Here is a 57012-nt window from a genome sequence, read left to right as displayed (position 1 = left end):
TGCGGCGGCGGTTTCCTCCACCGATGCGGCCTGCTGTTCGGTGCGCTTGGCCAGATCGTCGGCGGCAGCGCGGATTTCGTTGGCACCGGCGTCGATACCACGGGCATTGACAGCCACGCTGTTGAGGGCAGACTGCAGCTTTTCGGCAGACGAGTTGAAGTTGGCGCGAACCACGTCCAGATGCTGAACGAAAGGCTGGCTGATGCGGTAGGACACTTCGCCATCCGCCAGGCGCGACAGCGCGTCGGCCAGATGATCGACGGCAAAGCTGGTGTCTGCGGCTTCTTTGGCCTTCTGCTCTTCGCGGGCGATCCGTTCCTTCTCCGACAGGCTGCGGTTGGCATCGGCTTCCTGCTCCAAACGGATCCGCTCGAGAGCGTTGTTGCGGAACACAGCGACGGCTTCCGCCATCTGGCCGACTTCGTCACGACGATTGAGGCCGTCAACCTCTGCCTGCGTTTCACCATTGGCAAGAGAGACCATGCGCGCACGCAACCGGTCGATCGGGCTGGTAATGCCACGGGCAGACACAAACAGAGCAAGGGCGATGGCTGCGGCAAACAGCACGCCAAGAGCGATCAGCGTCGTGGTGATCGTCGACGATGTCTGCGCAGACATATCGTCCGATTTCGAAGCGACAAGAGCCAGGTTGCTCTCGCTGATCACGCGGATATCACTACGCCACTTGTCGATCAGCGGATTGACAGCCGTCATCATCTTACGCCCGCTCTGGAAATCGCCAGCCTTTGCGCTTTCCCAGATCTTGTCGGTCATGGCAACGATCTGGTCGACGCGACCGGACAGATCGTTCATCGGACCGGCAAGCTCGGGTAAAAGCGTTTTGGCAGTATCGAGGCGCCGTTTCGTCGTTGCAATATCCGTCTTGTAGGCTTCTTCGACCTTCGCGGTATCAGCAGACTGCTCACGCATCATCAGGCCAAGAGTGGCATCGTAACCGATAGAAACCAGGGCGGTATTCGCGCGGAAAAGCTCGGTGGAAGCGACGACGTTTTTCGAGAGAATATCCGAATAGGCGTCATCGGCTGTACTGTAATTATTTGAAACGACGCCGAGGCCAATGAGGCCAAGCAGGGCGACGGGCACGATCAGGGACAGAATCTTTGTGCGAACTTTCGCATTTTGCAGAAATGACATGGTTCCTCGGAGGGTAATGCGAGCAAACCGGCGCGACACATCCGCGACACCACAACCGTGGGTCAGCCATCGTGCTGCCAGAACAGAAAGACCCTTCGTCATGAAGTGACTGTGAGACCTTTGTTGTGAGGCACGGGTGCTTTCCAGCTGGTTAACGGTCGCTCTTTATGTCCGAAATTCCGTATAAACAAAAATACCAATACTAGAAATTCTACCAATATAACGCAGAAAATTGGCTTACGTTACGTAAGATTACAATCAAAGAACGATTTTAAAGGTTAATGATACCCCGACATTTCTTAAACCTTTCCTTGCTTTCACTCTTCGTTAAACGCCCGGTTGATCTGGTCTGTCAGCGGCTTGAGAAGGTATGAAAGCGCAGTCCGGTCTCCGGTCTGTACCATGGCCTCGGCGGGCATGCCGGGACCGAGCCTCAGCCCGTCCAATTTTGCCATTTCCCCATCGGCAATCGTCAAGCGCACAACATAATAGGAGGCGCCCGTCCTTTCCGTCGTCGTCAGATCGGCAGCCACCAGCGTCACCTTGGCTTTCAATTGAGGCGTGATGCGCTGATTGAAGGCAGACATCCGCAGCATCGCGTCGTGGCCAACGCGGATCTGATCGATGTCCTTGGGCGCGATCTGCACTTCCAGTGCCAGATCATCCTGTTCCGGCACGATGGACATGATGACCTCGCCGGGGCTGATGACACCACCCACGGTGTGAACCGCAAGCTGGTGGACCAAACCCGATTGCGGAGCGATAATATCGACCCGCTTCAAATTATCCTCGGCTGAAATCTTTCGCTCGATATACTCCCCGACCTGCGCCTGAACGTCCTTGAGTTCGCTGCTGACCTCGGATTTCAGATCCTGATCGATCTGGAGAATTTGCAGATGTGTCTCGGAAATCTTGCCCGCGACCTGCGCCTGATAGGCGATCTTCTCACCACGCTCTCCGCCAAATGTCGCAATCTGCGTCTTCAGCCCGTTGAGACGCTGATCAGAGACCACGCCTTTTTTGCGAAGGGCCGTCAGCGAGGTTATCTCCTGCTTCAGCACCACCATTCCATCATTGTAGGCCACTTCCTGGGCTTTCAACCCATCGATTTCGTGGCCAAACTGGGTGATGCGTTCTGACAGCTGCGCTTTCTTCCCCGCCCGCGCCTGGCGCCTGAATTCGAACAGCCGCGTTTCGCTGTGAATGACACCGGCGACATCGGGCTCCGAGCGACGTGCCAGGATCGCCTCTGGGAAACTGATGCCCTCCAGATCGTCCCGCTCTGCCTCCAGCCGGGCCAGCCGGGCCGTCAGTTCGTCCAGCCTCTTGGTCACAATGGCAAGATTGGCGCGTGTTTGGGTCGCGTCCAGCCGCATGAGAACATCGCCCGCCTTGACCGCGTCACCCTCCCTCACCAGAATGTCTGCCACGACGCCGCCGCTGGGATGCTGGACTTTCTTGACGTAGGATCCGACCACGAAGTGGCCTTGCGCAACCACAGCTCCCGACAGCGAGGTGACGGAAGCCCAGGCGCCCGCACCGCAAACCAGCACCGCACATGCCGCGACCCCGGCCAGCAGATGGCGGCGAATGGAGCGGGAAACATCGAACGAGTTCATGCTAGACATCCCGTCCCTCCGTTGCGTCGCCGCCAACCGTCTCCAATCGCTGCGCCACCGCGCGAAGGGGGCGCACGCCATACGCCGTCACCGAGAAGCTCTTTGGCACAGGGGGGGCCGCATCGGCACTTTGCAGAACTTTCGACAGAACCTCGTCACGCGGCCCGAAGGCTTTTTGTCGTCCGGCCTCCATGACCAGAACGAGATCGACCGCGCCGATGGCACTGGGGCGATGCGCCACCACGATCGCAATACCACCGCGCAAGCGAACGGACGCGATCGCATTCATCACGGCAGCCTCGCCCTGTGCATCAAGATTGGCATTCGGCTCATCGAGCACGACCAGAAACGGATCGCGATACAGCGCACGCGCCAGACCGATCCGCTGCCTCTGACCAGCCGAAAGCGCTGAGCCGCCTTCACCGATGGGCGTCTCGTAACCCCCCTCGAAACGAAGAATGAGGTCATGGGCGCCCGCCGATTTTGCAGCGGCAACAATGTCCTTCGGGTCCGCATCGTCTTCGAACCGGGCGATATTTTGCGCCACTGTCCCGTCGAACAGCTCCACACCCTGCGGCAGATATCCGATGTGTCGGCCCAGCGCCTCGTTGTCCCACTGGTCGAGACTGGCGCCATCCAGGCGAATTTTTCCCGAGGTGACCGTCCAGGCATTGACCAGCGCGCGCGACAGGGTGGTCTTTCCGGACCCGGATGGGCCGATGACGCCCAGCGCACTGCCAGCGCGCAACGAAAAGTCCAACCCCATGACGGTCGGCTTCTTTTCGCCCGGCGGAACGAGAACGATCCCTTCGACTCTGAGATCTCTGGTGGGCGCAGGCAGCGCAGTCACAGGCACGTCCTGCGGAATTGTCGACAGCAAGTCTTTGAGCCGCCGCCAGCTGTGCCGCGCCATCAAGAACGGCTTCCAGTTTGCGATGGCGAGATCGACCGGCGCCAGTGCCCTGCCCATCATGATCGAGCTGGCAATCATCACGCCTCCGGTCACCTCCTGGCGAATAACCAGATAGGCACCCACACCCAAAATGGCCGATTGCAGGATGACCCGCAATGTTCGGGAAATGGTGCCCAGCATGTTGGAGACATCGCCCGCCTTTCTGTTTGCAGCCAGATAATCAGCATTGGCGTATGCCCAGCGGGAGCCGACCCGCTTTCCCATGCCCATGGCGCGGACAACCTCTGCATTGCGGCGCGATCCCTCCAGCAGGCCGTTGCGCTTCATGTTGCAGGTCATCACATCATGGATGGGCTTTCGCGAAAGGGCGTTCGTGAACAATGTCAAAACGACCAGCACGATAGCGCCCGCCAAGGCCGTCATGCCGATCCAGACATGGAAGAGGAAGCACAGGCCGAGATAAAGCGGCATCCAGGGCAGGTCGAACAATGCGGTCGGCCCCTGCCCGGACAAGAAACCCCGCACATTGTCCAGATCCCGCAATGGCTGCAAACCATCGCCCGGCATGCGCGACGAGAGCGGCAGGCGGACAACCGCATCATGCACCCTGCCCGACAGGCGATTGTCGAATGACTCACCGATGCGCAGCAGAATACGCGCTCTGATGATGTCGAGGATGGCCTGGATGGCATAAAGTCCAAGGGCGAGGATGGCCAACCCGACCAGGGTCGGAACGCTGCCGCTTGACAGCACGCGGTCATAGACCTGCAGCATGAAAATGGGCGATGTCAGCGCCAACAGGTTGACCACACCGCTGATGATGCCGATGCCGAAAGCAGCCCGGGAAAAGGCTGACTTGCCTGCCGAGTCCAGATGCTGCGCCGACGCGTGGTGTTGGGCGCGCGCCATGTTCCGTGTCCTCTGCTGTGTCCTGTCATAGACCTTGCGTCACGCTCACCCTCCGGCAAGCCCCAGAGCACGACGTCAACCATGGTAGTGACGATCGGGATTTTTGAAATCCTTAGAAATCGCACCAAATCTCACACTGCAAGAAATCACCGATAAGACTTGAATTCTATCATTCGATAGATATCTATCAATTGATAGAAAAGGAATGATCCCATGCAGAAGCGACAGTTTCATCCTGCCCTGTGGCACCAGATCGAACAGCAGGCCACCCAGGTGCCGGCGATCTATGGTAAAATCGACTTCACCAAAATGCCTGAACGCTTCACCGTCGATGGTGACGGCGAAAGCCTGCCCGGTCTCGACGCGATGAAGACGGAGATTTTGGCGGATGACGCACTGGTAGAGCAGATGGCAGCCTACACGCTGATCGGCGATGCCGTGGCCGATGCCTATGCGGCCCGTATGGGCGACTTCAGCTTCCGGCAACTGATCGATATGCTGCAACTGGCCTGCGACAAGGGCGTGGAGGCCGTGCCGGATGCACCGCCGGAACTGTCAGCCTTCATCGGCGCCATGGAGGCAAGGCCGGACTGGATCGATATGGCGCTGGTCAACAAAGGCGCCCGCATCGAGCGAAACCAGTATGCCCATCTCGTTCCTTTCGCCATCCGGGGCGCATTTCTCGCGACCTTCATGAACCGTTATTCAGCGCTTCCCATGGCGCTCACCGGCAATCTGTCCGATCAGCTTGCAGCAAAGCGCGTTCTGGAAACCGCGACCTTCTTCACGCTCACCGTCATGCCCGGCGCGCTGGAACGCCATGGCGCCGCCTTCAAGGCCGCGGCTATGGTCCGGCTCATGCATTCCATGGTGCGCGTCAACGTCATGCGCCGCGAGGGCGTGTGGGACACCAGTGTTTATGGCGTACCGATACCCCAAGTGGACCAGATGCCCGCGGGGCAGATCGGCTCCCTGTTGATCGCCGCCGATGCGCTGCAAACCAAACGCCCGTTTACGGCAAACGAGCAGGCTCGCATCGAGATTGCGCGTTATCGCTGCTTCCTGCTGGGCCTGCCCAAGGAACTCCTCGGTGAAACGCCTGAAGAGATAGTCCGTCTGATGCTGGCGCGACAGGCCACGTTGCGCAGCGGGTTCGATGATGCGACCTGCGGTTCGCTGGTGCGTGGCACGCTGGAGGCGGAACTGACACACGAGCCGACACCACTCGGCCGCATCGATCGTGAACTGGAGCGCAGTTTCGCCAAATTCTTCTTCATCCGGCATTTCCTGAAAGGCGACACGGCCCGCGCGGACGCCATGGGCGTGCGTTACACATTTCGGGATCGCAATCTGGCGGTGATCACCGCAGCCCGTATCTTCTCGCAGCTTCGCCTGTTTCGAATGCTCTCCAACATCCCCGTCGTACGCGATGTAGCCGACCGGCATCTGGTGGGAAAGCTAAATGGCCTTCTCAAGCGCTATGGCCATGCCGAGTTCACCAGTGATGGTTCAAAGGTAGGGCGTCCCCATGGCTGATGGATCAGGCGAACCCGGTCGCGGCGGCTACGCCAAGAGCGACGTCACGCGTCAGGCTATCCTCACTGCGGCACTGGCCGAATTTGGGCTGAAGGGTTTTACAGGCGCGACCACACGCGCCATTGCCGATTCCGCCGGTGTGGCCCTTCCCGCCATCGCTTACCATTTCGGCAACAAGGAAGGGCTTTACCTTGCCTGCGCGCGGGACATCGTTGCTGCGTATCAGGCATCGGCACTGTCTTTGATGAGCAATGCAGCGCATCTGTTTCAATCTGGGCAACCCTCTCCGCAGCAATGCAGAACACTTTTATCCGACACGCTGAAGATGGTGCTGCGCCTGTTTCTGGACAGCAAGACAGGGGAAGCACAGGCAGACTTTGCCATGCGCGAACTGCGCGATCGGGGACCGGCCTTCGACATTCTCCATGACCGGCTTTGGCAGCCGGGTGTGGAGGTGGTGGCGCAGCTGATCTGCGCGATCAGAGCCATGCAAAACGTAACGCAATCCGATCGTGCAGACGCGTTGCTGCTGATATCCAGCCTGCTCGCTTTTGGAACAGGGCGGGATGTATCCTTGCGTATTCTGGGGCTTGAGCAAGGCCAATCGCAAACCTTCGATGTGCTGGACAAGGCGATTGAGCGCGCCGTCGCACGCCTCTAGCGTCAGCTATCTGAAGGCCGCAAGCTTGTCCGCCGGGGCGGGTCTGCCGAGCAGAAAGCCCTGCATCTGGTCGCATCCCAGCTTCGTCATGCAATCGAACTGCTCCTGCGTTTCTATACCCTCGGCAATGGTCTTCATGCGAAGGCTCTTGGCCATACCGACAATGAATTCGACGATGGCAAGCGCATCCGGATCGGTGGTGACGTCCCGCAGGAATGACTGATCGATCTTGATCTTGTCGAACGGAACGCCCTTGAGGTTGCCAAGCGAAGAGTACCCGGTTCCGAAATCGTCCATCGCGAGCTGTATGCCGACGGCCTTCAATTTCCCCAGCGTTTCCATTGTCTGGTCGCTTTTGTTGAGCAGCACCGACTCGGTAATTTCGAGTTCAAGCCTGCCGGGATGAAGGCCGGTCTTGTCGAGCGCATCGACGATGTTCTGAATGAGGGTGGTGCTCCGGAACTGGACCGGGGAGAGGTTGATCGCAACCTTCATGTCGCCCTTCCAGGTCATCGCTTGCTGACATGCCGTATCCATCGCCCATTTGCCCAGGGAGTGGATCAGTCCGGTGCGCTCTGCGACAGGGATAAACGCGGATGGCGGCACTTTCCCGCGTACCGGATGCGTCCAGCGTAGCAAAGCCTCGAAGCCGCAGATTTCACGTGTCCTCGTCAGAATTTGTGGCTGGTAGTAGACTTCCATCTCGTTGTTCTGGATGGCCAATTGCAGATCGGCCTCAAACGAACGTCGCTCCATCAGTTGCTGTTGCATATGCGCCTGAAACAGGCATGCACTCCCGGGACCCTGAGCCTTCGCTTCATAAAGGGCCAGATCCGCGCGCTTGAACAGTTCGTCGGCATGCGTCACATCCTGGGAGACCGCAATACCCACGCAGGTACCAATCTTGATTTCCATTTCGCCCAGAATATATGGCTCGCTGATGGCATCGATCAGCATTGTCGCAAAGGCCATCGAGTCATCTTCGCTCATCCCGCCGGAGATGACCGCGAACTCGTCACCACCCAGACGGCAGACGAGATCACCGGCCTTGTTCAGCGAGGAAAGTCGCGCTCCGATGGCCTGAAGCAGCGCGTCGCCAACATCGTGCCCCAGCGTGTCGTTGATGTCCTTGAAGCCATCGAGATCGAGCAACAGGACCGTCGCACCGCTGGATGTCGAAGCGGAAAGTCTCAGCTCCAGCTCCTGGCGAAACAAGGCGCGATTGGGCAGTTCGGTCAGGGCGTCGTGATACGCATCATGGGCAAGGCGAACATTGTTTTCCTGCAATTCGAGCGTGGCCGAACGAAGTTCATCGGTGAGCCCGCGCATGTCTTTTTGCGCCCGGTCCAGCAGATTGTTGTGACGGTTGAGCAGCAGGATGAGGGCGATGCCGCAAATGATGAGGCCTCCCGCGAGGCCCGTGTAGATCATGTGCAGTTGGCGCACTTCGGCCTGGGCAGAATCGATCAGGTCCACGTCAAATTCCAGAGACGACGACGCAAGTGTGGTCAAAGGCCCGTCGAGCGCGCCCATGACCGGCAACAATGCGCGCACATAGTCTGGCTGCATCTGATCGACATTCTTGTCGAGGTCGACCAGCACGTCATTCAGCTTCTTGACAAGATCACGCCACTCCCGGCGCGCGGCAATGAATTCGCCAAGCTTGCCATGCTGCAAAAGCTCCACCCTGCCGAGCATGATGTCGAGGCGCAGGTTCAGGTCATCGCGGCTGACACTGTTGGTATCAAGGACAAATCCATAGAGCGTGTTTTGAAGACGCAGATATTCTGCAACCGTCTGACTGACCGCCCAGGAATCATTATATCGCGAAAATTTTTGAAGAGCGTTTTGCCGCTCGGTGATAACATAGGCGATGTAGCCTGTCGCCAACACGAAGCAGCAGATGATGACCGCCAGTACCTTTCGCAATTTGCACCTTTACTCGACGATCAGCTTTGCCACCTGCCAAGCGGAACGTGCATAATATGTCTGGGTCTGAAGCTCCGGCGTGCTGTCGTACGGATAGATCACGAACAGCGGCCCTTTTTCACGAACCTCCATGTAAGTCCCGTTTCGCTTCATGGCGAGAATGACATTGAACTTCTGAAAGTCCGCCAGAGGAAGCGTGCTCATGTAATCGTTCAAGGCCACAGCCGTTACCGTAGTACCACTGGCGCCGACATATTCCATCAATTTTTTCAGCGAAACCCCTTCAAAACGCGTACGCCCGTCATACCATGGCGAACTCGTCTCTACTGTGACAATGCCCAATCCCTCCAGCATGGCGCGGTCGAATTTTGCGGCGCCGTCCGCGTTGGTGTTGCTGATGTTGCCGGAGATCGTCAAGATGGTCTTGTCGGACGGGGTTGGCAGCGAACCGGCGCTCGCGCCTGAAAGCCATGCGAGTGACAGGAAGGCACTGATAACAAATTGCGCTGCACGCATTTTAGGTGTCCTTTGAAAGACGACGGCCATACATTCGCCGATACCACGATCTCTTCAAAAACCTTATATCAGAACTTGATACAATACTCCCGCTGCGTTTTTTTTCAGTCGAGGTGTGGCGTGGCTGGAAACAGGAACAATAAGCGGCGCCTAATGTTAAAGACAGTGGCGCGTAACACCGGTTTACCCAATGTTTTTAAGGGGCGTTAGCAAATTCGGTAAAATATTTAGAAATGGTTTCAAAATTTAGAAGAACTATACACCGGGCGTGGCAGAGGCCACGCCCGGTTCTATCAGTAGTTCATATGAGTGTATCAGACCAGATCGAAACGATCGGCATTCATCACTTTGTTCCAGGCCGAAACGAAATCGTTCACGAACTTTGTCTTGGCATCAGAGGATGCGTAGACCTCCGACAAAGCACGAAGCTGGGAGTGCGAACCGAAGATCAGATCGACGCGGGTGCCCGTCCACCGAATCTCATTGGTGGTGCGGTCACGTCCCTCATAGACACCGTCCTTGCCGGAAACAGGCGCCCATTGCAGGTCCATATCCAGGAGGTTGACGAAGAAGTCGTTCGTCAGCGTTTCAGGACGACGGGTGAAAACGCCATGCTCGGTCTCGCCAACCTTCAGCACGCGGAGGCCACCGACCAGCACCGTCATTTCAGGGCCGGTCAGTTTCAGAAGCTGGGCGCGGTCCACAAGGGCTTCTTCCGGCTTCATGAACTGGTGGCGTGTCTTGCTGACATAGTTGCGGAAGCCGTCGGCACGAGGCTCGAGCGCCTCGAACGAATGCACATCCGTCTGCTCCTGCGAGGCGTCCGTGCGGCCAGGCGTGAACGGAACGGTGATATCATGCCCTGCGGCCTTCGCCGCCTTTTCGACACCGGCGGCACCCGCAAGCACAATGAGGTCGGCCAGCGATATCTTCTTGCCACCTGTCTGGCCAGCGTTGAAATCTGCCTGCACGCCTTCGAGAACGCTAAGAACCTTTGCCAGCTGTGTCGGCTGGTTGGCGTCCCAGTTCTTTTGTGGCTCCAGGCGAATGCGGGCACCATTGGCACCACCGCGCTTGTCGGAACCCCGGAACGAAGATGCGGAGGCCCAGGCCGTCGAAACCAGTTCCTGCACCGTCAGACCGGTGGCGAGAACCTTTGCCTTCAAGCTGGCAATATCGGCTTCGTCAACGAGCGGGTGATCGACAGGCGGAATGACGTCCTGCCAGATCAGGTCTTCGGCTGGCACTTCCGGTCCAAGGTAGCGAACCTTCGGCCCCATATCGCGGTGCGTCAGCTTGAACCATGCACGCGCAAACGCATCGGCGAACTGATCCGGGTTTTCGAGGAAGCGGCGGGAAATCTTCTCGTAAGCCGGGTCGAAACGCAGCGCCAGATCCGACGTCAGCATGGTTGGAAGATGCTTCCTGGATGGATCATAGGCATCCGGGATGGATGGGTCGGCATTCTTCGCCACCCATTGCTTGGCACCGGCCGGGCTCGTCGTCAGTTCCCATTCGAAAGCAAAGAGGTTTTCGAAGAAGAAGTTGCTCCACTGTGTCGGCGTCTGCGTCCAGGTCACTTCAGGACCACCGGTGATGGTGTCCTTGCCGATACCGGTGCCGAACTTGCTGTGCCAGCCAAGACCCTGCGCTTCAAGTTCGCCGCCTTCAGGCTCGGCACCGATCAGCGACGGGTCGCCTGCACCATGCGTCTTGCCGAAGGTGTGACCGCCTGCGATCAGAGCGACGGTTTCCTCGTCGTTCATCGCCATGCGGGCGAAGGTCGCGCGGATATCACGGGCAGAGGCCAGCGGGTCGGGATTGCCGTTCGGACCTTCCGGGTTGACGTAGATGAGGCCCATCTGCACGGCACCCAGCGGTTCGGCCAGTTCCCGTTCGCCGCTATAGCGTTCGTCACCCAGCCACGTGCCTTCAGGACCCCAGAACAGCTCTTCCGGCTCCCAGACGTCGGCACGACCGCCAGCAAAACCAAACGTCTTGAAACCCATCGATTCCAGAGCGACGTTACCGGTCAGGATCATCAGATCCGCCCAGGAAATGCTGTTGCCGTATTTCTGCTTGATCGGCCACAGAAGACGACGGGCCTTGTCGAGGTTGGCGTTATCAGGCCAGCTGTTCAGCGGTGCGAAACGCTGCTGACCGGCACCGGCGCCACCACGACCATCGGTAATGCGGTATGTGCCGGCACTGTGCCAGGCCATGCGGATGAAAAGACCGCCATAGTGACCGAAGTCGGCTGGCCACCAGTCCTGTGAGTCTGTCATCAATGCGTGCAGGTCGGCCTTCAACGCATCCAGATCGAGCGCCTCGAAGGCTTCTGCATAATCGAAGTCGGGTCCGAGCGGATCAGACAACGACGATCCATGGTGAAGGATCTGAATGTTCAGCTGGTTCGGCCACCAATCCCGGTTCGTACGAACGGATTTCGGCGTCTGGCCATGCGCAACAGGACATTGGCCTGCGCTATCGGTTTTCTGGTCCATTTTAGTCTCCATGTCACCTAATGAGTGGTCGATTTTAAAACAGGTCTGCAAAGCTAAAAATTGCAAAATGTCACTCAAACCGGATCGAGCCTTGAAAAATGTGCCCGACCGAGAAGAGATAACCTCTTCTCATAACCTTTTAACGACTAGCCGCCATAAATTTAAGTTGGATTTACTGATCGTTACGATAAGCTGCGGTTATGAAGAACATCACCCTGAAACAGCTTCGTTATTTTGAGGCGTTGGCTCGCCACAAGCGCTTCCGGATCGCCGCCGATGCCTGTGCGATTTCACAGCCTGCCCTATCGATGCAGATCAAGGAACTGGAACAGGAACTGGGTAACGATCTGTTTGAACGCAGCGCGCGCGAAATCAAGCTGACGACATTCGGCCAGGCCTTTGCCGTGCGCGTTCGCGACATTTTGCAGGGAATGGACGAACTGGGCGAACTGGCACGAACGTCGAGGAACTCGTTTCTGGTGCGGTTGCGCATCGGCGTCATTCCAACCGTCGCCCCCTACCTGCTGCCCACCATCATAAACGATCTGAACAAGGCGTTCGACGGAATAGAAATCCAGATCAGGGAAACCCAGACGGCAAAGCTCATCGAGGAACTCAAACAGGGTTCTCTCGATCTTGCCATCGTCGCTTTACCGATCTCTGAACCGTCAATGACGGAGTTGAAACTGTTCGACGAGGAATTCGTGCTCGTCCGCCGGAAGGAGGATGAGGGCAGGCCGGTGCCGGAACGTGCGACCCTGCCAAGGATGCGGCTTTTGCTTCTGGAGGAAGGGCACTGCTTCCGCGACCAGGCCCTGTCGTTTTGCCAGGTCGGCTCGACCCAGCCGCGTGAGGTCATGGAGGGCAGTTCGCTATCGACACTGGTTCAGATGGTCAGCGCCGGTATCGGCATCACGCTCATCCCGGAGATGGCGGTGCCCATGGAAACGCGCTCGGCGCAGGTTTCCGTGTCGCATTTCGAGGCACCCGCACCGGTTCGCTCGATCGGCATGATCTGGCGCAAGGCTACGCCGCTGGCCAAACAGCTTCTTCAAATTTCCGAGGTTATTCGTCAGTCAACAGAGCGCGTCAGGGCCGTATCGGTCTAAAGGAAACGCAATCAGCAATTTGGCGCGTTGGCATAGCCCTCAACGATGCAGCCGGAGCCAGGCATTGGCTGCGTGATGCTGCGACGAATGCTGTAGGTCTTCTTGGACGGCTCGCTGCGCTGGACAGATCCTGTGCTGAGCATATCGAAATTATCAGGCACCTGTGCAAAGCGCGCTGGCGGCATTTTGCCTGCAAGCATGGGAGTGACGATCAAGGACAGGGCAATCGCGATCATGCCAAACAGCAGTGCGACGTTCACGACGCCGATCCTGCGCGATTTCTCGGAATAGGTTTGACGGTCCTCTACGGTTTTCCAGAAATCCTCGTTCATGTCAGGCCTCGCTACGCGCCATTTACCAATTGTTCAGCCTGTGACGTTGACAGAGGGTGCTGAACGAAAGGTTAATGATGCCCTGTTTCGAGACACACGAAGCTGTGTAAATCGCGGATTTGCCGAATTATTCAGCTCTTACTGTTAGAGCAGGTCCTGAAGATACGGAATCAGCGGCTCGTCGGCAGGCGGCATCGGGTAATCACGCAAAGCCTGCGGCTTCACCCACTTGATGGCCTGCCCCTCCGCTCCGCGCGGAATGCCCTCGTAGCGACGGCAGACATACAGCGGCATCAGGAGGTGAAACGTCTCGTAGCTGTGGCTGGCGAAGGTCAGCGGCGCCAGACAGGCGACCTTCGTCTTGATGCCCAACTCTTCCTCGAGTTCGCGCACCAGCGTTTCCTCGGGCGTCTCCCCGCTTTCTACCTTGCCGCCGGGAAACTCCCACAGACCGGCCAGCGATTTGCCTTCGGGCCTTTGCGCCAGCAGGATGCGGCCATCCGTGTCGACAAGGGCACAGGCTGCGACGAGAAGAATATTTCGCCCGGCATCCGTCATCAGACAGCGTCCTTGCGCCAGTAACGGTAGGTATAGGCTGCCGAAAAGCCGAATTTCTCATACAGCGCGATTGCCTCGACATTGGTGGAAACAACCTGCAACCAGGCGGTCTTTGCACCGCTGATGCGCGCCCAGCGGAGGGCCGATGTGAGGATCTGCGTGGCGACGCCCTGCCGCCTGATTGATGCGGCGACCTCCAGCGATAGAATACCGGCCAGGTCATTGTCCTGAACGCAGATTACGGTCGCCTGCGGCTCGCCTTCCACCTCTTCCTTGGTGAACAGACCAAGGGTGGGCTTGATGGAAGTGACGATCTCGGCGATGGCGGAACGCAGCGATGGATCGTCGCCGCTGACCTTCAGGCTCGCCTCGACGAAACGACCGATGTCGTGGCTGGGCAGATGCGCGATCGTTTCGGGCAGTTCGGCGGATGCAATATCCGCGGTCATGACATCGACCTCTTCAAACACCGTCCAGCCGTCGTCGAACATGTGGGCGCGCAACTGGGGCGGCATCAATGTCGTTTCCCGCACGATCAATGGACGTCCGAAATCCTCGAAGCGCTTGCGGGCCTTTTCCAGCCGCTGATCGCAATTGCCATAATCCGATGGGTCGAGCGGCACGACGCAATTGATGCGCTTGGAGGGGTGCGATCCCGTCAGCCGTATTTGCCAGCTTCCGTCATAGAGCACGGAAGACGCGGGCCATGCCCGGAAGCTGACCGCCTCCAGACGGCGCACCAGGGGAAGATTGGCGGGAACACTGCGCATGTCGGATGTCTCCACCATCAGCTCCGGTAATCGCCGTTGATTTCGACATACTCCTTGGTCAGATCGCAGGTCCAGACCGTGGCAGTACCGCTGCCCAGACCAATATCGACCCTGACCGGAATATCCTGCTGTTTCATCACGGCGCTTGCATCGGCTTCCGAATAGTCAGCATCGCGCTCGCCGTTCACCGCCACACGCACACCGCCAAACCAGATGGCGAGCCGATCACGATCCGCCAGTTCGCCGGATTTGCCGACTGCCATCACAACGCGACCCCAATTGGCATCTTCACCGGCAACGGCCGTCTTGACCAACGGAGAGTTCGCGATGGAAAGCGCAATCGTCTTGGCTGCCGCATCGCTCTCTGCACCCGTCACGGTGATTTCAACCATCTTGCGCGCGCCTTCGCCATCGCGAACCACTTGCAGCGCCAGATCCTTCAACAGATCGTTCAAAGCATCACGGAAGGCAGAAAGTTTCGGATCGTCGGCATGCTCGATACGCGCCTGCCCGTCTTCACGGGCCGCACCCGTGGCAAACAGCATCAGCGTATCGGATGTGGACGTGTCGCTATCGACCGTGACAGAATTGAATGTGGGGCCGACTCCCGCCGCCAGCAAGGCCTGCAAGGCGGGCGCGGCGATATCGGCGTCGGTGACCACGAAGGACAACATCGTCGCCATATCGGGCGCGATCATGCCAGCGCCCTTGGCAATACCATTGATGGTGACGGTCACACCGTCGATCTGCGCCGTGCGTGTCGATACCTTGGGATAGGTATCGGTGGTCACGATCGCCTTGGCGGCGTCCTGCCAGAAGTCGCCTGTCGCTTCCTTGTTCATCTGGCCGAGAACGCCTGCGAACTTCGTCGCGTCGAGCGGCTCGCCGATGACGCCGGTTGATGCGAGAAACACTTCGCTGGTCGAGCATCCAACGGCTTCAGCGGCAGATTTTCCCGTCAACTCGGTGGCAGCCCGGCCCTTGACGCCGGTAAAGGCATTCGCATTGCCGGAATTCACCACAACGGCGCGGGCAATGCCGCCCGACAGGTTGGTACGGCAGAAATCCACAGGGGCGGATGGGCATTTCGATTTGGTGAAAACACCTGCGACTGCGGCAGGCTGATCGAACACCATCAGCAAAACATCGGTACGTCCCTTGTATTTGATGCCTGCGGCCGCCGTTGCCATTCGCACACCGCGAAGAGCGGGCATAGCGGGGTAGGATTTCGGAGCGAGTGGAGAAACGGCAGCGGACATGGGCGAGGAACCTGCATTTTTCGAAAAGGACGAAATGAAACAGGGCGGCTCATCGCCGCCCCGTAGAGTGCGGAGACTTACTGCTGCGCAGGTGCAGGTGGCTCGGCAGGGGCTTCTGCCTGCTGCTTGCTGGCTTCTTCGTAAGCCTTGCGCATGGCTTCGTCAGGAATGTCGATCTTCTGCTCGGCCTTCGCCTTTTCGATCAGAGCAACATACTTGTCGCGCATCACGAGCTGGCGGACCTGGGCTTCGACCTGCTCATAGGCTGGAGGCGGTGCAACGCGCTTGTCTTCCAGCTTGATGACATGGAAGCCGAACTGCGACTTTACGGGCTCCTTGGTGTAGGCGCCCTTTTCAAGCTTGAAGGCTGCCTCTTCGAATTCCGGAACCATGCGGCCCTTGCCGAACCAGCCGAGATCGCCGCCGTCATCCTTGTTGGAATCGGTCGACTTTTCCTTGGCCAGCGCTGCGAAATCCTTGCCGCCATCCAGCTGCTTGATCACATCCTTGGCTTCCTCTTCGGTCGCAACCAGAATGTGAGCAGCCTTGATTTCATCTTCCTTCGGAAGCGCAGCCACTTCCTTCTCGTAGCGTGCCTTGACCTCTTCATTGGTCACGGCATCAACAACGTGCTTGCGGAAATAGGCATTGTGCAATTCGCGATCGGTGATGAAGGCGAGACGCTTCTTGAAGTCTTCGGTCTTTTCGAGACCTTCGGCCGTCGCGTCCTTCACCAGAAGCTTAACGTCGATTGCCCCGGACAGAGCAGCAACCTTCTTTTGTTCTTCAGGAAGCTGGGCAAGCTGCGGATCGAGGTTGCTCATGGCAAGATCAAGTTCCGACTGGCGGATTTCGAGATCGCCGACCTTTGCGACAACGGCATCTTCCTGCGCGAAAGCAGGAAATTGGAGACCAAGCGTTGCTACGATGACAGCAGCCGCAATTCTATTATAGCGCAACATATTAAACCTTTCGGAGACAATGCCGGCTCCAGACGTGGTTTTCCGGCTGAAAAAACTTCCAAACACCGGAATGTGGCCATTCTGTAACGGGCAGAACCGTTGACATCATTTGCCCCCCCTCTTATCTGTCGCTCAACCTCGCGTCCAGATACGTTTAAGGGTCAAGTCTGTCATTTGTGCGTAAATGCGATGCCAGACCGCAATGCCTTGGCAAAACGGAATTTCAGAAAGGGCCACTAGGATGGTCAGTCTCGGCGGAATAGCCCGCAAGTTGTTCGGTTCGGCAAATGAGCGCCGTGTCCGCTCCTATCGTAGCAATATCACGGCAATAGGTGCACTCGAGGAAGAGATGAAGGCGCTCTCCGACGAGGCGCTGAAGGCAAAGACTGTCGAATTCCGACAGCAACTGGCAGATGGCAAAACGATCGACGACATTCTCGTTCCGGCCTTCGCCGTTGCACGCGAAGCCTCGCGCCGCGTTCTCGGCATGCGCCCCTTCGACGTTCAGCTCACGGGCGGCATGATTCTCCATTCCGGCGACATCGCCGAAATGAAGACGGGTGAAGGAAAGACACTTGTCGCGACCCTGGCCGTGTACCTCAATGCCCTTGAGAGCAAGGGCGTTCACGTGGTGACGGTCAACGATTATCTGGCACAGCGCGACGCCGCCACCATGGCGCGCCTCTACAGCTTCCTCGGCCTGACGACGGGCGTCATCGTCCACGGACTGGACGACGACCAGCGCCGCGAAGCCTATGCCTGTGACATCACCTACGCGACGAACAACGAACTCGGCTTCGATTATCTGCGCGACAACATGAAATACGAAAAGTCACAGATGGTGCAGCGTGGCCACCACTACGCCATCGTCGACGAAGTCGATTCGATTCTGGTGGACGAGGCGCGCACGCCGCTCATCATCTCCGGCCCACTGGACGACCGCTCCGATCTCTACAACACCATCGATGCCTTCATCCCGCTGCTGTCGCCGGACGATTACGAGATCGACGAGAAGCAGCGTTCGGCCAACTTCTCGGAAGATGGCACCGAAAAGCTCGAAAACCTGTTGCGCGATGCAGGCCTGCTCAAGGGCGAATCGCTCTACGACATCGAAAACGTCGCCATCGTTCACCACGTGAACAACGCGCTGAAGGCCCACAAGCTGTTTCAGCGCGACAAGGACTACATCGTCCGCAACGGCGAAATCGTCATCATCGACGAATTCACCGGTCGCATGATGCCGGGTCGTCGTTATTCGGAAGGCCAGCACCAGGCACTCGAAGCCAAGGAAAAGGTGCAGATCCAGCCGGAAAACCAGACGCTGTCGTCGGTGACCTTCCAGAACTATTTCCGCATGTACAAGAAGCTTGCCGGCATGACCGGGACGGCATCGACGGAAGCGGAAGAGTTCAACAACATCTACACCCTCGACGTGATCGAGGTTCCGACGAACCTGCCGATCCAGCGTGTCGATGAAGACGATGAGGTCTACCGGACCGGCGAAGAGAAGTTCAAGGCGATCATCGAACAGATCAAGGTTGCCCATGAGCGCGACCAGCCTGTCCTCGTCGGTACAACGTCGATTGAGAAGTCCGAACTTCTGGCCACCATGCTGCGTCAGTCCGGTTTTGAGAATTTCCAGGTTCTGAACGCTCGCTATCACGAGCAGGAAGCCTACATCGTCTCGCAGGCCGGCGTTCCCGGCGCGGTCACCATCGCCACCAACATGGCCGGTCGCGGTACCGACATTCAGCTCGGTGGCAACGTCGATATGCGCCTCGAGCGCGAGCTTGAAGGCGTCGAGCCTGGCGAAGAGCGCGACGCCATGGAACGGAAGATCCGCGAAGAGATCAAGGTTCTGAAGGACAAGGCGCTGGCAGCCGGTGGTCTTTTCGTCATCGCCACCGAGCGTCACGAGAGCCGCCGTATCGATAACCAGTTGCGTGGTCGTTCCGGCCGTCAGGGTGACCCCGGCCGCTCCAAGTTCTATCTGTCGCTTCAGGACGACCTGATGCGCATCTTCGGCTCCGACCGTATGGATTCGATGTTGCAGAAGCTTGGTCTCAAGGACGGCGAGGCGATCGTCCATCCCTGGATCAACAAGGCACTGGAGCGCGCCCAGAAGAAGGTCGAAGCCCGCAACTTCGAAACGCGCAAAAACCTTTTGAAATATGACGACGTTCTCAACGATCAGCGCAAGGTCATCTTCGATCAGCGTCTGGAGCTAATGGAAGCCGATAATATCGGCGAAACCGCTGCAGATATGCGCAACGAAGTCATCGAAGCGCTCGTCACCAAGCACGTCCCGGAAAATGCCTATGCGGAGCAGTGGGACATTGCTGGCCTCAAGGCAGGCCTTGAGCGCTTCCTCAACCTTGACCTGCCCGTCGACGCGTGGGCCAAGGAAGAAGGCATCGCCGAAGACGACATTCTGCAACGCATCACAGAGGCCGCAGACAAGACCATGACGGACAAGGCCGAGCGTTTTGGCCCCGAGGTCATGGTCTATGTCGAGCGTTCGGTCATCCTTCAGACGATCGACCATTTGTGGCGCGAACACATCGTCAACCTCGATCACCTGCGCTCCGTCGTCGGTTTCCGCGGTTATGCACAGCGCGATCCGCTGCAGGAATACAAGGCCGAAGCGTTCGAGCTTTTCCAGGCGCTGTTGTCCAACCTGCGTGAAGAAGTGACCGCCCAACTGATGCGCGTGGAACTGGTGCGCGATCCTCCGCAGCCTGAATTGCCCGAGATGACGGCCCATCACGTCGATCCGGTAACAGGCGAAGACGAGTTCGCCATGCAGGACGCGACCTCATCCGCAGCCTTCGTCCCGCCAGAACAGCGCGACCCGAACAATCCCGCCACATGGGGCAAGATCGGGCGCAATGAAGCCTGCCCTTGCGGCTCCGGAAAAAAATACAAGCACTGCCATGGTGTTTTCGATCAGGCTTGATCGAAACCCGCGCCGTGAAGCAATGAGACCCGCAAACAGTGTTTGCGGGTCTTTTCTTTGGGCCTGCCAATAACCTCTGCGCTTGCCCAAAAATGGTCACCCGGTTGGTCGTTCCAGTCTCTTACCAGGACGCGGTTTTGCGTCTAAAGAAGCGCAGTCTGCTTGTAGCCGGTCGCTTGGGCGAACCCACCACCATAAAATCCATTGACCCGTCGTCGGCGCTCTCGTAACGCTCGGCAAAGTTTCCATTCTGGACCAACCCCATGAAACCCGCAGAACTCGCCGCCTATACGTTTCTTGCCGTCGCATGGGGATTGTCGTTCATGCTGGTGCTGCACGTCGTGGCCGCTTTCGGCTGGATCGGCGCTGTGACATTGCGGTGTTTCATTGCCAGCTTCACACTGCTCATCATCGCGCGTGCGACCAAACGGAAGCTGAATTTCAGCGCCGGTTGGGGCGCATTTGCCGTTGTGGGTGCAACGACGGTTGCAGGCCAGCTCATCGGCCTCTCCTACGCCACGCCCATCATCGGCACCGCCATGGCCGCCATTCTGGTGGCGAGCATTCCCCTGTTTTCAATGCTGATCGGGCAACTCTGGGGCTTGGAAACAATCTCCTTGCAGAGCCTCGCCGGCATGGTGCTGGGCTTTGGCGGTATCGTTATTCTCGTCGGCTTCCCTGCCGTTCCGGCGACCCCGGCCTTTATTCTGGGATGCGCCATCTGCCTGATCGGCTGCATCTGCGCGGCATTCGGCAGCAATTATGCAAGCCGCTACCTGAAAGGATCAGGCGCGTGGGAAATCACGATCGGCGCGTTTATGGCCGGTGGCATCATGACGCTGCCTTTGCTGTTCCTCGTCCCTGTCCCCGCGACACCACGGCCGATTGATTTTGTCTCCCTTTTCGGGCTCGCCATCATCATGAGCGCGCTGACATACGTCACCTATTTCAGGCTCGTATCCCTCATCGGCGCAACCAAAACCATCAGCGTGGAGTTTGTGGTGACGGTCATTGCCGTGATTGTGGGTGCCGTGGTACTCGACGAGCCTCTGTCGCAGCTTCAATTCTTCGGTGCTGCGATCATTATTCTAGGTTGCGCCCTCGTCCTGGGCCTTTACCCGAAGCGCAGAATAACCCCTGCTCTTCCATAGACATGGCGCGGTTGCGTGTTTTGAAATAGGTTTGCATCGTATTTGGTTAAATGTGTTCACGTTTCGATGTATGATTGAAATCCTATAAGCAAAAGCTGATAGATATGATACGATCGGGCTCTCGCCCAAAAAGTTCATCCTGGCGGATGGGACACATGGAGCAGAGACGTGTCACGAACAGGCGTAGGAAAGACGGTTCAAGACGAGAATGGCAAGCGATCCGAACGATCCAGATATGCGAGATGACCGTTTCGCAAGATTGATAGCGAAAACAATGCCTGACCGTCCCGCCGCCGATAGCAGTGTTCGCGTGGGCCGTTCCGGGCGCGAATTCTGTATTTACCCTGCCCAGCTTGGATATGATCTCCAAGAGGAATTGGACTTTTTGTCGAACCGGGTCGTCGAGCCCAATATTTTCTTTACCGGTAAGCTGCTCGCACCGGCCATGCCCCGTGTCGATAACCGTGCCGTACGGTTTGCGCTGATGCGCGATGAAAACGGTATTCGCTCACGCATGCGTTTTCTCATGCCATTCACTGTCGAAAAGCCTGGCTTTTCGGTCGGACCTTCCATTTTGCGCGCATGGTCAAATCCATTCGGCCCGCTTGGCACGCCTCTTGTCGATTCTGAGGGAGCCGCCGAAACGATCGATAATCTGCTGGATGCACTGTCGCAGCCGGAACTGCGCCTGCCTAATGTTCTGGTGCTTCCAACCTTGCGGCTGGACGGAGCGTTTACGCGGATGATCAAGGCGATTGCGCTCAGCCGAAATCTGCCCTTGGCAACCGCTGAGCCCCATCGTCGCATGATGCTGGAGAGCCAGACTGACGCCACCCTGTATTTGCAAAATGTTCTGTCAGTCGGACAGTTGCAGGAGCTTCAAAGCCACTGGCAGCATCTTGAAAGCGTGGGCACCCTCACCCATGACATCGCCAGACAGCCCCAGGATATCAGGCTGCGCACGGAAGAGTTTCTCGCTCTGGAGGCGAGCGGCTCCAAAGGCCGGAAACGCTCGGCCCTTGTCAGTGACCGATATCGCGCAGCCTTTGCGCGTGAGGCCATCACCAATCTGGCAGAAGTCGATTCGGTCCGTATCCATACCGTCAACCTCAATGGCCAGGCCATCGCTTCCGCTGTCGTCTTCATGACCATGGGCGAAGCCTATGTCTGGAAGCTGGCCGTCGACGAACATTATTCGCGCCAATCCATTGAGCGGCTGCTGATGCAGAAGCTGACGGAATGGCATCTGGACGACGCCAACATCCTGCGCACCGACATCTGCGGAGCTGACGAAGGAAGCACGTTCAAAGGCTTCTGGGGCGAGTCCGCTGACATGGGGACACTCGTCATCGGTCTGGCGCAAAACAGCGACCGCGACGTTCGGCAGGTGGCAGCGCAGGTCCATATGTATCGCAACACCCGAAATCTCGCCAAAGTTCTGCGCGAGCGCATCATGTCGATTGGCCGCAAAAGCACCGGGGACTGACGGATCGGCACGGTCATCGCAACGCCACCCCCGTGTACTGACAGAGAACTCGACCATGCCCCATCGTGACTGGAGCCACCTTCTCGATATTCCCTCCTTTCCGCCGGACCGTTACGCCCATCTGGCAGACAGACTGGGCGCGCTGATCGGCACGACAAACGATGTGCTGCTGATCCAGGCGGAAGCCGTTCTGGCTCTGGAAGCGGTCGCTGCCAGCCTCGCACATTCCGGCCTCAAGGCCCTCAACATTGTGACCAGCCCTTACGGAACATGGTTCGGGACGTGGCTTAAGCGCGGCGGCGCCCATGTCATCAACCTCATCGCGGAGCCGGCCCTGCCCATCACGCTGGACGCGGTCACCCGCGCGATAGATGACAATCCCGATATCGCAATGCTCTCGCTCGTCCACGCGGAATCGGCCAGCGGTATTCTCAACCCGCTGGAAGAGATCATCGCCTATGCCCGAGAGCGCGGGATCCTCACCATCGTCGATGCCGTAGCATCCGTTGGAGGCCACGCACTGGACGTGGATGGTCTGGGCATCGATATCGCCGTCATCGGCCCACAAAAGGCCCTGGCGGGAACGGCTGGCCTATCGGCCATTTCCGTCAGTCGGATGGCGTGGGATCATCTTCATCATGCCGCCGCCCCTCGCCTGTCCATGCTGTCATTGCTCGACCAGAAAGACATGTGGATAGACACCGGACGTCACGTCTTGCCCGGAACACCGGTAGCGCTGGAGTTCTTCGCCTTGCAGGCAGCGCTCGACCGCATAGAGGCCGAGGGCATGGAGCCGTTGCAGCGACGTCACGAACGGGCAAGAGATGCCACACGCGCCGGACTTCGGGTCCTCGGCGCGAAACTTTGGGTGCAGGAGCAATCCGCATCGGCGCTTGTCACCACGGCTCTGCTTCCCCCTGATGTGGCCCGCGATGCCTTCATTTCCCGCCGCAAAATCGCCGGTGCGGATATGACGGCGGGCGTCGGTCCTGGCACGGAGCGCCTCGTCCGTCTCAATCACACCGGACGGCGCGCCACCGAAGAGGCAATTCTGGCAAACCTCACGGCGTTCTCACAGGCGCTGGAAGCTCACGGACATGCCAGCGATCTCGACAACGCCTTGAAGACCGCTGCCGATATCTACCGCCGCTGAACCCGGCCTTTGTCCGCGAGAAATAAAGCCGCGCATAAGCGCCCTTTGCAGAAACGAATCTTCCAAACACACACTTGCGCTTAAAAGACTAATTCCCTTGGCAATCTTGACGAAAACGTGGCAACGCGCGAAACTTTACGCCTCGTTAAATATTGTGACAATGAGGGACAAAATGGTAGCTGGCTTCAATATGCTTTCCTTCGACCTGTTCGGTCTAGGTCGCAAGGCGCAGGAAGAAAAACTGAAACGTGACAGCGGCTCGACACAGGAGCCGAGGGTCAAGGATGATTCCGAGCAGCACGACCGCGATCAGGAACACGAGTTGTTCTTCTGGTCGCTCTATCCGGTGATTTAGAGCGCTTTATTGCGATTGTCGCGAGGCTAGAGCGTTTCCTTGTTAACTGGAAACGCTATAGCGGGTGTGGCTCCCCTCACCTCTGCCCTGCCGGTCAATCTCCCCACTGTGGGGAGATGTCCGGCTGGATAGAGGGGCGAGCCACACCCGACGCTCGCTGCGACGTTTATGGCACCAAGCCCACTCGCGTCACACCTTCACCCATCCACCATTCTGCTTTGACGACTCAATACACGCCGCGACAAAGGCGACACCCTTCACGCCATCGTCAATGGTCGGGTACACGACGGCACTATCCAGCGCTGTTCCCTTGCTGCGTGCCTCGATGGCATTCGCCGCCTCGGTGTAGATCGTTGCGAAGGCTTCGAGGTAGCCCTCGGGGTGGCCGGACGGGATGCGGCTGACCCGGGCGGCGGCGGCGCCGGAGCCGGCTCCACCACGGGTGATCAGTTGCTTCGGCTCACCCAGCTTCGTGAACCACAGATAATTCGGATCGGCTTGCGTCCATTCGATGCCCGCCTTTGTGCCATAGACGCGCACCTTCAGGCCGTTCTCGTGACCGACCGCCACCTGGCTACACCACAGAAGGCCCTTGGCAGGCATCTTGCCGCCATTTGCCTTGAAGCGCAGCATCACGTGGGCATTGTCATCGAGACGACGACCGTCCACGAAGGTATGGACATCGGCTGCCAGTTCGTTGACCTCAAGCCCGGAAATGAAACACCCGAGATTGTAAGCGTGTGTGCCGATATCGCCCGTCGATCCGCCTGCACCCGATTGCGCCGGATCGGTGCGCCACACGGCCTGCTTGGCACCCGTCTGCTCCACCGGTTCCGCCAGCCAGTCCTGCGGATACTCCATCTGCACCAGCCTGATATCACCAAGTTCGCCGCTTTCCACCAGTTCCCGTGCATGTCGCACCATCGGGTAGCCGGTGTAGTTGTGGGTCAGCACGAAAAGCGCGTTGGCCTTGTCGGCAACGTCCTTCAGCTTCTTGGCGTCGTCCAGATTGGAGGTCAGCGGCTTGTCGCAGATGACGTGGATGCCGCGTTCCAGAAATGCTTTTGCAGCCGGATAATGGACATGGTTGGGCGTGACGATGGAAACGGCCTGGATGCCATCAGGGCGCGCCGCTTCGCTTGACGCCATCTCCTCGAAAGAGCCGTAGCAGCGGTCCTCATCGAGACCCAGTTCCAGACCGGATGCCCTAGACTTTTCAGGCGTGGACGACAGGGCGCCAGCCACCAGTTCAAATCGGTTATCCAACCGTGCCGCCATACGGTGCACACCGCCGATGAACGCGCCGGAGCCACCGCCCACCATGCCGAGGCGAATGCGGGCATTGGCCTTGTCGGTCGTTTTTCCTTCGATCGTCATTGTATCTCCTCGGATTTTTATGAAAGGCCGAGCATGCGGCGGTTGGCGGCATCGTCTGTGCCCGATGATGCGAAGTCGTCGAAGGCTTTTTCGGTCACGCGGATGATATGTGCCTTGACGAATTCAGCACCCTCGGCAGCGCCGTCTTCGGGATGTTTCAACGCGCATTCCCATTCGACCACAGCCCAGCCATCGAAGTCATTGGCGGCCATTTTCGAGAAGACCGCGCCGAAATCCACCTGCCCATCGCCCGGCGAGCGGAAGCGCCCGGCCCGCCCGACCCAGCCCTGATAGCCGCCGTACACGCCCTGGCGTCCTGTCGGATTGAACTCCGCATCCTTCACGTGGAACATCTTGATGCGGTCTTTGTACATGTCGATATTGTCGAGATAATCCAGGCATTGCAGCACATAATGCGAGGGATCGTAGAGCATGTTGGCGCGGCTGTGGTTCTTGACCCGCTCCAGAAACATCTCGAAGGTCACACCGTCATGCAGGTCTTCGCCGGGGTGAATTTCATAGCAAACGTCGACGCCCTGCTCATCGGCATAATCGAGAATCGGCGTCCAGCGCTTGGCAAGCTCGTCAAAGGCGGCTTCCACCAGACCGGCAGGCCGCTGCGGCCACGGGTAAATGAAAGGCCATGCCAGAGCGCCGGAAAATGTACCATGGGCGTTCAGCCCAAGATTGCGCGATGCCTTCAACGCAAACTTGACCTGCTCCACCGCCCATTCCTGCCGCGCCTTCGGGTTGCCACGCACTTCCGGTGCCGCAAAACCATCGAAAGCCTCGTCATAGGCCGGATGCACCGCCACAAGCTGTCCCTGCAAGTGGGTAGCAAGCTCGGTCACCTCGACGCCGTTCTGGCGCGCGACACCGGCAAACTCGTCGCAATAATCCTTGGATTCCGCTGCCTTCTTCAGGTCGATCAACTGTCCGGCCCAGGTGGGAACCTGCACGCCGAGATAACCCTTTTCCGCCGCCCATTTGGTAATGCCATCCCACGTGTTGAACGGCGCGGCATCGCCTGCGAACTGACCGAGAAAAAGCGCCGGTCCCTTGATCGTCTTCATGAATTTCTCCTCCTGCATCGATACAGTTGAGCGGTTTGAGCCTCCGTCCGCCAACGGTGCTCAAGCTAACCGCTGATAAATTTCGTGCAACCCTCAATCATCCCTGCGGCATAAGAATTTGCATCTTCACTTCGCCGGCAGGCGCTGAGGCGGCGATATCGAAAGCCTCGATGCTGTCTTTAAAATCGAAAGTGCGGGTGATCAGTGGGGAGACATCGATGGCGCCCGACGCCAGCATGTCGACACAGCGACCGAAGACATTGGCGTAGCGGAAGACGTGCTCAACGCGGGCTTCACGGATTTGCGCGGCCACCACATCATAGGCCACCAGCTTCGTCGGCATGCCGACGAAAACCACCGTTCCGGCAGGACGCAGGGGTTCGAACACGCGAGTAATCGCCGCTTCGGCACCCGAGCATTCGAAAATCACGTCCGCACCCCAGCCGTCGGTCGATGTCAGCACCTGCTCGGCAAGATTCTGCTCGCGAACATTAACGGTTTCCACGGCCCCGAGGCCGCGCGCCATATCCAGCTTTACCGGATCGACATCGGACACGATGACGCGGGCGCAACCGGCTGCAAGCGCTGCCAGCACGGTGACGAGGCCGATCGGACCGGCCCCGATAACGACGGCGATATCGCCCGGCTTGACCTTGGCCTGCGTTGCCGCCTGCACGCCGACGGCCAAAGGCTCCACCATCGCACCGGCTGCAAATGATACATTATCGGGCAGCTTGAAGGTGAAGGCGGCGGGGTGAACGACGGATGCCCGCAGCACGCCATGCACCGGCGGCGTCGCCCAGAAGCGCACGGCCGGGTCGAGATTGTAATGGCCGATGCGGCTGGCGCGGCTGATCGGGTCCGGGATGCCGGGTTCCATGCACACCCGGTCGCCAACAGCGAGATGTTTCACCTCCGGACCAATCTCCGTGACGGTACCCGATGCCTCATGGCCGAGTATCATCGGCTCGCGCACCACGAAATTGCCGATGGCACCATGCGTGTAATAATGCACGTCGCTGCCGCAGATACCCACGGTGTGGATGGCGATGCGCACATCATGCGGCCCGACCTGCTCGTCCAGAGGAAAGGGGCGCAGCGACAACTTGCCCAGCTCTTCCAGAACGAGCGCGCGCTCTTCACCCGCGGCGGATTTTCCCTGTGATGACATACGGTCCTCCTAGACCTTCAACGGCAAATTTGCGGTAACAAAACCGGGAACGGCATCAATAAGCAAGGTCGAAAAGAAACTTTTCCCGCTCCAGCCGGTTTGCATCTCTTGGATATCAACCGGGAGAATAAGACATGTTAATGACCCGACGCGCCGTCATGGCCGCCACCGCAGCAACGGCTGCCGCAGCCACGCTTTCCGCGCCATCGATTGCAAGTGCGGCGCTTCCCTTCAAACAGCCCGCTTTGCCCTTCGCCGAAGACGCGCTGGCCCCGACAATTTCCGCAAAGACCCTTTCCCTGCACTACGGCAAGCACCACAAGGCCTATTTCGACAAGCTGAACACGCTGGCCAAGGGCACCCCTTACGCCGACATGGAGCTTGAGGAGATCGTGAAGGCCTCTGCCGGCAAGACCGCAGACAAGAAGATCTTCAACAACGCCGCACAGGCCTGGAACCATGTCGCTTACTGGGAGCAGTTCACGCCCGGTGGCCCGAAACGCCCGGAAGGCAAGGCCGCAGACGAGATCATGTCCGCGTTCGGCGATTACACCAAATTCATCGAAAAGGCCGCTGCCACATCGGATGAAGTCTTCGGCACCGGCTGGGTCTGGTTGACGCGTGACGACGCCAACAAGCTAGCGCTCGTCGGCTATGAGGACGGCAACAACCCGGTGGCCGTAGGACGACCTGCTTATCTCGGCATCGATATCTGGGAACACGCCTATTACGTGGATTACGAGAACCGCAAACCGGAGCACATCAAGGCTGTGCTGGAGAATCTCGTCAACTGGCGGGTCGTGGCCGACAAGATGGCTTGAGTGTAACAAGAAAAGCTGGTTCATTGCCAAGGCGTCCCGAAATATCGGGGCGCCTTTTTTGCTGCCCATCGCGTGGGAAGAAAAGCATCACCTTTTCCAGCTTTCCAAGACAATCATTCTAATTCCTTCGCCTAAATTAGTATCAAAATCGCGCCACGTTGAACTTTTGATCAAAAACCTCTGAATTCGCGCGGTCTGCCCGCTTGAGTATGTGCAAAGTTTCTTATAACCACGGTGCACGGTAGTCGCAGAATAAGCGAGCCGGATACAAAAATTGGGAGCTCCATTGATGAGATATAAACTTGGCCTAATCGCTGCAGCCTTGCTTTCAGCGACGTGCTTTGCGCCCGCCGCTGCAAGCGCTAAGACATTCGTCTATTGCTCGGAAGGTTCGCCAGAAGGTTTCGATCCGGGCCTCTACACCGCCGGTACCACGTTCGATGCTTCGGCCCACACCGTCTACAGCCGCCTGCTGGAATTTGAAAAGGGCACCACCAAGCCTGTTCCAGGTCTTGCCGAAAGCTGGGAAGTTTCCGAAAACGGAACGGTCTACACCTTCAAGCTCCGCAAGGGCGTGAAGTTCCAGACCACCGAGTTCTTCACTCCGACGCGCGAACTGAACGCCGATGACGTTGTTTTCTCCATCGAGCGCCAGATCAAGACAGACAATCCATGGCACCAGTATGTTGCAGGTACGTCCTGGGAATATGCGGAAGGCATGGGCTTCCCCAAGCTGATCAAGTCGGTCGAAAAAGTCGATGACATGACGGTCAAGTTCACTCTGAACCGCCCTGAAGCTCCATTCCTCGCCAATCTTGCCATGCCATTCGCTTCGATCATGTCGAAGGAATACACCGACAAGCTGGCTGCCGAAGGCAAGCAGGCGCAGTTGAACCAAATGCCGGTCGGTACCGGTCCCTTCGCCTTCGTCGCCTACCAGCAGGATGCCGTCATCCGCTTCAAGGCCAACAAGGATTATTGGGGCGGCGCGCCAAAGATCGACGATCTCGTTTTCGCCATCACAACCGATGCTGCCGTTCGTTTCCAGAAGCTGAAGGCCGGCGAATGCCACCTGATGCCTTACCCGAACGCTGCCGACGTCAAGTCGATGAAGGAAGACAAGACCCTGACGGTCATGGAGCAGGAAGGCCTCAACGTCGCCTACCTCGCCTACAACACCACACAGGCTCCTTTCGACAAGCCGGAAGTGCGCATTGCACTGAACAAGGCCATCAACAAGAAGGCCATTGTCGACGCCGTGTTCCAGGGCATGGCAACACCGGCCAAGAACCCTCTGCCACCGACCATGTGGTCCTACAACGACAAGGTGGAAGACGACACCTACGATCTGGAAGCAGCCAAGAAGATGCTGACGGACGCAGGCGTCAAGGACCTGTCGATGAAGGTCTGGGCAATGCCGGTTTCGCGCCCTTACATGCTCAACGCCCGCCGCGCTGCCGAAGTCATTCAGTCTGATTTCGCCAAGATCGGCGTCAAGGTCGAGATCGTTTCCTACGAATGGGCCGAATATCTCGACCGTTCGAAGGCAAAGGACCGTGACGGCGCCGTGTTCCTCGGCTGGACCGGTGACAATGGTGATCCGGACAACTTCCTCGACACGTTGCTGGGTTGCGATGCCGTGGGTGGCAACAACCGCGCTCAGTGGTGCGACAAGGACTTCGACGCTCTCGTGAAGAAGGCCAAGATCACCACCGATCAGGCTGAACGCACGAAGCTTTACGAAGAAGCTCAGGTCGTCTTCAAGAAGCAGGCTCCTTGGGCCACCATCGACCACTCCCTGTCCGTCGTTCCGATGCGCAAGGAAGTCACTGGTTTCGTCCAGAGCCCACTGGGTGACTTCACGTTCGAAACCGTGGATATTGCCGAGTAACAGGCAAAAGCATAAAACATGCCGCGCGTCTTGATCCAAGGCGCGCGGCATGTGCGTTATGCACCCTCCCCGATAACAAGAAGCAGACCGAAAAGGTCGCTACTACCAGCGCATAGGTTCCAGGCGGAACAGATCGAAGGTTTTTCATGATTGGCTTTCTCGTGCGGCGCATCGCCGTGCTCATCCCGACCTTCATCGGGGTCTCTATCATCGCGTTCCTGTTCATCCGGCTTCTGCCGGGTGACCCCGTTGCCCTTCTGTCAGGCGAACGCGTCATGTCGCCGGAGCGGCATGCGCAGATCAGCGCGGCACTGGGCATGGACCGCCCCATGATCATCCAGTATCTGGATTACCTCAAGGGTATCCTAATGGGTGATTTCGGTACATCCATCGTCTCCAAGACGCCGATCCTCACGCAGTTCAAGGCGCTGTTCCCCGCAACCGTGGAACTCTCCTTCTGCGCCATGATCATCGCCATCGCCATCGGCATTCCAGCGGGCATAATCGCTGCCATCAAGCGTGGATCGGCCTTCGATCAGGGCCTGATGGGCGTGGCACTCGTCGGTTATTCCATGCCGATCTTCTGGTGGGGACTTCTGCTCATCATCCTGTTCTCCGGCATCCTGCAATGGACACCGGTATCGGGTCGCATCTCGCTGATGTTCTACTTTCCGTCCGTTACCGGCTTCATGCTGATCGACTCGCTGCTCTCGGGACAGAAAGGCGCTTTCACGTCGGCGCTCAGCCATCTCATTCTGCCGTCCATCGTGCTGGCCACCATTCCGCTGGCCGTCATCGCGCGCCAGACACGCTCTGCCATGCTGGAAGTGCTGTCGGAAGATTACGTTCGCACCGCCCGCGCCAAGGGTCTCGCACCCTTCCGCGTCATCGGCATCCATGCGCTGCGCAATGCGATGATCCCCGTCATCACCACCATCGGTCTTCAGGTCGGCGTCATGCTGGCCGGTGCCATCCTCACCGAGACGATCTTCTCCTGGCCGGGCATCGGCAAGTGGATGGTCGATAGCGTCTTCCGCCGCGATTACCCTGTCATTCAGGGGGGTCTCCTGCTGATTGCGGGCATCATCATGGTTGTCAACCTCATCGTTGACCTCCTGTATGGCCTTATCAATCCGCGCATCCGGCATTAAGTGAGAGGATCGTTTCATGGCCGATACCACCATTACCAAAACAGCCGAGCCGGTTTCCTCCTCCGCCATGCGCAAGCAGATGCTGAAGGAATTCTGGTTCTATTTCTCCGAAAACAAGGGTGCCGTCATCGGCCTCTATGTTTTCGTCGCACTGGTGATCGTCGCTGTCTTTGCGTCCGTCATCGCCCCGCATTCGCCCTTCCAGCAATATAGCGAGTTCACTCTGCTTCCACCCGTATGGATGGAAGGCGGCAACGCTTCCTACCTGTTGGGCACGGACCCGGTTGGCCGCGATATCCTGTCCCGCCTGATTTACGGTGCGCAATATTCGCTGTTCATCGGCGTCTTCGTCACCACCCTGTCGCTGACGACGGGCATCCTGATCGGCGTTATCGCCGGTTATTACCGCGGCTGGCTCGATACGATGATCATGCGTCTCATGGACATCATTCTGGCCTTTCCGTCACTGCTTCTGGCGCTGGTTCTGGTTGCCATTCTCGGCCCCAGCCTCACCAACGGCATGATCGCGATTGCACTGGTTCTCCAGCCGCACTTCGTGCGCCTGACCCGCGCAGCCGTCATGGCGGAAAAAAGCAAGGATTACGTCACCGCCTCACGGCTGGCAGGGGCCGGACCCATGCGTCTGATGTTCAAGACGATCCTGCCAAACTGCATGGCACCGCTGATCGTTCAGGCCACGCTGTCCTTCTCCAATGCCATTCTCGATGCCGCAGCACTCGGCTTCCTCGGCATGGGCGCACAGCCTCCGGCACCTGAATGGGGCACCATGCTGGCCGAAGCGCGTGAGTTCATTCTGCGCGCCTGGTGGGTCGTCACCTTCCCCGGTCTGGCCATCCTCATCACCGTTCTCGCCATCAACCTGATGGGCGACGGCCTGCGCGATGCGCTTGACCCGAAACTGAAGAGGTCCTGATATGGCACTTCTGCAAATCGATAATCTCACCGTCGAATTCGAAACCGCCAGCGGCTGGTTCCGCGCCGTGGACGGCGTATCCGTCTCGGTTGAACAACGGGAAGTTCTGGCCATCGTGGGCGAATCCGGTTCCGGCAAGTCGGTCGCGATGCTGGCGGTCATGGGTCTTCTGCCCTGGACAGCCCGCATTACCGCCGACCGCATGCTGTTTCAGGGCAAGGATATCCAGACGCTCAGCGCATCCGAGCGCCGCAAGCTGATCGGCAAGGATATCGCCATGATCTTCCAGGAACCGGTGGCAAGCCTCAACCCGTGCTTCACGGTCGGCTTCCAGCTGGAGGAAGTCCTGCGCATCCACATGGGTATGGACAGACAAACGCGTCATGCGCGCGCCATCGAGTTGTTCAAGCTCGTCGGTCTGCCGGATCCGGAAGAGCGTCTCAAGCACTTCCCGCACCAGATGTCCGGTGGCCAGTGCCAGCGCGTGATGATCGCCATCGCAATTGCCTGCAATCCGAAACTGCTGATCGCCGACGAGCCAACGACAGCACTCGACGTGACCATCCAGAAGCAGATCCTCGACCTTCTGATGAAGCTTCAGGCTGAAACCGGCATGGGCCTCATCATGATCACTCATGACATGGGTGTCGTGGCTGAAACGGCTGACCGCGTGATCGTGCAATACAAGGGCAAGAAAATGGAGGAGGCCGATGTGCTCTCCCTGTTTGAAAACCCCAAGAGCAACTACACCAAGGCCCTTCTGGCAGCGCTTCCTGAAAATGCGACGGGTGATCGTCTGACCACCGTTTCGCAATTCTTCGATGGAACGCCAGCAGTGGCGGGAGAACAGGCATGACCGACGCCAAGACCATGCTCGAAATCCGCAACATGAAGCGTGATTATCACCTTCCCGGCGGCTTCATGAAAAAGGCCAAGACCATTCATGCCGTCAAGGGCGTGTCGTTTTCGCTCGAGACCGGAAAGACGCTGGCCATCGTCGGTGAAAGCGGCTGTGGCAAGTCCACGCTGGCCCGCATGCTGACCTTTATCGACGAGCCGACATCCGGCGACCTTCTGATCGACGGTCAGAAAGTCGATACCCGCCCCGGTCACCTCACACCCGAGATGCGCCAGAAGGTACAGATCGTTTTCCAAAACCCCTACGGCTCGCTCAACCCGCGCCAGAAGATCGGTGACGTGCTGGGCGAGCCGCTGCTCATCAACACCAAGCTGTCCGCCGCTGAGCGTCGCGAAAAGGCCAACGACATGCTGGTGCGCGTCGGTCTGGGGCCGGAACACTACAACCGCTACCCGCACATGTTCTCCGGCGGCCAGCGCCAGCGCATCGCCATTGCGCGTGCGCTGATGCTGAACCCGAAGCTGCTGGTGCTGGACGAGCCGGTCTCGGCACTCGACCTTTCGGTACAGGCACAGGTCCTCAACCTGCTGTCCGACCTTCAGGACGAATTCGGCCTGACCTACGTCTTCATCAGCCACGATCTGTCGGTGGTGAAATACATCGCCGACGAAGTCATGGTGATGTATTTTGGTGAAGCGGTGGAATACGGCACGCGCGAGGAGGTCTTCTCCAACCCGCAGCATTCCTACACACGTTCGCTGTTTGCTGCGACACCCAAAGCCGACGTGGATTCCATCCGCGCCCGTGTGGAAGCAAAGCGCCTAGCCAAGGTCGGTTGATATCGAAAGAGCCCGGTTCGCCGGGCTTTTTTCGTGTGGGAATAGGGTCGTGGTTTTACCGTGAGGAAACCCCTCAAACCTTAAAATTCCCTTTGAAATCAGTGCTCCCACAAAAATCTGCTAAAAAGCAAAAAAATATTCGATTTTTTCTCCACGGTCCGCGAATCACCCCCACAATGGCCTCACCTCCGCCGTCTCGCTGTTTTCGCGAGACAGGGCAGGCGACGGGGGCTGGTGGATGGTCGCAGACGTGTGGGCAGACACCAGGAATACCATGTCAGGGTCAGACCGGTGGCACCCGATTTCCTCGACGCGAAAGACCATTCACGGCTTTCGGACAGGGCGAGGCGAAACGGTCCATCGGACACTGCCTGTCACGCTCAGGCCGGATCATTCACGGTCCGGTTTGGGCAAGACATGGACTATCGAAACGACATTGGCAGCCATGCAAATGCGGCACCATAGCAAACATCATACCAGAGACATGTCCGCATTTGCGTGTGCTCTCCGGGTTGACCAAGATGACACATCACGGGCGTTCCACGCCGCGTGAACGGCGAAGCGTGTCTGAAGGGATCCCATGATTTTTGACACTCTGGGCGTTGGCAGGGGGACTCACCCCCTCACTCCGGCTTCCTCGCACAAATCGCATAACGATGCTGGATGCCGCGCGCCGCAGCTTTCAGAAAATTCCAGTTCTTTGCCTGCGTCTTGTGAATGTCCCGCAGGCCCGTATCGATGACCACGCTCTCAAATCCGGCCTCCCGAAGCAAAGCCGCAACCGCTTCCGCCCGCGCCCCTTGAGAAAAATAGACCCGTGACAGAATGCTGTTGTGGGTGCCTGCCATATCGGCGGGCATGTGGACCGCCTCGGGCTTGAAGACACCCCATGCGAGCAGCCTGGCCGCAAGGTTCTTCAACAGCTTTTCGGCAAAGCTGACATTGACGAAATCGCCATCGACGATCAGCACCCGGCCACCCGGCTTCAGCACCCGCAGCCATTCGCGAAATGCCGCCTTGGGATCGACCAGCGTCCAGACCAGATGACGGTTGATGATGACATCGTAGCTGCCTTCCGGCTCCATCGTGTTTTCGGCGTCGCCCATGCGGAAGGAAATATTGCGGTTGCGGTTTCTTGCCTTCGCCCTGGCCTGCTCAAGCATCTGTTCGGACCAATCGAGGCCGGTCACACGGTAGCCCAGATCGTCCATCAGATGCGAGATGACGCCGGTGCCCGATGCAAGATCCAGCGCGCTTTTGCCTTCACCCCTGCCGAGGTGCTTTTCCACCAGACGATGCCATGCGGCCCGCTCGTCTTCAGAAAAGATTTCATGGCCGGGCGACAGATCGAACGTGTCGGCACGCGCAGACCAGTAAGCCTTGATCTCATCGCGGAGACCAAAATTGTTCCCGTAATCGTTCACATGATCCATGATATCCACCCTTGCCGAGTTCCAGTTTCGAATCGCTCTAAAAGATAAAACTTGACTCATCTAATCATAAAACCATAAAGCGCGGACAGTTTTACCGGAGAACAATTTCGATGCGCATTACAGGCAAATCCGCCATTCTTGCAATGGGTCTTCTCGTTTCCACCGTGTTGCCTGCATTTGCCGACAAAGTGACCATCAAGGACGTGACGGGACGCGATGTCGACGTCAATGTTCCCGTCAAGAACGTCATTCTCGGCGAAGGCCGCCAGATCTATTTTCTCGCCGCTCTCGACAAGACCAATCCGTTCGAGCACGTCGTCGGCTGGCGTGACGACCTACCAAAGGCGGATCCTGAGTCTTATCAGGCCTATCTGGCGAAATACCCCGATGTCGCCAAGCTGCCGACATTCGGCGGCATGAAGGACGGTACGTTCGATATCGAGCAGGCCGTTGCGCTGAAGCCCGACGTCATCATCATGAACATCGATGCCAAGACGGCAACCGAAGAAGCGGGCTACATCGAAAAGCTCGGCAAGGTCGGCATTCCCCTGGTCTATGTCGACTTCCGCGAAAAGCCCATGGAAAATACCGAGCCGAGCATGCGCGTCATGGGCAAGCTGATGGGCAAGGAAGACCTGGCCGAAGACTTCATCACGTTCCGCTCCGACAGCATCAAACGTGTGACCGATGTGCTGGACAAGGAAAAGCCGAAGAAACCAGTCGTCTTCGTTGAGCGCGCCGGTGGCTACTCCGACGATTGCTGCATGTCTTTCGGCAATGAGAATTTCGGCAAGATGGTCGAGATCGCCGGTGGCATCAACATGGCGAAAGACATCATTCCCGGCACCTTCGGCACGGTCAATCCTGAACAGGTCATCGCATCCAATCCGGACCAGATCATCATCACCGGCGGCAAGTGGGACGCGTATGTGCCGGGCGGCAACTGGGTTGGTGTCGGTTACGGCGCAGACCTCAAGGAAGCCCGCCGGAAGCTTGAGAACCTGACCAAGCGTCCAGCCTTCACCGGCGTCAAGGCGGTCCAGTACGGCAATGTCCACGCCATCTGGCACCAGTTCTACAACAACCCGTACCAGTTCGTGGCCATCCAGGAAATTGCCAAATGGCTTCACCCGGAGCTGTTCAAGGACCTCGACCCGGAAGCAACCTTCAAGGAACTGCACGCCCGTTTCCTGCCGCTTGACTACAAGCCCGGTTACTTCGTGTCCTTGAAGGACGACCGTTAAGATCAGGGCAGCGCAGGAGGAGCGCTGTCCCATCATCAGGCGAAGCCGCTGACCGCGGCTTCGCCATGCGCGTTTTGAGACTGAAAGGACCTCCCATGCCACACACGCTGTTCAAACGGATCGCAGTCCTCCTCGTCATGCTGATCGCGACGCCTGCATTGGCGACCCAGATCATCGATGCCGCCGGTCGCAAGGTCGAGATGGACCTTCCCGCCAAGCGCGTCATCGTCGGCGAGGCAAGGCAGATCCATGTCATCGCCGCATTGAAGGGCGACAAGACGTTCGATACCGTTGTCGGCTGGCGCGATGACTTTCTGACCAAGGACCCCGACAGCTACAAGGCCTATCTCGAGCGCTTTCCGCAGATCGAGAAGCTGCCGCGCTTCGGTTATCTGCCGCAGGGTGATTTCACTCTTGAATCTGCCATCGCACTATCGCCAGATGTGATCACGCTCAATCTGGAAGTCGAAAAAACGGCCAAGGAAAGCGGCTTCGAGGAGAAGGCGGCAGCAGCAGGCATCAAGGTCGTCTATCTCGACTTCAGGCTCGATCCCGAAAAAAACAGTGAAAACTCCGTCCGCATCCTCGGCCAGATATTCGGTGCCGAGCCCCGCGCCGAAGAGTTTCTCGCCTACCGCAAGGACCAGATTGCGCTCGTCACCGATAGGCTGGCATCGGTGAAAGATCTGAAACGCCCCGGTGTCTTCATTGAGCGCGCACCCGGTATTTCCGGCGAAAACACCTGCTGCCGCACCTTTGGTCCTGTCAATTTCGGCGCGATGATCGAGCAGGCCGGTGGACACAATATTGCGTCCGACGTAATCAAGACAACCTTCGGCGATCTCAATCCGGAGCAGCTCATCGTCTCCAATCCTGAGCATGTCATTGTGACAGGCTCCAACTGGGCCGCCGAATCCGACATCAACCAATTCGTGCCGGTCGGTCGTGGTGCCGATATGGCGCTGTCGCGTCAACGGCTTGCCAAGTTGATGGAACGCACACCGTTTCCTGAGCTGGATGCCGTGAAAAACGGCAATGTCCATGCTGTCTGGCACCAGTTCTATGGTGCTCCCTACGAGTTTGTGCCGATCCAGCAATTTGCCAAGTGGTTTCATCCCGATCTGTTTTCCGACATGGACCCGGAAAAGAATTTCGAGGACTTCCACGAAAAATTCCTGCCCGTCAGCTACAAGCCGGGTTATTTCGTTTCACTTGAAAAAGGCGCGAACTAAATGGCATCCATTGAGGCCGCTCATGTTGAAAAAACAGGGGGCGCACAATATCGCGCCCTCGCCGCCCGGCGTATCCTGATCCTGATCGGGCTTGTCGTCGCGCTCTGTCTCAGCCTTGCCACGGACATGGCGCTCGGACCTGCGCGCTACAGTCTTTCCGAAGTGGTCGGCGCGATCCTTGACCCCGCAGGCGTTGCAAACCAGCTGCGTGTGGTGATCTGGGACATCCGCATGCCCATCGCGCTGATGGCCGTCACCGTCGGCGCGTCGCTGTCTGTGGCGGGTGCGCAGATGCAGACCATTCTCGCCAATCCGCTTGCCAGCCCCTTCACGCTCGGAATTTCGGCGGCAGCCGCCTTTGGCGCTGCGCTTGCGCTGGTGGGTGGTGTCGCTCTTTTTCCGGGCGCCGTCGAATATATGGTGCCGGTCAATGCCTTCGTCATGGCGATGGTGGCTGCGCTCTTCATCCACTTCGCCTCGACCATGCGCGGCGTAACGGTCGAAACCATCGTTCTCTTGGGCATTGCGCTTGTCTTCACCTTCAACGCCGCGCTTTCGATGCTGGAATATCTGGCCTCCGAACAGGCGCTGGCCGCCGTCGTCTTCTGGACCATGGGCAGCCTGACCAAGGCGACATGGGCCAAGGTCTATGTGACAGGTGCGATCCTCGTCCTCACCGTGCCGCTGTTCATGAAAAACGCCTGGGCGCTGACGGCACTTCGTCTGGGTGACGACAAGGCCGCCAGCATGGGCATCAATGTGCGCCGCCTGCGTCTGCACACCATGCTGACCGTCAGCCTGCTCGCCTCCATTCCCGTGTCTTTCGTCGGCACCATCGGCTTCATCGGCCTCGTCGGGCCGCATATTGCGCGCATGGTGGTGGGTGAAGACCAACGCTTCTTCCTGCCAGGCTCGATCATTTGCGGTGCGCTGCTGCTATCGGTGACATCCGTTGTCAGCAAGGTGCTGATCCCCGGCGCGATCCTGCCGATCGGTGTCATCACCGCTCTCGTCGGTGTGCCCTTCTTCTTCGTCCTCATTTTCTCCAATAGGAGACGCGCATGGTAGCCCTTGCCCTTCAGGATGTCGGCGCCAAATACGGGCGCACGACGGTGCTGGCCCATGTCACCATGGACATGCTGGAAGCCGGAAGCATCACCGCCGTCATCGGTCCCAACGCCGCAGGCAAGTCGACCCTGTTCAAACGGATCGCCGGGCTGATCAAGGGTCCGGGCGTGGTCACGCTGTCGCAAACAGAGCAGGGCCCACGCACCATTTGCTACATGCCACAGGACACCGGTGCCAATGCCGTTCTGACGGTCTACGAATCCATCCTTCTGTCGGCCAAACAGGGCAGTGGCTGGAAGGTGCATGACGACGAGCTGGCCGAGATCGATGCCATTCTGAAGGCTCTCAACATCCACGAACTCGCCTTTCGCGGGCTTGGCGAACTCTCCGGTGGCCAACGCCAGCTGGTATCGCTGGCGCAGGCACTGGTACGCAAACCGGAAGTCCTGTTGATGGACGAACCGACATCGGCGCTGGACCTCCATCGACAGGTGGAAGTTCTGGATTTCATCACCAACCTTGCCCGCGAGCGCGGCATGATCGTTCTCATTGCCCTGCATGATCTCAATCATGCGCTGCGCTACTGCGAGCACACGATCGTCATTGCAGATGGAGCCATGGCGGTGAGCGGACAGACGTCTGCTGTCATCACACGCGACATGCTGCGGACGATCTACAAGGTGGATGCGCGCATTGAGATGTGCTCGCGTGGGCAGCCGTTTATTCTGGTGGACGGGACCGCCTGAAATGGATCGCGGAGGGTGCGGCTACCACCCACCCTCTGCCGTGACCGGCATCTCCCCCGAAAGGGGGGGAGACTGGCGGCGCGCGACATCCCGTCCACCCCAACGGCACCAACATCTATTCCACAAAAATCCGGACGCTGGACGCCCGTCCATCCGCATCGATCACGGTCAGCGTCGAAAAGCCCTGCCCCTCCGGCAACCACTCGCTGCTGCGGCGACGCGACGGTTCTGGCAAGGGTTTGCCATTGGCGAGCCAGTGGAAGGGGGCGCGCCCGCCTTGCAGTTTGAGCACGAGGGGTGAGAGATCGCCGCTCTGGCTTGAGAGCTCTATCCGCGCGCCTTCCGGGGGATAGACGATCTGGGGAGATGGTTCGCGCCGGGTGGATGAGAGAAGACCGCTGCTGGTGACGCTGAAGCGCCGCTGGTTGGCGGGCAGATCTTTGTAGGCCAGCCGCAAAACACCCGGCGGCGCTGGCGGGAATGGCGTCAGGGCAACGCCCGATTTTGAAAAAGCTTCAAACAGGATCGGTGCCGCAGAGACGTAGCCCGCAAGACCCGGGACCGAGCCGTTATCAGCACGTCCAGCCCACACGCCGATGACATAGCGGCCATCGAAACCGACCGACCATGCGTCGCGATACCCGTAGCTGGTGCCCGTTTTATAAGCGATGCCACGCTGTTTCATGCCAACGGGTGGCAGGATGCTGGAGAGGGCATCGGTGATGTTCCAGATCGCAGCCTTTGAAAACAGCGGATCGACATTCAAAAGCTGCGGTTTGTTGCGCACCCCGTCTCCAAGGACGACGGGTTGACCGCCATTGGCAAGGGCCGCGTAAAGCTGGACGAGGTCAACTAGAGAGAGACCGGCACCCCCCAGAGCAATCGCCAGCCCCGGCGCTTCGGCCTTTGGCAATGTCAGTTTGACGGACGCGCGGCGAAACCGGACCAGGAGGGCGGCCGGACTGACCGCATCCAGCAGGCGCACGGCGGGGACGTTGAGGGACAGTTGCAACGCCTGCCGAATGCTGACATCGCCCTGGTATTGCATATCGAAATTGCGCGGGCGGTAGCCTGAAAAATCCGCCGGGCGATCTTCGATGACAGTCTCCTGAGCGATAAGGCCGTTTTCAAAGGCAAGCCCATAGATGAAGGGTTTCAGCGTCGAGCCGGGAGAGCGCACTGCGCGGGACATTTCCACCCAGCCACGGCGATTGCTATCCAGAAAATCGGATGAGCCGACGTCGGCGACGATCTCACCCGTCGTGCTATCGGCCATGACGATGGCGACCGAAACCTTATCTCCCAACTTTTCGGCAGAGCGCTGTGCGAGGTCTTCGAGCTCTTTTTGAACGGGCAGACGCAGCGTCGAGCCAATGGTCAAGGACTGCGGAAACCTGGCACGCGCCGCCTGCGCCAGATGAGGGGCGTAAGACGGAAGGTCCAGGCGCTTTGCGGGAATGGCAACGACGGCGGCGCGGGCGGCCTCTCCCTCGCCGACCACGCGTGAGACGGCGAGCCGTTGCAGCACACGCGCGCGCGCTTGTTTCGCCGCATCCGGAAAGCGATCCGGACGGCGCTTTTCCGGCAGTTGCGGCAGCGAAACGAGCAAGGCCGCCTCCGCCGTATCAAGCCGCTTCGGCTCCTTGCCGAACCAGGCAAGGCTTGCTGAACGCACACCTTCCAGATTGCCGCCATAAGGTGCAATGTTCAGATAAAGGTCGATGATCTCCGGCTTGCTGAGGCGTCGCTCGATCTGCCATGCCCGCACCATCTGGAGAAATTTCGTGCCAAGCGAGCGATCCGTCCGCGGCTCGATCAACCGCGCCACCTGCATGGAAAGTGTCGATGCCCCCGAGACGATGCGGCCATTGGTCAGCAATTGCCACGCAGCGCGGCCCAGGGCCTGAACATCGACGCCACCATGGTCGAAGAACCGCTGATCCTCATAGGCGACCAGCATGTTGATGAATTGTGGATCGACATCTTCAGCACTGGTGTGAAGCCGCCAACGCCCCTGTGGTGTCGCAAACGCGCGCAACAGCTTTCCGTCTCTGTCCAGCACCTCCTGCGAGACGATCCGGGCATTTTGCAGGGGTGGCGGGTAGGCGTGGTCCAGACGGTTCAGTGCATAGATGCAGGCGGCAGTGAGGACTGCCGCCAAAACAAAACCGCTGATGAACGCCCGCCACCTGATCATTGCTGCGCCGCGCGGACCTCCAGGCGACCGGTTGCCGTGCGCGCCGAGAACTGCGGACGGTACATATCTTCCACCGATGCGGCCGGATTGTCGTAAGTGCCGGGTGTTACGGCCCTGACGACATAGGCCAGCGTCACCTCCGCATTATCGCCCGCAGCCTGATCAAACGCTGCAACAAAACGGTCGTAACGGAACTCGGTATGCGCAGCCTCGGTTTCCGGCAACCAATCGAAATTGGAAAGCGCCGCGCTGTTGACGAGGCTCGGATTGTCGATCTCGAACCCCGACGGCAGGAGATCGGTCAGCATGATACGCTGCTGCCAATCGTGCTTGGGCGTCACCGACAAGACCACGACGTAGCGTTCGTTTTGCGTCGCTTCGCTGATATCAACCTCTTCGCCTTCAAGGGAATAATAGGTTTTCTTGATCTCGAAACCATCGCCGCCGGCAGGCAGCGGCTGTGCTGGCGGGGCGACGGTGGTCACGACCGCCGTGACCGTATCCTTCGAGGCATTGGTGATCTTGAGGGGCGATTGCAAAAGCTCGTCGCCGCTCATCCCCTTGCTGTATCCGCCCTGTTCAAGCGTGCCGTTGATATCGAGCTTCACATCCTTGTCCTCACCCTTCAAGGCGCGGGCGGCGAGCAGCATCCAGGCCTGTTCCTGTGTGCTGGTATAGGCTTTCGCATCCCAGGCCTTGGCCACAGCGCTGGCCAGTTGCGGCACCACCGCAGGAACGGGGCGGCTTTCTGCTGCAAGGGCGAGCGAGGCGGCGCCATCGCGCAGCACAGAACCATAATCCGCGCGGGACAGGCTGACATTCGTCGTTGCGGCCGCCATGCTGAGAGACGCACCGAAGACCGTCTTGGACCGGGCGGCATCGCCATAAAGCGACAGGGCAGATGCCAGTTGCGCCTTGGCCAGCGGCGTCGGGAAATCGTTCAAGGTCGTGTCGGCATAATAGCGCAGATCGTTGATGGCAGCCTTGCGGTTGCGGGCCAGAACATACAGCGAGTAGGCGATTTCGTTGCCGCGATCTTTGACGTTGTTGTCGTAGGCAAGACCATTTTGCAGGTTGGTCAGCGCCTGAACCATGGCGGTTTCAGGGACATCATAGGATTGCTCCCGTGCCCGCGTCAGGAAGTCGGTGATGTAGGCGTCCAGCCACAGATCGCCTTCGCCGGGAGACCAGAGGCCAAAACTGCCCGATGTGGACTGGAAGGACAGCACGCGATAGATCGCGTCCTGCACCCGCTTGCGCAGATCCTGATCCTGCGCACCGCCGCGCTGCGTCATCAGTTCCGAGACGTAGAGCAACGGCAGCGCACGACTGGTCGTCTGCTCGGCGCAGCCATAGGGGTATTTATCCAGCATCATGACCAGACCCGGAACATCGAAGGCGGGTGAACGCGTGACGTTGACGGCCACCGACGACCCCAGCAACATGCTGTCAGCCAGCAATGCGCCATCCACCGTCAGAGTGCTGTTGGGTGCGATCTTGATGTTTCGACGCGTCGTGACCGGCAAGACCGAGGGACGAACGGGAATGTTGAGCGCCTGTTCCAGCGAGATGCCGCTGGCGTTGCTGAGCTTGATCGTTATTGCCCCGTTGCCCGGATATTCACCGGTCAGCGGTACGGTCAGCGAGGACTTGCCACCCTTTTGCAGCGTGACGGTCTGCGACACCTCGCCCTGATCGACGGTCAACGCCGTGTTGCTGGCGATATCAAGCTTGTAATCGCCCGCATCGCCATCCGTATTGGCGATATCGACGCGCATTTGCGAGACGTCGCCGGGGCTGAGGAATTTCGGCGCACTGGCGGTGATGACAACGGGATCACGAATGACGACGTCCGACACAGCATGACCGACGCCGGTCTTTGTCCAGGCCACGGCCATGACGCGGGCCGTGCCGTTGAACTGCGGAATATCGAAACGGATGATGGCCTTGCCGTCCGCATCAAGCTCCACCGGACCGGCAAAAAACGCCACCAGCTTTTCCTTGGGCGGGCTGCCCTGAAGAGCAACCTGTCCGCCGTCACCACCCGTTCTGAGCCGCCCTGTGGCGCCGAGCGAGCCATCGATCAGACGACCGTAGATATCGCGGATTTCCAACCCGAGACGACGCTGGCCGAAATACCATTCATCCGGCTTGGGTGGTTCATAGCGGGTGAGGTTGAGAATGCCGACATCGACGGCAGCGACGGTGACATAAGCCTTGTCCCCCGCACCGGCGCCGGACACCTGCACCGGAATTTCCAGCGGCTGGCGCGGCAATGTCTGCTTGGGCAATGTCAGTGCGATGCCGAGCTTTCGCTCTCCGGGATCGACGGCCAGCCACTTCACACCGATGGCGCGCATCGGCATGCGGCTTTCCTGCGCGTCGCCGGGCCGGAACAGGGTAGCGGTCACGTAAGAGCCCGCACCCCACTCCCTGGTTACGGGAATATCGACTTCGCCGCCGTTCTCACCGACATCGACGTTCTGGACCGCAATCAGCTTGTCAGAGCCGGACGCGACCATGAGCTGGCCGGCAAAACGGGAGGTCACTTTCAATTTGGCGGTGTCGCCGATCGTGTAGCTCTGCTTGTCGAGTGCGATTTCCAGCGCATCCGGTGTTTCGGTCGAACTTGCGGTGACGTACCAACCGGCATCGAACTCGACGCTGGACGCAGGACCGCCGTTTTCAGCGGATTCGACTTCCAGGCGATATCGCCCCCACGATGCAAGCACGGAAATCTCGCCGCCATTGGCATCCACGGCCAGGGTGCCGGTCTGCACCTGCTTGGTATAGACGACGGGCTCGTAGCGCCATGAATTGCCCTGGCGATACCATTGATAATTGCGCTCGACCTTGATGAGTTTCCAGGTCAGGCCGCTCATGGCCTGTTTCGTGCCATCGGCGGCAAGGCCGATGACGTGGAAACGACTCACGGAATTTTCCGCAAGATCGCCGGAGAATTCCGGCTTGATGCCGATCATGGCGCTATCGGATTTAACCGGAAGGGTCAGCGAACGCTCCACGGCGCGGCCACCGGCCTCGCGCATCCGCACGGTGATATTGGCAGACAGAAACTGCGTCGTTGACGGCAGGTCGGCCAGGGTGACCGCAAACTGCGCCTTGCCGTTTTCATCCAGCGCAGGCAGCGCATCCAGCGTGGTGCGGCTTTCCTCCTGGCTTTCCTCATCCGCCAAACCAAACTCGTAGCCATCGAAACCGGCGCGGGTGCGCGTGGCCTTCAGCGCGATTTCACCTTCAAGTTCGAGACCGGCAGCGGGCGCGCCGTAGAGATAACGGCCATCGACATCGATGGTGGTATCGGCAACCGGATTGATCTCCTTGGCCTTGCTGGTCAAGTCGAACTCGGTCCTGTCTGGCACGAAGTCATCAACGAGGAAGGACTTTTGACTGATGGCTGCCGTCTTCGGGTCGGTATGGATTGCCACGGTCCAGGTGCCGCGCATGGCATTTTCCTGCAAGGCCAGATCAACGGCATAACCGCCCAAGGCCTTGCCATCACTGACGAAACGGCGATCTTCCACACCATCGGGGCGCGAGAAGACAAACGTCAGCGGTAGGTTCTCCACCGCATTGCCCTCGACATCGCGCGCTAGCGCCGCCGCATGCACAGTTTCACCGGCGCGGTAGATGCCGCGCTCGGTCCAGCTGAACACATCCAGTGCACCGGGTGCGGCGCGGCCGGTGACGCCACGGTCCGAGAGGTCGAAACCGGCCCGGGTCATATCGAGGAAGACATAGTCCTTGTCGCCGTTTTTCGCAGTGATGATGGCAGGTGCCTGCCCTGCCGACCCGCGCATCAGACCTGCGGAGAAGATCGCCCTACCCTCACCGTCGGTCGTGGCGGTGCCGAGAATTTCGTTGTTTCTGGCCAGAAGCTGAAGTTCGACCCCTTCCAGCGGCTTTGCGGTGCTGAGTGCGCGCACGAAGACGTTGAGGCCATCGGTTCCGGCATAGGTGGTGATGCCGGTATCGGACACGAGAAACCATTGCGTGGCGCGCGAATCCCAATTTTCGGCTGGCGTACCGGGCGGGACCGCAGTCAGGACGTAAATGCCAGGCTTGCGCTCCGGCAATGCTTCATCGACTGGAAAGCTCGTGACGACGTCCTTGTTCAGCTCATTCTGTATATCGATGCTGCCCTGCCAGACCAGTTCACCGATTTCGTTTTCGATCCGCTCCGCGCCATAGCCATCCATCTGCGTCAGGAACTGCGAATTGCTCAGCAATGTCGTGATGCTGCGATCACCGACGCGGTAAAGCTTCAGATCGGCACGATCGGTGTTGACGGTCACGAGCGGGATGCCGCGACGGGCTGTCCCCGGAAGAACAAAGTTCTCGCCGGTAAAGCGCACCGAGCCGGACCTGTCACGGACATAGATATCGAGATCGACCTGCTTTTCCAGCGGTTCTTCGACCGAGGACGGAAGACCGGCGCGCAGCGCGATCTTGTATCGCTGGCCGTGGGTCAGACCTTCGACGCAAATCTCGCTGCCCTCGGCTTCGATGGCCTTGGGTGCTGCGCCATCCAGCGTGACGAAGGAGGAATAATCGACACCGTTCTTGACCAGGGGTTCCGAGAACTGGACGCAGGCGCGTGGACTGACACTATCGGTATCGACAGTGTTGTCGATGACCCGGAAGCCCTGCCGGGTCTTGAGATCGGCATAGGCGGCGCGCGTCTGTGGATCATCCGACAGAGCAAGACGTGCCTTGTAGCTGCTCAGCGCCGCGCGGTAGTTCCGTGCCCCTTCGAACGCGACCGCAAGCATGTCGAGCGCGGCGGTGCGAGCCGCCACGGACCGGCTCAAAGAATAGGCGTTGAGAGCACCGGACACTGCCAGCGACGACATCGAAGCGTTGCTCTTCACATTTGCGGCGGCGCGCGAAAGTTCACCCCACACCGCACCATCTTCCAGGCCGAGCGCCAGCGCCTGCTTGTAGCTGCCGACAGCACCGACGAAATCGCCACGGTCGGTTTGTTGGCGGGCCACAGACAACCAGTCGGCCATGGATTGACCGTCTCCGGCAGGAACGAAGCTGGCTTTGAGACGTCTGGCCTCCTGGTAGAGGCTATCATCGACAAAGGCGAGTTTCTGCGGTGCGCCGATATCCGGCTCGCTCGCCACCTCCACCACCTTGCCCGCAACGGCACCTGGGAACGCGTTGAGCTGGTTGAAATCCGATTTCAGGAAGCACCATTGCACCCTGGGATTATAGGTGAAGGCCTTGCAGGATTTGTCGTTGATACAGATGGTTTCGCATTGTGGCAGCGACACATTCTGCTCTGTGCGAAGATCGAAGCCAAAATAATCGCCGTTTTGCGTCGTGACGATCTTGCGCGTCGTGTCCTGCGCGAGCGCCGGCTGAACGGCCAAAGTTGCGACAATAAACAGCAGGCTTTTGAAAACAACGCGCATGGACATCAGTCCCTCCCCGATACGCATGACCGGGGCGACTTTGCTCGCACTTCAGGATAAAAGTCAACGCGAACGCATGGTGCGATGTGTGAAGTTTGGACGACGCCGGTTCTGGGACCAACGCATCTCAGTCTTCGATGCGTCTTGCTTCCGACATCAGCATGATCGGGACGCCGTCACGAATGGGATAGGCGAGTTTGGCGCTTTCGGAAATCAGCTCGTTGGCGTCCCGATGATAGGAAAGGCGGCCTTTGGTCAGCGGGCAGACGAGAAGCTCCAACAGCTTGGGATCGACATTGCTCAGTTTCTCGTCCATCGCTCGAGCCTCACTGCAACGTCGTGCCGCTTGGGGTGTCACCCTGAGCAAGCAGGATCTCGGTGATCGCGATCAGCGTGTCGGCTCTCGATTTGAGGTCCGGCGCTTCGAGAAGCGCCTGCTTTTCGGCGGCACCGAAGGGTGACATCATCGAAAGCGAGTTGACCAGAACGCGGTTTCCAGCACGCTCCACGCTCTCCCAGTCGGCCTCCAGCTGGTTGGCATCGAGAAACGCCCTGAACACGCGCAGGAGGTTTCCACGGTCCACCGCGTCCTCGTCGTTTTCGCCCGAGAGATCGGCGATGAAGGGTGCGTGTCTGAAGCTGCGGTAAGGCTTTCCAGCGGTTGCTTCCTCCAGCAGACGGAACCGGCAGATGCCACTCAAGGACACCATATAACGACCGTCGCCCGTCTCTGAAAAGGATGTGATGCGGCCCAGGCAGCCGATCTGGCTCAGCTGGCCTGCTTCGGCGCCCCCATCCAGCGAGGTCAGTGCTGGCTGCACCATACCGATCAAACGATGTCCGGCCAGCGCGGCGTCGAACATGGCCAGATAACGCGGCTCGAAAATATTGAGGGGAAGCTGGCCTTCCGGCAGCAGGAGCGCACCGGAAAGCGGAAAAACGGGCACCACATCCGGTAGATCCGTGGTCTTCAAGTATCTCGCATTGCCGACTTGCATGGACGTGTCCTCATTTTCGAGACGTTTGGCAGGCCCGACCTGAAATTCGTGCCCCCACTTCGAACTGCGCAGACGTTCTGGTGCGTGTCTGCCGGTATGTGCCTTATAGATGTGTTCCGCGTGCCCTCATCGCAAGTCGAACGATCAGGAAAACAGGATCGCGGAGAGTTTCCGGCGGCCGGTGACCGATGCCGGGTCCTTGAAACCCCAGCTTTCGAAAAACTCGACCAGTTGCTTGCGCGCGCCATCGTCTTCGAAGGTGCGATCCTTGCGCATGATGGTCAGCAGCTCATCGGCCGCCTCATCGCGTCGGCCCTGCGCGTTGAGAATCTTGGCCAGCTTCATCCGCGCTTCGTGATTGTCGGGGTTTGCTGCCAGTTCACGCTCCAGCGCCGTTGGATCACCAAGCGCCTTGGCCTCTTCGTACTGGGCGAGCTTCTTCAGTGCGGCCTGGACGGCTGCATCGGCACGCAGCTCTTGCGAAAGCGCACCCAGCAGATCGCTGGCGCGCGGATAGTCGCCAACGGCGATCATGCATTCGGCAATGCCGGCAACGGCCTGCGGGTTTTCCGGGTCCACCTGCAGGACAAAGCCGAAGAGTTGGGCAGCGCCCTGGTGATCGCCATTTTCGAAAAGCTGTTTGGCTTCGGCCAAGGCCGCATCGATTTCGGCCTGCGGATCATCGCCAGCCGGCCCGGCGATCTTGTCGATGAACTCTCTGATCTGACTTTCGGGTACAGCCCCCATGAAGCCATCCACCGGACGACCGTCCTGAAACGCGACGATGGCCGGAATGGACTGGATGCCGAGCTGGCCAGGAATGGAGGGATGGTCATCGATGTTGAGTTTGACAAGCTTCACGCGCCCGCCGGATTCGTTGACCACCTTTTCCAGCACCGGCGTCAATTGCTTGCAAGGCCCGCACCATGGCGCCCAGAAGTCCACCAGAACGGGCTGGTGGCGCGATTCCTCCATCACGTCCTTTGAGAAGTTCGCAGTTGTGGTATCCTTGATGTGGCCGCCCGCCGCAGCCTGCGGTGTACCCGGCGCATTTGCATATTGCACGGAGCCGGTCATCTGTCCGCCCATGGACGTTCCGTAGGGGTTGCTCGTACCGGTCATCTCAAGTCTCCGTTCATTTTGCATGTGTCGCTGGTCTGTCGCAAAGATCGTACTTTATTCGGTCACTTTCAAGATCAGCGGCGTGTGCCCCGTCGCCTCCAGAAAACGAACAAGGTCATCGCGACCGATCGTCGTCGTCGCATCGTTGGAAAGCGGATGACCGTTGATGAGCGCATGTTTCATCAATTCGCTGTCGAGCACGAAGGTGACATTGTTTCCGACATCGTTGATGGCACCGAAAACGGTGACCGAACCCGGGATAACGCCAAGATATTCGAGCATTTTTTCCGGCTTCCCAAATGACACACGGCTGGATGCATCGATGGTCTTGTGAACCGTCTTCAAGTCCACGACGGCGTTTTCTTCGACAGTCAGGACGAAATATTGATCCTTCTTGTCCTTCACGAAGAGGTTCTTGGTATGGGCGCCAGCAATGCGATCACGCAGGGATTCCGATTCGGCCACGGTAAAAACAGGCTCGTGCTCAAGCGTTTTGTATTCGATGCCGAGACGATCCAGCAAAGCAAAAAGGTCCTGTGCCGTTTTGGGGGATTGCTGCGTCATGTCTGCCCTCTTGCGCCAGTATCTGGAAATTCGATGGTATCGTCATTAGGCGTTCAGCAACGACTTTGCAATCGCCTTTGGAATTCAGCCATCAAAAATATTCAATGTTTTCCGTAGCTTGTATTGTTTTTAGGGATTTTCTGACGGTTTTTGTCATTTCCCTGTTGCATTTAAAAAGCGGTTGAGCGATATAGCGCTCGTCGCCGCAACGCAGCGACCCGCGGTTCAGCGATCTACCCCGAACCAGCGGATTTGAGCGGGTGTAGCTCAGGGGTAGAGCACAACCTTGCCAAGGTTGGGGTCGAGGGTTCAAATCCCTTCGCCCGCTCCAATTTTTCTTAGGACGAAAAATTGAGAAAAGCCTCCGAGAAAGAGGTCTCTATCTCAGTCGATTCAAGATCGTCGGGCCGTCATACGGACATCTCAATCCAAGCATCTCTTCACCGCTTACGGTGATCCCGAAAGGGCCGAACCAGCCTTCCATATGGAATCACGTGGGCATTGTGAAAGTGAACCGTGTTTCGCTTGCATCGGAATGGACGGTGATCGTGCCATTATGTGCCTTGGCAATTTCTGACGCGATGTAGAGACCAAGACCCAAGCCTTGCATACCGGGACGCAGGTCACCTCTTCTGAACGGCTGGAACAGACGCTCCAGCATGTCGGGCGATATTGGCTTGCCGCAATTGCTGACAGAGATTTCCAGTTCACCGTTGTTGACGGCGCCATCGATCCTGACGGTTCCCGTGTCGGTACCGTGGGTCAGGGCGTTGGATACGATATTGGACAGCATCTGTGCAATCCTGAACCGATCGACCAGAAGCGGCGCAGGAATATCGAGATTGACGTCAATCATGCGCGAGGGATGAGCAACCCGCAATTCATCCACGACGTGGAACAGGGTCGTGCTGAGATCATCCTCGAAAAGCTTGAGCGAGATGCCGCCGCCAAGCCGTGCGCGGGCAAGGTCCATGACATTGTCCACCAGACCGCCCATACGGGCAATGCTGGTTTTCATCAGGTTGAGAATGAAAGGACTCCGCTCGGTCCAGCCCTCTTTCAACAGGCGCGCGGTTCCCGCGTCGAGGGCTGCAATGGGGTTGCGCAGATCGTGGCCCAGAACCGCGATGAACTGCTCACGCAATTCTGCGACCTCGCGCTCGCGCTCCAGCGTCTCATGCGCGACTTTCAGGCGCTCGCCGGAGTCGAGGTGCTGGCCAATGAGCTCGGCAAACAGCTTGAATGTGCCGAGAACCTGTGGGTTCTTGATCTTGGCCGGATTGGGATCGATGGCGCAGAGGGTTCCGAAGAAGCGACCATCCGACAGGATGATGGGCTCGGAAATGTAGCTGCGCAATCCGTAGATGCGTGGTGTGTGATGGTCACGGTAGACAGGGTCTTCGTCCGCGTTATCGAAGACAATCGTTTTGCGGTGATCGCGGATTTCGTTGCAAAGCGTGCTTTCGACCGGCAGCTCGTCGCCGGGCTTCAAGCCAAAGCCGACATGGTCGAGCGCCTGGCAGGTGATCCACCGGTCTTCGGTAACCCTTGCCACGGCAGCAAAGCCCATGCCCGTCATCCGTAGCACGACGTCCAGAATGGTGGGCACGGCAGCGATGGCGGCAACGCGGGCGATATCGCTGGAGAAATCCGTCTGACCCTCGATTTTTTCGAGCGTGAAACGGCGCGCATGTGCCAACTCACTCGACAGAGACTGGATCAGATCAATGGTCTCGAATGCGGAAGCGGCCGCACTGGCCAAGGCTTCCAGCGTCTCGATCTCCCACTGACTTGGCTCATAAGGTTGAGCCCAATAGGCGGCGATGGCACCGACTGCGGTTCCGGCACCCACCGGCGCCACAACCACAGCCTTGACGAAAGTATCGGCATAGAGCTCGTGGGGGATGCGGTTGTCCCGGGAAATATCCGGAACGACGACAGTCTGCCTGTTGAGCATGGCCCAGCCGCTGACGCACGCCACCATGGGGAAACGCTTGCCCTTCCACAGCGGACCAATCGCATCTTCCTCCACATAGTGGCAAAGATCACCATCCCTGCGGATGATGGCAATACCCTCGCAGCCGATGAGAAACCGCGCGGAGGTCCTCATGATTTCGATGACGTCTTCCCAGCTTTTGGCGCGAGCGATGCGCGCCATGGCGTCTGTCAGCTTCGAAAGCGACGTCAACGGAGGAGGTGAAAAGTCATGCAATGCCATGTCGTTCTTCTTTCCCGGAACTATGGCCGCGTTGCATGGAAGCCGCACTGTCGCATAAATTGGCAAGCTACGCAAATCCAATGCAAATTTCGTCCCCGACTGAGCTTTTTACGCCCTATGGCTGCGACGATTGTGCAACCGATTCGTGGTGGCTTGTCTTCCAGAACGATTTGATGAAGTCCGAGAGTCGCTCGATTTCCACGAAGATGACCGGCGTCATGAACAGCGTTAATATCTGACTGACGATGAGGCCGCCGACTACGGCGATGCCCAACGGCTGGCGCAGCTCAGAACTCGCACCGGTACCAACAGCGATGGGAAGTGCGCCGAAAAGTGCGCAGAACGTCGTCATCATGATGGGGCGCAGACGCCGCACGGCTGCTTCGTGGATGGCATCCAACGTCGTCATGCGTTCTTCCCGTTGCAAGGTCAACGCGACGTCGATCATCATGATCGCGTTCTTTTTGACGATACCGATCAGCATCAAAAGCCCGATCAACGCGATGATCGACAGGTCAAAACCGAAGAGTTTCAGGGTGAGCAGCGCACCGAAGGCCGCGGATGGCAGGCCGGACAGAATGGTAAGCGGGTGGAGAAAGCTTTCATAGAACACGCCGAGCACGATGTAGATGGTGAGGATCGCAGCGCCGATCAACAGGCCGGTGCTGTCGCTGGTCTGTTTGAAGATTTGTGCCGCACCCGCGAGGTTGGTGGTCACCGTCGATGGAACCTGGATCTGCTGTTTCAGTTCATCGATCCGCGCCGTAGCCGACCCCAGCGAAACGCCGGTCGGAAGGTTGAACGACAGGGTGACGGATGTGAGCTGCCCCGTCTGGTTGACCGTGACAGGGCCTGCCGCACGCGTAATCGTCGCAAAGCTTGCCAGCGGAACGAGCGCACCCGAACTGGAGCCGACGCGCAGCGCACCGAGCGATTGCTCGTTCCATTGCAGGGACTGATCATATTCCAGAATGACATCATAGCTGTTGCCGGTGGTCTGGATCTGTGTCGCCTGATAGCTGCCGAATGCCGCTTCCAGCGTCTGGCGCAATGACTGCGACGTGACGCCAAGCGTATTGGCGCGATCATTGTCGATGACGAGATGGGCCTGCAGCGCGTTATCCTGCAAATCCGATGCGACATCCACGAAATATGCACTGTCCGCGCGCATCGCATCACCCAGCGTCTTCGACCACTCGCGCGCCAGTTTCGCATCGATGGACTGGAGCACCACCTGATACATGCTCTGGGAACTACGACCACCGAAGCGAAGGCTCTGTTGCGGGGTGATGAAGGTCTTGAGACCCGCAATGCCCGACAGCGCATGCCGGAGCGAGTTGAGCGTCACATCCAGGACCGGCCGGTCTTCGAAAGGCTTGAGCTGAACGAGGATGGAGCCCGCATTCAGCGCCGAGCCACCGGGGCCTGAGCCGAGCGTGGAGGTGACGTGCGCGACCGAGGGGTCCGCAGACACGATGGCTGCGGCCTTGGCCTGAAGCGCACTCATGGCCTGATAGGAAATGTCCTGGCGCGCCTGGGTGGAGACAGTCAAAAGACCGATGTCTTCGGTGGGGAAAAAGCTGCGGGCAAGGCTTGAGAACATCCATCCGGAGCCCACGAGCGTGAGGACGAACATGACCATCACGATGGGGCGGTGCTGAAGGCACCATCCGACCGAGCGGCCATAAGCGGCTGTCGCCCGGTCGAACAGGGTCGGTTTTCTATCCTTTTCTTCCGGCTTGTGCGGCAGGCGGGCGGCCAGCATCGGTGTCACGGTCAGCGAGACCACAGCCGACGACAGAATGGCAAGGGTGACGACCACGCCGAATTCGTTCAGCACACGCCCGACGATGCCGCCCATCAACAGAATGGGCAGAAACACCGCGACGAGCGAAATCGACATGGAAATGATGGTGCCCGTGACTTCACTGGCGCCCTCGATGGCTGCCTGGAAGGGCGGCATGCCCTCTTCCACCTTGCGCACGATATTTTCGAGCATCACGATGGCATCATCCACCACCAGACCGACCGAAAGGGTGAGACCGAGGAGGGAAATGTTGTCGATGGAAAAGCCGAGCGCGTACATGGCGCCCAAGGTGGCAACCAGCGACAAGGGCACGGCAAGGCCCGGAATGAACGTTGCCCAGACCTGACGCAGGAACAGGTAGATGACGAGGATGACGAGGCCAAGCGTAATCATCAACGTCACCTCGACATCGGCCACCGCGGCGCGGATCGACACCGAGGCGTCGTTGACGACGTTGATATGCATGTTGGCCGGCAGGCTTTTCTGCAATTCGGGAAGTTTTGCCTTGATGGCATCGACCACGGCCACCGTATTGGCACCGGGCTGGCGCTGAACGGCCAGAACGATCGCCGGTGTGCCATCCAGCCAGCTACCCTGGTTCACCACCTCCACGCTGTCCTTGACCGTTGCCACATCTTCCAGCCGCACGATGCGGCCATTCGGTCTGGCGATGATCAACGTGCGGAAGGAAGCGGCATCGGTGCGTTGGGTGGAGGCATCGATGGTCAGCGCCTGCGAGGCATTCTGCAAGGTGCCGATGGGCGACTGGTCGTTGGAGGCGGAAAGCGTGTTGGAGACGTCGTTGAGCGACAAGCCACGATTTGCAAGCTTGTTGGGATCGACCTCCACGCGCACCGCATAGGTCTTGGCACCGTAAACCTGCGCCTGGGCCACACCGGAGATGGTGGACAGTGCCGGAGAAACGATGTTCTCGCCGATGTCGTCCATCTTCGTCAGGTCGGCCGCATCACTTGTCAGCGCCAGAATGAGGACGGCGGCATCTGCCGGATTGGCCTTTCGATAACTGGGCGGCGACGTCATGTTATCGGGAAGCTGCCGCTGCGTGCGGGCAATGGCTGCCTGAACGTCTGCGGCGGCAGCATCGATGTTGCGCGACAGGTTGAACTGGATGGTGATCTGGGTGTTGCCGAGCGAAGAGCTTGCCGTGATCGTATCGATACCGGCGATGGTTTCGAACTGCTTGATGAGCGGGGTCGCCACCGAGCTTGCCATCGTATCGGGTGCGGCGCCTGCCAGCTGCGCCGAGACGTTGATGGTCGGAAAGTCTGCCTGCGGGAGGGCGGCGACAGGCAGGTTCCGATAGGCGGCGACACCGGCAATCAGCACGCCCATGATCAGCAGGATCGTTGCGACCGGACGTCGAATGAAAATTTCAGACATATTCATGTCGCGTCACCCGTCACGGCTGCCGCAGCCGGTTTACTCCCGGCTGCATCCTTGGGCTTGTTGACGACGACGTGGCTGCCGTTGATGAGGGACGCCTGCCCTTCCGTGACGACCGTGTCGCCGTCTTTCAGACCGCTCGACACACCGGCGACGTCGCCATCGGTCAGCGCCAGCGTGACCTTGCGCTGCTCGACCGTGTTATCAGGAGCGACGACATAGCACACGAAACCGCCAGCCTGGGGCTGGAGTGCAACCAGCGGAACCGTCACCAGATCATCCACCTGCCCCGCCTTGACCGTGACTTTGAGGGACTGTCCGGGCCAGAAGGTCGCGGGGTCGTTATCCAGACGCATGCGAAGCTTGAACGTGCCGGACGCCGGATCAACAGTATTGTCGATGAAGACGATATTGCCGGTTCCCGTGGCCTTGCCGTCCTGCTGCTGCGCCTGCGTGGTAAAGACATCCGCCGTCAAAGTTTTCCTGGTCATGGCCGTGCGAACGAGGTCGAGGTCCGGCTCAGGCAGGAAAAACTCCGCCAGCACCGGTTTCATCTGCGTCAACATCACCACCTCGCCGCCCGGCGCGACATAGGCACCTGGCGACAAGAGGACGACACCCAGCTTGCCATCGAATGTCGCGCGGATCTGCGTTTGCGAAAGCGTGACGTTGTCTGCCGCGATATTGGACCTGTCGACCGAGAGTGTGGCCTGCGCCTGTTTGACGGTGGCGTTCGCATCGCTGAACTGTTGCTGCGTATCGACGCCCTGTCTGCTGAGCGATTCGACGCGGGCAAGCGTTGCCTGGGCTGCTTCCAATACCGCCTGGTCCCGCAGTAAAACGGCCTCGTCGCGTGCGATATTGGCCTTGATCGTGCGGTCATCGAGCTGCACGAGAAGGTCTCCGGCCTTCACCTCAGCACCATCACTCACCAGAACGCTCGCGACAATGCCTGAAATGGGACTGGTCAACGCAGTGGACGCCACGGGAACGATTGCGCCAATCGTCTGGCGCGTGACGGGCAGGGAGCCCGCCTTTGCCGTGGCCACCGTGACCGCCAAGGGTCGCCCTGCCTGCCCTCCGCCGCCGCCGCCATGCCGTCCACCGCCTTTTGTCTGGGTGTCGTCGGAGGCGTGGGTCTGGGTGGTGGCCGATGTCGGCTTGGCCCAAGACGGCAGGTAGGCTTCCACTGTATCACGATTGACAAAAAGCAGCGTGGAAACGGCAATAACGGCTGCGACAGATATGATAAACCGCATGCGGAAGTCCTTTGGAGGCATTCGAGCCGATGGACGGGAAGGTATTTATTCTCACGCGCACAGCATGCGGGGCCGGAGCGTCCGCAGGCAAATCCGTGTAGACTTTCAAACTACATGTATCGTTCAAGTCATCATCAAGCCGGAAGCGTCACGGTGCCAACATCAAACCCAGCCCCTACTTCATAAATGCCCGATATTCACAAAGGGCGGGCCGATGACGCCTCAGCCATCATTCCGGTTCGAGCACTTAACGCTTCGCAACGCGAAAACGGAAGACGATATAATATTAAATTACTGTAATATTTAAGGTATTTCAAAAGTATCGGCAACAAC

Annotated in this window: 42 protein-coding genes and 1 tRNA gene; 19 read left to right on the top strand and 24 right to left on the bottom strand. The window is 58.7% G+C overall.

The window, feature by feature from the left end:
- The 3 genes from EKM04_RS22865 to EKM04_RS00765 form a co-directional block, all read right to left on the bottom strand.
- Window positions 1-1257, bottom strand: a 1257-nt coding sequence (locus tag EKM04_RS22865; RefSeq protein WP_286089331.1) for a HAMP domain-containing protein, incomplete at its 3' end; no start/stop codon positions are given.
- A 215-nt stretch (window positions 1258-1472) separates the two neighbouring features.
- On the bottom strand, window positions 1473-2783 hold the full coding sequence (locus EKM04_RS00770; RefSeq protein WP_234910896.1) for an HlyD family type I secretion periplasmic adaptor subunit: 1311 nt from the start codon (window positions 2781-2783) through the stop codon (window positions 1473-1475).
- A complete protein-coding gene (locus EKM04_RS00765; RefSeq protein ID WP_183894698.1) occupies window positions 2776-4596 on the bottom strand; it encodes a type I secretion system permease/ATPase in 1821 nt (606 codons plus the stop codon). The genes EKM04_RS00770 and EKM04_RS00765 overlap by 8 nt, the downstream gene beginning before the upstream one ends.
- 213 nt (window positions 4597-4809) lie before the next feature.
- Here EKM04_RS00765 and EKM04_RS00760 point away from each other — a divergent pair, with 213 nt between their 5' ends.
- Window positions 4810-6132, top strand: a complete 1323-nt coding sequence (locus EKM04_RS00760; RefSeq protein ID WP_183894696.1) for an oxygenase MpaB family protein — start codon at window positions 4810-4812, stop codon at window positions 6130-6132.
- Window positions 6125-6793: a TetR family transcriptional regulator gene (locus EKM04_RS00755; protein ID WP_183894695.1), complete on the top strand. Its 669-nt coding sequence runs from the start codon at window positions 6125-6127 to the stop codon at window positions 6791-6793. The genes EKM04_RS00760 and EKM04_RS00755 overlap by 8 nt, the downstream gene beginning before the upstream one ends.
- A 6-nt stretch (window positions 6794-6799) precedes the next feature.
- Here EKM04_RS00755 and EKM04_RS00750 read toward each other — a convergent pair whose 3' ends face one another.
- The 3 genes from EKM04_RS00750 to katG all read right to left on the bottom strand — a co-directional run bounded on the left by EKM04_RS00750 (window position 6800) and on the right by katG (window position 11742).
- On the bottom strand, window positions 6800-8722 hold the full coding sequence (locus tag EKM04_RS00750) for a putative bifunctional diguanylate cyclase/phosphodiesterase (RefSeq protein ID WP_183894693.1): 1923 nt from the start codon (window positions 8720-8722) through the stop codon (window positions 6800-6802).
- A 9-nt stretch (window positions 8723-8731) separates the two neighbouring features.
- Window positions 8732-9238: a putative pterin-binding protein gene (locus tag EKM04_RS00745; RefSeq protein ID WP_183894691.1), complete on the bottom strand. Its 507-nt coding sequence runs from the start codon at window positions 9236-9238 to the stop codon at window positions 8732-8734.
- 314 nt (window positions 9239-9552) lie between these two features.
- Window positions 9553-11742 carry a catalase/peroxidase HPI gene (katG, locus tag EKM04_RS00740; RefSeq protein WP_183894689.1) on the bottom strand — a complete coding sequence of 730 codons (2190 nt, stop codon included), beginning with the start codon at window positions 11740-11742 and terminating at the stop codon, window positions 9553-9555.
- A gap of 200 nt (window positions 11743-11942) precedes the next feature.
- Between katG and EKM04_RS00735 the strand changes: the two genes are divergently transcribed.
- Window positions 11943-12851 (top strand): hydrogen peroxide-inducible genes activator, encoded by a 909-nt coding sequence (locus tag EKM04_RS00735; RefSeq protein ID WP_183894687.1) that lies wholly within the window; start codon window positions 11943-11945, stop codon window positions 12849-12851.
- Between the two features lie 11 nt (window positions 12852-12862).
- Here EKM04_RS00735 and EKM04_RS00730 read toward each other — a convergent pair whose 3' ends face one another.
- The 5 genes from EKM04_RS00730 to EKM04_RS00710 all read right to left on the bottom strand — a co-directional run bounded on the left by EKM04_RS00730 (window position 12863) and on the right by EKM04_RS00710 (window position 16732).
- The gene (locus EKM04_RS00730; protein WP_183894685.1) at window positions 12863-13183 is read right to left on the bottom strand and encodes a hypothetical protein; all 321 of its coding nucleotides are present in this window, start codon (window positions 13181-13183) and stop codon (window positions 12863-12865) included.
- A gap of 144 nt (window positions 13184-13327) precedes the next feature.
- Window positions 13328-13741 carry an 8-oxo-dGTP diphosphatase MutT gene (gene mutT / locus EKM04_RS00725; RefSeq protein WP_183894683.1) on the bottom strand — a complete coding sequence of 138 codons (414 nt, stop codon included), beginning with the start codon at window positions 13739-13741 and terminating at the stop codon, window positions 13328-13330.
- Window positions 13741-14511 (bottom strand): GNAT family N-acetyltransferase, encoded by a 771-nt coding sequence (locus EKM04_RS00720; RefSeq protein ID WP_183894681.1) that lies wholly within the window; start codon window positions 14509-14511, stop codon window positions 13741-13743. Before EKM04_RS00720 ends, mutT begins: the two co-directional genes overlap by 1 nt.
- Before the next feature lie 17 nt (window positions 14512-14528).
- On the bottom strand, window positions 14529-15770 hold the full coding sequence (argJ, locus tag EKM04_RS00715) for a bifunctional glutamate N-acetyltransferase/amino-acid acetyltransferase ArgJ (RefSeq protein ID WP_183894679.1): 1242 nt from the start codon (window positions 15768-15770) through the stop codon (window positions 14529-14531).
- 77 nt (window positions 15771-15847) lie between these two features.
- Window positions 15848-16732, bottom strand: a complete 885-nt coding sequence (locus EKM04_RS00710; RefSeq protein WP_174156062.1) for a peptidylprolyl isomerase — start codon at window positions 16730-16732, stop codon at window positions 15848-15850.
- 241 nt (window positions 16733-16973) lie between these two features.
- Here EKM04_RS00710 and secA point away from each other — a divergent pair, with 241 nt between their 5' ends.
- From secA to EKM04_RS00685, 5 genes are all read left to right on the top strand, one after another.
- Window positions 16974-19688: a preprotein translocase subunit SecA gene (gene secA / locus EKM04_RS00705; protein ID WP_174156061.1), complete on the top strand. Its 2715-nt coding sequence runs from the start codon at window positions 16974-16976 to the stop codon at window positions 19686-19688.
- A gap of 263 nt (window positions 19689-19951) precedes the next feature.
- Entirely contained in the window at window positions 19952-20839 is an 888-nt protein-coding gene (locus tag EKM04_RS00700) for a DMT family transporter (protein ID WP_183894677.1), read from the top strand.
- A 208-nt stretch (window positions 20840-21047) separates the two neighbouring features.
- Window positions 21048-22325, top strand: a complete 1278-nt coding sequence (locus EKM04_RS00695) for a GNAT family N-acetyltransferase (RefSeq protein ID WP_183894675.1) — start codon at window positions 21048-21050, stop codon at window positions 22323-22325.
- 55 nt (window positions 22326-22380) lie between these two features.
- Window positions 22381-23478 (top strand): pyridoxal-phosphate-dependent aminotransferase family protein, encoded by a 1098-nt coding sequence (locus EKM04_RS00690; protein ID WP_183894673.1) that lies wholly within the window; start codon window positions 22381-22383, stop codon window positions 23476-23478.
- 172 nt (window positions 23479-23650) lie between these two features.
- Window positions 23651-23833: a hypothetical protein gene (locus EKM04_RS00685; protein ID WP_183894671.1), complete on the top strand. Its 183-nt coding sequence runs from the start codon at window positions 23651-23653 to the stop codon at window positions 23831-23833.
- Between the two features lie 189 nt (window positions 23834-24022).
- Here EKM04_RS00685 and EKM04_RS00680 read toward each other — a convergent pair whose 3' ends face one another.
- The 3 genes from EKM04_RS00680 to EKM04_RS00670 form a co-directional block, all read right to left on the bottom strand.
- The gene (locus EKM04_RS00680) at window positions 24023-25210 is read right to left on the bottom strand and encodes a Gfo/Idh/MocA family protein (RefSeq protein ID WP_183894669.1); all 1188 of its coding nucleotides are present in this window, start codon (window positions 25208-25210) and stop codon (window positions 24023-24025) included.
- Between the two features lie 17 nt (window positions 25211-25227).
- Window positions 25228-26283, bottom strand: a complete 1056-nt coding sequence (locus tag EKM04_RS00675; protein ID WP_183894667.1) for a sugar phosphate isomerase/epimerase family protein — start codon at window positions 26281-26283, stop codon at window positions 25228-25230.
- A 97-nt stretch (window positions 26284-26380) separates the two neighbouring features.
- Window positions 26381-27454: an NAD(P)-dependent alcohol dehydrogenase gene (locus tag EKM04_RS00670; protein ID WP_183894665.1), complete on the bottom strand. Its 1074-nt coding sequence runs from the start codon at window positions 27452-27454 to the stop codon at window positions 26381-26383.
- A 134-nt stretch (window positions 27455-27588) separates the two neighbouring features.
- On the opposite strand from EKM04_RS00670, the gene EKM04_RS00665 reads away from it, so the two are divergent.
- The 6 genes from EKM04_RS00665 (at window position 27589) to EKM04_RS00640 (ending at window position 33949) form a co-directional block, all read left to right on the top strand.
- Entirely contained in the window at window positions 27589-28275 is a 687-nt protein-coding gene (locus tag EKM04_RS00665) for a superoxide dismutase (RefSeq protein WP_183894663.1), read from the top strand.
- Between the two features lie 289 nt (window positions 28276-28564).
- Window positions 28565-30166: an ABC transporter substrate-binding protein gene (locus EKM04_RS00660; RefSeq protein ID WP_174156052.1), complete on the top strand. Its 1602-nt coding sequence runs from the start codon at window positions 28565-28567 to the stop codon at window positions 30164-30166.
- Between the two features lie 146 nt (window positions 30167-30312).
- Window positions 30313-31317 (top strand): ABC transporter permease subunit, encoded by a 1005-nt coding sequence (locus tag EKM04_RS00655; RefSeq protein WP_183894661.1) that lies wholly within the window; start codon window positions 30313-30315, stop codon window positions 31315-31317.
- Between the two features lie 67 nt (window positions 31318-31384).
- The gene (locus EKM04_RS00650; RefSeq protein ID WP_412762958.1) at window positions 31385-32251 is read left to right on the top strand and encodes an ABC transporter permease subunit; all 867 of its coding nucleotides are present in this window, start codon (window positions 31385-31387) and stop codon (window positions 32249-32251) included.
- A 1-nt stretch (window position 32252) separates the two neighbouring features.
- Window positions 32253-33107 carry an ABC transporter ATP-binding protein gene (locus EKM04_RS00645; protein WP_183894657.1) on the top strand — a complete coding sequence of 285 codons (855 nt, stop codon included), beginning with the start codon at window positions 32253-32255 and terminating at the stop codon, window positions 33105-33107.
- Window positions 33104-33949, top strand: a complete 846-nt coding sequence (locus EKM04_RS00640) for a dipeptide ABC transporter ATP-binding protein (RefSeq protein WP_174156048.1) — start codon at window positions 33104-33106, stop codon at window positions 33947-33949. Before EKM04_RS00645 ends, EKM04_RS00640 begins: the two co-directional genes overlap by 4 nt.
- Before the next feature lie 623 nt (window positions 33950-34572).
- On the opposite strand, the gene EKM04_RS00635 is transcribed toward EKM04_RS00640, so the two are convergent.
- Window positions 34573-35382: a class I SAM-dependent methyltransferase gene (locus tag EKM04_RS00635; protein ID WP_183894655.1), complete on the bottom strand. Its 810-nt coding sequence runs from the start codon at window positions 35380-35382 to the stop codon at window positions 34573-34575.
- A gap of 110 nt (window positions 35383-35492) precedes the next feature.
- Here EKM04_RS00635 and EKM04_RS00630 point away from each other — a divergent pair, with 110 nt between their 5' ends.
- The 4 genes from EKM04_RS00630 (at window position 35493) to EKM04_RS00615 (ending at window position 39672) form a co-directional block, all read left to right on the top strand.
- Window positions 35493-36626 carry an ABC transporter substrate-binding protein gene (locus EKM04_RS00630; protein WP_183894653.1) on the top strand — a complete coding sequence of 378 codons (1134 nt, stop codon included), beginning with the start codon at window positions 35493-35495 and terminating at the stop codon, window positions 36624-36626.
- Window positions 36627-36721: 95 nt separating this feature from the next.
- Window positions 36722-37858, top strand: a complete 1137-nt coding sequence (locus EKM04_RS00625) for an ABC transporter substrate-binding protein (RefSeq protein WP_183894651.1) — start codon at window positions 36722-36724, stop codon at window positions 37856-37858.
- Window positions 37859-38926, top strand: a complete 1068-nt coding sequence (locus EKM04_RS00620; protein WP_183894649.1) for a FecCD family ABC transporter permease — start codon at window positions 37859-37861, stop codon at window positions 38924-38926.
- Window positions 38920-39672: an ABC transporter ATP-binding protein gene (locus tag EKM04_RS00615; RefSeq protein ID WP_174156043.1), complete on the top strand. Its 753-nt coding sequence runs from the start codon at window positions 38920-38922 to the stop codon at window positions 39670-39672. Before EKM04_RS00620 ends, EKM04_RS00615 begins: the two co-directional genes overlap by 7 nt.
- A 115-nt stretch (window positions 39673-39787) precedes the next feature.
- On the opposite strand, the gene pbpC is transcribed toward EKM04_RS00615, so the two are convergent.
- From pbpC to EKM04_RS00585, 6 genes are all read right to left on the bottom strand, one after another.
- Entirely contained in the window at window positions 39788-41869 is a 2082-nt protein-coding gene (pbpC, locus tag EKM04_RS00610; protein ID WP_183894647.1) for a penicillin-binding protein 1C, read from the bottom strand.
- On the bottom strand, window positions 41866-47313 hold the full coding sequence (locus EKM04_RS00605; RefSeq protein ID WP_183894645.1) for an alpha-2-macroglobulin family protein: 5448 nt from the start codon (window positions 47311-47313) through the stop codon (window positions 41866-41868). The genes pbpC and EKM04_RS00605 overlap by 4 nt, the downstream gene beginning before the upstream one ends.
- Window positions 47314-47434: 121 nt before the next feature.
- The gene (locus EKM04_RS00600; protein WP_174156040.1) at window positions 47435-47623 is read right to left on the bottom strand and encodes a Trm112 family protein; all 189 of its coding nucleotides are present in this window, start codon (window positions 47621-47623) and stop codon (window positions 47435-47437) included.
- A 10-nt stretch (window positions 47624-47633) separates the two neighbouring features.
- Window positions 47634-48305 (bottom strand): LON peptidase substrate-binding domain-containing protein, encoded by a 672-nt coding sequence (locus tag EKM04_RS00595; RefSeq protein WP_183894643.1) that lies wholly within the window; start codon window positions 48303-48305, stop codon window positions 47634-47636.
- A gap of 144 nt (window positions 48306-48449) precedes the next feature.
- Entirely contained in the window at window positions 48450-49427 is a 978-nt protein-coding gene (gene trxA / locus EKM04_RS00590) for a thioredoxin (protein ID WP_183894641.1), read from the bottom strand.
- A gap of 54 nt (window positions 49428-49481) precedes the next feature.
- Complete coding sequence (locus EKM04_RS00585; protein ID WP_174156037.1) at window positions 49482-49991, bottom strand: prolyl-tRNA synthetase associated domain-containing protein; 510 nt, start codon at window positions 49989-49991, stop codon at window positions 49482-49484.
- 256 nt (window positions 49992-50247) lie between these two features.
- On the opposite strand from EKM04_RS00585, the gene EKM04_RS00580 reads away from it, so the two are divergent.
- Window positions 50248-50322 (top strand) — tRNA-Gly (locus tag EKM04_RS00580).
- Between the two features lie 159 nt (window positions 50323-50481).
- On the opposite strand, the gene EKM04_RS22980 is transcribed toward EKM04_RS00580, so the two are convergent.
- The 3 genes from EKM04_RS22980 to EKM04_RS00560 form a co-directional block, all read right to left on the bottom strand.
- On the bottom strand, window positions 50482-52209 hold the full coding sequence (locus tag EKM04_RS22980) for a sensor histidine kinase (protein ID WP_183894639.1): 1728 nt from the start codon (window positions 52207-52209) through the stop codon (window positions 50482-50484).
- A gap of 115 nt (window positions 52210-52324) precedes the next feature.
- Complete coding sequence (locus tag EKM04_RS00565) at window positions 52325-55423, bottom strand: efflux RND transporter permease subunit (protein WP_183894637.1); 3099 nt, start codon at window positions 55421-55423, stop codon at window positions 52325-52327.
- Window positions 55420-56679 carry an efflux RND transporter periplasmic adaptor subunit gene (locus EKM04_RS00560; protein ID WP_183894635.1) on the bottom strand — a complete coding sequence of 420 codons (1260 nt, stop codon included), beginning with the start codon at window positions 56677-56679 and terminating at the stop codon, window positions 55420-55422. The genes EKM04_RS00565 and EKM04_RS00560 overlap by 4 nt, the downstream gene beginning before the upstream one ends.
- Window positions 56680-57012 lie beyond the last annotated feature (333 nt).

Origin of the sequence: Rhizobium skierniewicense Ch11 (assembly GCF_023757665.1) — a bacterium.
Classification (GTDB): Bacteria; Pseudomonadota; Alphaproteobacteria; order Rhizobiales; family Rhizobiaceae; genus Agrobacterium; species Agrobacterium skierniewicense.
Note: the sequence above shows the minus strand (reverse complement) of the source record. Positions and strands in the feature narration are given on the sequence as shown.

What these genes read in the sequence shown, in the direction of transcription:
- EKM04_RS00710 (WP_174156062.1), bottom strand. Translation starts at nt 16,732, where the DNA reads ATGTTGCGCTATAATAGAATTGCGGCTGCTGTCATCGTAGCAACGCTT.
- EKM04_RS00660 (WP_174156052.1), top strand. Translation starts at nt 28,565, where the DNA reads ATGAGATATAAACTTGGCCTAATCGCTGCAGCCTTGCTTTCAGCGACG.
- EKM04_RS00655 (WP_183894661.1), top strand. Translation starts at nt 30,313, where the DNA reads ATGATTGGCTTTCTCGTGCGGCGCATCGCCGTGCTCATCCCGACCTTC.
- trxA (WP_183894641.1), bottom strand. Translation starts at nt 49,427, where the DNA reads ATGACCGGTACGAGCAACCCCTACGGAACGTCCATGGGCGGACAGATG.
- EKM04_RS00670 (WP_183894665.1), bottom strand. Translation starts at nt 27,454, where the DNA reads ATGTCATCACAGGGAAAATCCGCCGCGGGTGAAGAGCGCGCGCTCGTT.
- EKM04_RS00620 (WP_183894649.1), top strand. Translation starts at nt 37,859, where the DNA reads ATGGCATCCATTGAGGCCGCTCATGTTGAAAAAACAGGGGGCGCACAA.
- pbpC (WP_183894647.1), bottom strand. Translation starts at nt 41,869, where the DNA reads ATGATCAGGTGGCGGGCGTTCATCAGCGGTTTTGTTTTGGCGGCAGTC.
- EKM04_RS00650 (WP_412762958.1), top strand. Translation starts at nt 31,385, where the DNA reads ATGCGCAAGCAGATGCTGAAGGAATTCTGGTTCTATTTCTCCGAAAAC.
- EKM04_RS00640 (WP_174156048.1), top strand. Translation starts at nt 33,104, where the DNA reads ATGACCGACGCCAAGACCATGCTCGAAATCCGCAACATGAAGCGTGAT.
- argJ (WP_183894679.1), bottom strand. Translation starts at nt 15,770, where the DNA reads ATGTCCGCTGCCGTTTCTCCACTCGCTCCGAAATCCTACCCCGCTATG.
- EKM04_RS00595 (WP_183894643.1), bottom strand. Translation starts at nt 48,305, where the DNA reads ATGCAAGTCGGCAATGCGAGATACTTGAAGACCACGGATCTACCGGAT.
- EKM04_RS00665 (WP_183894663.1), top strand. Translation starts at nt 27,589, where the DNA reads ATGTTAATGACCCGACGCGCCGTCATGGCCGCCACCGCAGCAACGGCT.
- mutT (WP_183894683.1), bottom strand. Translation starts at nt 13,741, where the DNA reads ATGACGGATGCCGGGCGAAATATTCTTCTCGTCGCAGCCTGTGCCCTT.
- EKM04_RS00630 (WP_183894653.1), top strand. Translation starts at nt 35,493, where the DNA reads ATGCGCATTACAGGCAAATCCGCCATTCTTGCAATGGGTCTTCTCGTT.
- EKM04_RS00690 (WP_183894673.1), top strand. Translation starts at nt 22,381, where the DNA reads ATGCCCCATCGTGACTGGAGCCACCTTCTCGATATTCCCTCCTTTCCG.
- EKM04_RS00685 (WP_183894671.1), top strand. Translation starts at nt 23,651, where the DNA reads ATGGTAGCTGGCTTCAATATGCTTTCCTTCGACCTGTTCGGTCTAGGT.
- EKM04_RS00720 (WP_183894681.1), bottom strand. Translation starts at nt 14,511, where the DNA reads ATGCGCAGTGTTCCCGCCAATCTTCCCCTGGTGCGCCGTCTGGAGGCG.
- EKM04_RS00745 (WP_183894691.1), bottom strand. Translation starts at nt 9,238, where the DNA reads ATGCGTGCAGCGCAATTTGTTATCAGTGCCTTCCTGTCACTCGCATGG.
- secA (WP_174156061.1), top strand. Translation starts at nt 16,974, where the DNA reads ATGGTCAGTCTCGGCGGAATAGCCCGCAAGTTGTTCGGTTCGGCAAAT.
- EKM04_RS00735 (WP_183894687.1), top strand. Translation starts at nt 11,943, where the DNA reads ATGAAGAACATCACCCTGAAACAGCTTCGTTATTTTGAGGCGTTGGCT.
- EKM04_RS00585 (WP_174156037.1), bottom strand. Translation starts at nt 49,991, where the DNA reads ATGACGCAGCAATCCCCCAAAACGGCACAGGACCTTTTTGCTTTGCTG.
- EKM04_RS00625 (WP_183894651.1), top strand. Translation starts at nt 36,722, where the DNA reads ATGCCACACACGCTGTTCAAACGGATCGCAGTCCTCCTCGTCATGCTG.
- EKM04_RS00730 (WP_183894685.1), bottom strand. Translation starts at nt 13,183, where the DNA reads ATGAACGAGGATTTCTGGAAAACCGTAGAGGACCGTCAAACCTATTCC.
- katG (WP_183894689.1), bottom strand. Translation starts at nt 11,742, where the DNA reads ATGGACCAGAAAACCGATAGCGCAGGCCAATGTCCTGTTGCGCATGGC.
- EKM04_RS00560 (WP_183894635.1), bottom strand. Translation starts at nt 56,679, where the DNA reads ATGCGGTTTATCATATCTGTCGCAGCCGTTATTGCCGTTTCCACGCTG.
- EKM04_RS00605 (WP_183894645.1), bottom strand. Translation starts at nt 47,313, where the DNA reads ATGTCCATGCGCGTTGTTTTCAAAAGCCTGCTGTTTATTGTCGCAACT.
- EKM04_RS00635 (WP_183894655.1), bottom strand. Translation starts at nt 35,382, where the DNA reads ATGGATCATGTGAACGATTACGGGAACAATTTTGGTCTCCGCGATGAG.
- EKM04_RS00695 (WP_183894675.1), top strand. Translation starts at nt 21,048, where the DNA reads ATGGCAAGCGATCCGAACGATCCAGATATGCGAGATGACCGTTTCGCA.
- EKM04_RS00680 (WP_183894669.1), bottom strand. Translation starts at nt 25,210, where the DNA reads ATGACGATCGAAGGAAAAACGACCGACAAGGCCAATGCCCGCATTCGC.
- EKM04_RS00675 (WP_183894667.1), bottom strand. Translation starts at nt 26,283, where the DNA reads ATGAAGACGATCAAGGGACCGGCGCTTTTTCTCGGTCAGTTCGCAGGC.
- EKM04_RS00700 (WP_183894677.1), top strand. Translation starts at nt 19,952, where the DNA reads ATGAAACCCGCAGAACTCGCCGCCTATACGTTTCTTGCCGTCGCATGG.
- EKM04_RS22980 (WP_183894639.1), bottom strand. Translation starts at nt 52,209, where the DNA reads ATGGCATTGCATGACTTTTCACCTCCTCCGTTGACGTCGCTTTCGAAG.
- EKM04_RS00770 (WP_234910896.1), bottom strand. Translation starts at nt 2,783, where the DNA reads ATGTCTAGCATGAACTCGTTCGATGTTTCCCGCTCCATTCGCCGCCAT.
- EKM04_RS00615 (WP_174156043.1), top strand. Translation starts at nt 38,920, where the DNA reads ATGGTAGCCCTTGCCCTTCAGGATGTCGGCGCCAAATACGGGCGCACG.
- EKM04_RS00755 (WP_183894695.1), top strand. Translation starts at nt 6,125, where the DNA reads ATGGCTGATGGATCAGGCGAACCCGGTCGCGGCGGCTACGCCAAGAGC.
- EKM04_RS00760 (WP_183894696.1), top strand. Translation starts at nt 4,810, where the DNA reads ATGCAGAAGCGACAGTTTCATCCTGCCCTGTGGCACCAGATCGAACAG.
- EKM04_RS00645 (WP_183894657.1), top strand. Translation starts at nt 32,253, where the DNA reads ATGGCACTTCTGCAAATCGATAATCTCACCGTCGAATTCGAAACCGCC.
- EKM04_RS00765 (WP_183894698.1), bottom strand. Translation starts at nt 4,596, where the DNA reads ATGGCGCGCGCCCAACACCACGCGTCGGCGCAGCATCTGGACTCGGCA.
- EKM04_RS00565 (WP_183894637.1), bottom strand. Translation starts at nt 55,423, where the DNA reads ATGAATATGTCTGAAATTTTCATTCGACGTCCGGTCGCAACGATCCTG.
- EKM04_RS00600 (WP_174156040.1), bottom strand. Translation starts at nt 47,623, where the DNA reads ATGGACGAGAAACTGAGCAATGTCGATCCCAAGCTGTTGGAGCTTCTC.